Origin of the sequence: Enemella evansiae (assembly GCF_002250705.1) — a bacterium.
Classification (GTDB): Bacteria; Actinomycetota; Actinomycetes; order Propionibacteriales; family Propionibacteriaceae; genus Enemella; species Enemella evansiae.
Map to the genome: position 1 here is coordinate 338,811 of NZ_NMVP01000012.1, position 42,288 is coordinate 381,098.

Annotated in this window: 44 protein-coding genes and 2 tRNA genes (1 of these 46 cut by a window edge); 22 read left to right on the forward strand and 24 right to left on the reverse strand. The window is 69.0% G+C overall.

The window, feature by feature from the left end:
* On the forward strand, nucleotides 1-40 hold the 3' end of the coding sequence (locus BI335_RS21905) for an Ada metal-binding domain-containing protein (protein WP_094404437.1). 230 nt of this gene lie to the left of the window's left edge; only the last 40 of its 270 coding nucleotides appear in the window; the start codon falls outside the window, past its left edge; the stop codon is at nucleotides 38-40.
* Here the strand turns inward: BI335_RS21905 and BI335_RS10205 are convergent.
* Nucleotides 30-509, reverse strand: coding sequence for an NUDIX hydrolase (locus BI335_RS10205; protein WP_094402448.1), 480 nt, complete (start codon nucleotides 507-509; stop codon nucleotides 30-32). The two genes, BI335_RS21905 and BI335_RS10205, sit on opposite strands and share 11 nt — an antisense overlap.
* A gap of 65 nt (nucleotides 510-574) precedes the next feature.
* Here BI335_RS10205 and BI335_RS10210 point away from each other — a divergent pair, with 65 nt between their 5' ends.
* A complete protein-coding gene (locus tag BI335_RS10210) occupies nucleotides 575-982 on the forward strand; it encodes a PPOX class F420-dependent oxidoreductase (protein WP_094356699.1) in 408 nt (135 codons plus the stop codon).
* 18 nt (nucleotides 983-1,000) lie between these two features.
* Here the strand turns inward: BI335_RS10210 and BI335_RS10215 are convergent, their stop codons facing one another.
* Nucleotides 1,001-1,315, reverse strand: coding sequence for a hypothetical protein (locus BI335_RS10215; protein WP_094404436.1), 315 nt, complete (start codon nucleotides 1,313-1,315; stop codon nucleotides 1,001-1,003).
* Between the two features lie 26 nt (nucleotides 1,316-1,341).
* Nucleotides 1,342-1,415 (reverse strand) — tRNA-Gly (locus BI335_RS10220).
* Between the two features lie 138 nt (nucleotides 1,416-1,553).
* On the opposite strand from BI335_RS10220, the gene BI335_RS10225 reads away from it, so the two are divergent.
* Complete coding sequence (locus tag BI335_RS10225) at nucleotides 1,554-2,153, forward strand: TetR/AcrR family transcriptional regulator (protein WP_094356701.1); 600 nt, start codon at nucleotides 1,554-1,556, stop codon at nucleotides 2,151-2,153.
* Between the two features lie 89 nt (nucleotides 2,154-2,242).
* Here BI335_RS10225 and BI335_RS10230 read toward each other — a convergent pair.
* Nucleotides 2,243-2,316 (reverse strand) — tRNA-Gly (locus BI335_RS10230).
* A 101-nt stretch (nucleotides 2,317-2,417) separates the two neighbouring features.
* Here BI335_RS10230 and BI335_RS10235 point away from each other — a divergent pair.
* Genes BI335_RS10235 through BI335_RS10245 form a run of 3 tightly spaced genes read left to right on the forward strand, consistent with a single transcriptional unit; the run spans nucleotide 2,418 to nucleotide 5,018 of the window.
* On the forward strand, nucleotides 2,418-3,107 hold the full coding sequence (locus BI335_RS10235) for a DUF1707 SHOCT-like domain-containing protein (protein ID WP_094404435.1): 690 nt from the start codon (nucleotides 2,418-2,420) through the stop codon (nucleotides 3,105-3,107).
* Nucleotides 3,097-3,603 carry a PH domain-containing protein gene (locus tag BI335_RS10240; protein WP_094356703.1) on the forward strand — a complete coding sequence of 169 codons (507 nt, stop codon included), beginning with the start codon at nucleotides 3,097-3,099 and terminating at the stop codon, nucleotides 3,601-3,603. The genes BI335_RS10235 and BI335_RS10240 overlap by 11 nt, the downstream gene beginning before the upstream one ends.
* Nucleotides 3,600-5,018, forward strand: a complete 1,419-nt coding sequence (locus tag BI335_RS10245; RefSeq protein WP_094402439.1) for a PH domain-containing protein — start codon at nucleotides 3,600-3,602, stop codon at nucleotides 5,016-5,018. The genes BI335_RS10240 and BI335_RS10245 overlap by 4 nt, the downstream gene beginning before the upstream one ends.
* A gap of 181 nt (nucleotides 5,019-5,199) precedes the next feature.
* Here BI335_RS10245 and galE read toward each other — a convergent pair whose 3' ends face one another.
* Nucleotides 5,200-6,162, reverse strand: a complete 963-nt coding sequence (gene galE / locus BI335_RS10250; RefSeq protein ID WP_094430726.1) for a UDP-glucose 4-epimerase GalE — start codon at nucleotides 6,160-6,162, stop codon at nucleotides 5,200-5,202.
* Between the two features lie 86 nt (nucleotides 6,163-6,248).
* On the opposite strand from galE, the gene ppgK reads away from it, so the two are divergent.
* Together ppgK and BI335_RS10260 are read left to right on the forward strand one after the other, a co-directional pair.
* Nucleotides 6,249-7,058 (forward strand): polyphosphate--glucose phosphotransferase, encoded by an 810-nt coding sequence (gene ppgK, locus BI335_RS10255; protein WP_094356706.1) that lies wholly within the window; start codon nucleotides 6,249-6,251, stop codon nucleotides 7,056-7,058.
* A 13-nt stretch (nucleotides 7,059-7,071) separates the two neighbouring features.
* Nucleotides 7,072-7,902, forward strand: a complete 831-nt coding sequence (locus tag BI335_RS10260; protein WP_229119536.1) for an aldo/keto reductase — start codon at nucleotides 7,072-7,074, stop codon at nucleotides 7,900-7,902.
* A gap of 97 nt (nucleotides 7,903-7,999) precedes the next feature.
* Here the strand turns inward: BI335_RS10260 and BI335_RS21910 are convergent, their stop codons facing one another.
* Together BI335_RS21910 and BI335_RS10270 are read right to left on the reverse strand one after the other, a co-directional pair.
* Nucleotides 8,000-9,136: a hypothetical protein gene (locus BI335_RS21910; protein ID WP_094430728.1), complete on the reverse strand. Its 1,137-nt coding sequence runs from the start codon at nucleotides 9,134-9,136 to the stop codon at nucleotides 8,000-8,002.
* 59 nt (nucleotides 9,137-9,195) lie between these two features.
* On the reverse strand, nucleotides 9,196-9,849 hold the full coding sequence (locus BI335_RS10270; RefSeq protein ID WP_166646800.1) for a DUF4352 domain-containing protein: 654 nt from the start codon (nucleotides 9,847-9,849) through the stop codon (nucleotides 9,196-9,198).
* Between the two features lie 182 nt (nucleotides 9,850-10,031).
* Here BI335_RS10270 and BI335_RS10275 point away from each other — a divergent pair, with 182 nt between their 5' ends.
* From BI335_RS10275 to BI335_RS10285, 3 genes are all read left to right on the forward strand, one after another.
* Nucleotides 10,032-11,312 carry a sensor histidine kinase gene (locus BI335_RS10275; protein WP_094430730.1) on the forward strand — a complete coding sequence of 427 codons (1,281 nt, stop codon included), beginning with the start codon at nucleotides 10,032-10,034 and terminating at the stop codon, nucleotides 11,310-11,312.
* 9 nt (nucleotides 11,313-11,321) lie between these two features.
* Nucleotides 11,322-11,987, forward strand: a complete 666-nt coding sequence (locus tag BI335_RS10280; RefSeq protein ID WP_094430733.1) for a response regulator — start codon at nucleotides 11,322-11,324, stop codon at nucleotides 11,985-11,987.
* 125 nt (nucleotides 11,988-12,112) lie between these two features.
* Nucleotides 12,113-13,213, forward strand: a complete 1,101-nt coding sequence (locus BI335_RS10285; RefSeq protein WP_094430736.1) for a hypothetical protein — start codon at nucleotides 12,113-12,115, stop codon at nucleotides 13,211-13,213.
* Between the two features lie 87 nt (nucleotides 13,214-13,300).
* Here BI335_RS10285 and pdxT read toward each other — a convergent pair whose 3' ends face one another.
* Nucleotides 13,301-13,897, reverse strand: coding sequence for a pyridoxal 5'-phosphate synthase glutaminase subunit PdxT (gene pdxT, locus BI335_RS10290; RefSeq protein ID WP_094430738.1), 597 nt, complete (start codon nucleotides 13,895-13,897; stop codon nucleotides 13,301-13,303).
* Nucleotides 13,894-14,793, reverse strand: a complete 900-nt coding sequence (pdxS, locus tag BI335_RS10295; protein WP_094430740.1) for a pyridoxal 5'-phosphate synthase lyase subunit PdxS — start codon at nucleotides 14,791-14,793, stop codon at nucleotides 13,894-13,896. The genes pdxT and pdxS overlap by 4 nt, the downstream gene beginning before the upstream one ends.
* A gap of 84 nt (nucleotides 14,794-14,877) precedes the next feature.
* On the opposite strand from pdxS, the gene pdxR reads away from it, so the two are divergent.
* Nucleotides 14,878-16,242, forward strand: coding sequence for a MocR-like pyridoxine biosynthesis transcription factor PdxR (gene pdxR, locus BI335_RS10300; protein WP_094430742.1), 1,365 nt, complete (start codon nucleotides 14,878-14,880; stop codon nucleotides 16,240-16,242).
* A gap of 48 nt (nucleotides 16,243-16,290) precedes the next feature.
* Here pdxR and argS read toward each other — a convergent pair whose 3' ends face one another.
* Complete coding sequence (gene argS, locus BI335_RS10305) at nucleotides 16,291-17,925, reverse strand: arginine--tRNA ligase (protein ID WP_094430807.1); 1,635 nt, start codon at nucleotides 17,923-17,925, stop codon at nucleotides 16,291-16,293.
* A 139-nt stretch (nucleotides 17,926-18,064) separates the two neighbouring features.
* On the opposite strand from argS, the gene BI335_RS10310 reads away from it, so the two are divergent.
* The 4 genes from BI335_RS10310 to BI335_RS10325 all read left to right on the forward strand — a co-directional run bounded on the left by BI335_RS10310 (nucleotide 18,065) and on the right by BI335_RS10325 (nucleotide 23,331).
* Nucleotides 18,065-18,892 (forward strand): aldo/keto reductase, encoded by an 828-nt coding sequence (locus BI335_RS10310; protein WP_094356715.1) that lies wholly within the window; start codon nucleotides 18,065-18,067, stop codon nucleotides 18,890-18,892.
* 117 nt (nucleotides 18,893-19,009) lie between these two features.
* Nucleotides 19,010-20,374 carry a hemolysin family protein gene (locus BI335_RS10315; protein WP_208109267.1) on the forward strand — a complete coding sequence of 455 codons (1,365 nt, stop codon included), beginning with the start codon at nucleotides 19,010-19,012 and terminating at the stop codon, nucleotides 20,372-20,374.
* A complete protein-coding gene (locus BI335_RS10320) occupies nucleotides 20,367-21,410 on the forward strand; it encodes a hemolysin family protein (RefSeq protein ID WP_094430744.1) in 1,044 nt (347 codons plus the stop codon). The genes BI335_RS10315 and BI335_RS10320 overlap by 8 nt, the downstream gene beginning before the upstream one ends.
* A 7-nt stretch (nucleotides 21,411-21,417) precedes the next feature.
* On the forward strand, nucleotides 21,418-23,331 hold the full coding sequence (locus BI335_RS10325) for a glycogen debranching N-terminal domain-containing protein (protein ID WP_229119537.1): 1,914 nt from the start codon (nucleotides 21,418-21,420) through the stop codon (nucleotides 23,329-23,331).
* 229 nt (nucleotides 23,332-23,560) lie between these two features.
* Here BI335_RS10325 and BI335_RS10330 read toward each other — a convergent pair whose 3' ends face one another.
* On the reverse strand, nucleotides 23,561-24,031 hold the full coding sequence (locus BI335_RS10330) for a MarR family winged helix-turn-helix transcriptional regulator (protein WP_229117628.1): 471 nt from the start codon (nucleotides 24,029-24,031) through the stop codon (nucleotides 23,561-23,563).
* A 111-nt stretch (nucleotides 24,032-24,142) separates the two neighbouring features.
* Between BI335_RS10330 and BI335_RS10335 the strand changes: the two genes are divergently transcribed.
* On the forward strand, nucleotides 24,143-24,958 hold the full coding sequence (locus tag BI335_RS10335; RefSeq protein ID WP_094430746.1) for an SDR family NAD(P)-dependent oxidoreductase: 816 nt from the start codon (nucleotides 24,143-24,145) through the stop codon (nucleotides 24,956-24,958).
* Between the two features lie 110 nt (nucleotides 24,959-25,068).
* Here the strand turns inward: BI335_RS10335 and BI335_RS10340 are convergent, their stop codons facing one another.
* Complete coding sequence (locus BI335_RS10340) at nucleotides 25,069-25,731, reverse strand: SanA/YdcF family protein (protein ID WP_094356717.1); 663 nt, start codon at nucleotides 25,729-25,731, stop codon at nucleotides 25,069-25,071.
* Nucleotides 25,732-25,769: 38 nt separating this feature from the next.
* Entirely contained in the window at nucleotides 25,770-27,446 is a 1,677-nt protein-coding gene (gene pgi / locus BI335_RS10345) for a glucose-6-phosphate isomerase (RefSeq protein ID WP_094430748.1), read from the reverse strand.
* 92 nt (nucleotides 27,447-27,538) lie between these two features.
* Between pgi and BI335_RS10350 the strand changes: the two genes are divergently transcribed.
* Both BI335_RS10350 and BI335_RS10355 read left to right on the forward strand, forming a co-directional pair.
* The gene (locus tag BI335_RS10350) at nucleotides 27,539-27,868 is read left to right on the forward strand and encodes a plasmid stabilization protein (RefSeq protein ID WP_094430750.1); all 330 of its coding nucleotides are present in this window, start codon (nucleotides 27,539-27,541) and stop codon (nucleotides 27,866-27,868) included.
* Between the two features lie 32 nt (nucleotides 27,869-27,900).
* Entirely contained in the window at nucleotides 27,901-29,460 is a 1,560-nt protein-coding gene (locus BI335_RS10355; RefSeq protein WP_094426197.1) for a deoxyguanosinetriphosphate triphosphohydrolase family protein, read from the forward strand.
* 56 nt (nucleotides 29,461-29,516) lie between these two features.
* On the opposite strand, the gene BI335_RS21390 is transcribed toward BI335_RS10355, so the two are convergent.
* The 11 genes from BI335_RS21390 to BI335_RS21395 form a co-directional block, all read right to left on the reverse strand.
* On the reverse strand, nucleotides 29,517-29,657 hold the full coding sequence (locus BI335_RS21390; protein WP_166646799.1) for a hypothetical protein: 141 nt from the start codon (nucleotides 29,655-29,657) through the stop codon (nucleotides 29,517-29,519).
* A gap of 419 nt (nucleotides 29,658-30,076) precedes the next feature.
* Nucleotides 30,077-31,231 (reverse strand): SH3 domain-containing protein, encoded by a 1,155-nt coding sequence (locus tag BI335_RS10360; protein ID WP_094430752.1) that lies wholly within the window; start codon nucleotides 31,229-31,231, stop codon nucleotides 30,077-30,079.
* A gap of 114 nt (nucleotides 31,232-31,345) precedes the next feature.
* Entirely contained in the window at nucleotides 31,346-31,948 is a 603-nt protein-coding gene (locus BI335_RS10365) for a TetR/AcrR family transcriptional regulator (protein WP_166646798.1), read from the reverse strand.
* Between the two features lie 116 nt (nucleotides 31,949-32,064).
* On the reverse strand, nucleotides 32,065-32,628 hold the full coding sequence (locus BI335_RS10370) for a TetR/AcrR family transcriptional regulator (protein WP_144009108.1): 564 nt from the start codon (nucleotides 32,626-32,628) through the stop codon (nucleotides 32,065-32,067).
* Nucleotides 32,629-32,687: 59 nt separating this feature from the next.
* Nucleotides 32,688-33,056, reverse strand: a complete 369-nt coding sequence (locus BI335_RS10375) for a DoxX family protein (RefSeq protein ID WP_094356724.1) — start codon at nucleotides 33,054-33,056, stop codon at nucleotides 32,688-32,690.
* Between the two features lie 63 nt (nucleotides 33,057-33,119).
* Entirely contained in the window at nucleotides 33,120-34,106 is a 987-nt protein-coding gene (locus BI335_RS10380) for an NHL repeat-containing protein (protein WP_094404425.1), read from the reverse strand.
* Between the two features lie 57 nt (nucleotides 34,107-34,163).
* Nucleotides 34,164-34,883 carry an alpha/beta fold hydrolase gene (locus BI335_RS10385; protein WP_094404424.1) on the reverse strand — a complete coding sequence of 240 codons (720 nt, stop codon included), beginning with the start codon at nucleotides 34,881-34,883 and terminating at the stop codon, nucleotides 34,164-34,166.
* Entirely contained in the window at nucleotides 34,880-35,896 is a 1,017-nt protein-coding gene (locus tag BI335_RS10390; protein WP_094356727.1) for a VOC family protein, read from the reverse strand. Before BI335_RS10390 ends, BI335_RS10385 begins: the two co-directional genes overlap by 4 nt.
* Nucleotides 35,897-36,247: 351 nt before the next feature.
* Nucleotides 36,248-38,083, reverse strand: a complete 1,836-nt coding sequence (locus BI335_RS10395; protein WP_094404423.1) for an acyl-CoA dehydrogenase — start codon at nucleotides 38,081-38,083, stop codon at nucleotides 36,248-36,250.
* A gap of 88 nt (nucleotides 38,084-38,171) precedes the next feature.
* The gene (locus tag BI335_RS10400; protein WP_172421826.1) at nucleotides 38,172-39,047 is read right to left on the reverse strand and encodes an HAD-IIB family hydrolase; all 876 of its coding nucleotides are present in this window, start codon (nucleotides 39,045-39,047) and stop codon (nucleotides 38,172-38,174) included.
* 7 nt (nucleotides 39,048-39,054) lie between these two features.
* Nucleotides 39,055-40,176 (reverse strand): hypothetical protein, encoded by a 1,122-nt coding sequence (locus BI335_RS21395; protein WP_172421828.1) that lies wholly within the window; start codon nucleotides 40,174-40,176, stop codon nucleotides 39,055-39,057.
* A 151-nt stretch (nucleotides 40,177-40,327) separates the two neighbouring features.
* Between BI335_RS21395 and BI335_RS22275 the strand changes: the two genes are divergently transcribed.
* The 3 genes from BI335_RS22275 to BI335_RS10410 all read left to right on the forward strand — a co-directional run.
* Nucleotides 40,328-40,984: a DUF222 domain-containing protein gene (locus tag BI335_RS22275; RefSeq protein WP_144008658.1), complete on the forward strand. Its 657-nt coding sequence runs from the start codon at nucleotides 40,328-40,330 to the stop codon at nucleotides 40,982-40,984.
* Nucleotides 40,915-41,700 carry an HNH endonuclease signature motif containing protein gene (locus tag BI335_RS22280; RefSeq protein ID WP_267489611.1) on the forward strand — a complete coding sequence of 262 codons (786 nt, stop codon included), beginning with the start codon at nucleotides 40,915-40,917 and terminating at the stop codon, nucleotides 41,698-41,700. The genes BI335_RS22275 and BI335_RS22280 overlap by 70 nt, the downstream gene beginning before the upstream one ends.
* A 288-nt stretch (nucleotides 41,701-41,988) precedes the next feature.
* Nucleotides 41,989-42,288, forward strand: a 300-nt coding sequence (locus tag BI335_RS10410) for an IS110 family transposase (protein WP_144009081.1), incomplete at its 3' end; no start/stop codon positions are given.

Genomic DNA, 42,288 nt, shown 5'->3' on the forward strand with positions numbered 1-42,288 from the left:
CCGGCGCTGGCGCGACGGCACCGGCCCCGTCAGCGGGTGAACCGGGCCGGACCGGGCTCGGCGAGCGCCTGCTGGACCGCGCGCTGGAAGCGTTCGTTCATCGGCGGCAGCGCATCCGGTGGGAACCAGCCGGCCTCGGTGTTCTCACCGTCGGCCGGATGGGGTTCACCGGCCAGGTATCGCAGCGCGAAGCAGTGGTCGACGAACTGACTGCGATCCCCGTTGTCATAGGTGACCGGGCCGACCACCTCGACCGAGACCAGCCACTCGCAGACCGCGGTGATCCCGGCCTCCTCGAGCACCTCCCGTTCGGCCGCGACCGCCGGCGGCTCCCCCGGATCGACGATCCCGGTGACCGGCGTCCACTGCCCGTTGTCGGCGCGGCGCACGCAGAGCACCCGCGGTTGCGGCGTACTCCGATCGATGACGACCGCGGTCACCCCGGGCAGCCAGAGCAGTTCGGTACCGATCTTTTCCCGCAACCGAAGGATGAAATCTGGGGTCGGCATGCGTTCAGCCTAGAGACCGCGGTGACAGACTGCTGTCGCGAACCGACGCATGACCAGGAGGAGCAATGTCCAAAGGTGCACCCACCGGCAAGGTGATGGATCTGCTGCGCGAACCCAATCCCGCGGTGATGGCCACCGTCCGATCCGACGGCCAGCCGGTCAGCGTGGCGACCTGGTATCTGATCGAGGACGACGGCCGGGTGCTGTTCAACCTGGACGCCGAACGGGTCCGGCTGCAGCACCTGAAGAACGACGGCCGGATCGCGCTCACCGCGATGAAGGACGGCGAGTGGTACACCCACGTCAGCATCCAGGGCCATGTCGTCGAGGTCGTCGACGACCCGGACCTGGTCGACATCGACCGGTTGGCGAAGCACTACACCGGCAAGGAGTATCCGACCCGGGATCGCAAGCGGGTCTCGGTACGGGCCGAGATCGACCGCTGGCACGGCTGGGGCGACGCCAAGGAGTGATCCCCCGACCCTAGGGGTTCAGGAGAAGTTCGCGAAGGCCCCGAAGGTCCCGACCACCATCATCAGCCCGGGCGCGATCATCGGCACGGTGGGGGTGAGGTCGGCGACCTCACCGGGGGCGGAGCGGAAGTGCCGGATCAGCATCACCGCCCAGGCGAGCAACCAGCCGGCTCCGGCCAGCAGGCCCCAGCCGAGCATCGACGGGCGATCCATGGCCACACCGGCCCAGATGAAGAAGACCGGCCCGATCCAGAACAGGCACATGCCGACGACGAAGCGGAAACCCCTGCGGTTGTCGTGGTAGGCGCTGCGCCAGAAGTCGGAGAATCTCATCTCTGCCTCTCCTGCACAGCCCGGCGTGGAGCGAATGACGGGAATCGAACCCGCGTTCTCAGCTTGGGAAGCTGATGTTCTACCATTGAACTACATTCGCGCGGCCCACAAGCACGAGGCCACGGGCGCGAGCACACTCTAGCGCATCTCCCCCAACCGACGCATCGCGATCGGTAACGGATCGATCCTTCATCCGATTGTCCAGACACAGACCCGGGCGCTGGTTAGCATCCAACTTATGACGAGATCACGGGGGCCGAGACCACAGGATGACACCAGGCGATTGATCCTGGATTCTGCTCGGAAGCACTTTGCAGACAAGGGGTACGCCGGGGCATCCCTGCGGGCGATCGCCCGCGATGCCGGGGTGGATCCCGCGCTGGTCCATCACTATTTCGACGGGCGCGCGGCCCTGTACGCCGCAGCGCTGGCGGGTTCGCCCTTCTCGGACCCGGACTGGCTGTTGAAACAGGTGATCGACGGGCCGATCGAGGGGCTCGGTGAGCGGGCGGCGCGCTGCTTCCTGGAGGTCTGGGAGGACCCGGAGTCGAAGTCCCGGTTCGTCACGCTGTTCCGCTCGAGCTGCACCGATGACGGGCTCGTCGAGAGCCGGGAGTTCCTGGCCACCCGGGCGTTCACCGCACTCACCGAGCATCTGGGCCTGGACCGGTCGGCGCTCCGCGCCGAACTGGCGGCGGCGGTTCTCTCCGGCACCGCCGGGCACCGCTACATGCTGCGCGACGCGGCCCTGGCGATGGTGAGCATCGACGATCTGGTGGCGACGTTGGCACCGCACATCCAGCAGCTGCTCGTCGAGCCGTTGCCCGAGGCGGCCTGACCGACCATTCGACACGCACCCCCGGTGCGGCTCCGGCCGTACCGGGGGTGCACTCGATGATCGGATGCTGCCCGGTACGCCCGAGCGAGTGGAGCGGGCGGCAAGGATCGAACTCACGTCTGCACCCGGGAAGGGTGCCGTTCTGCCACTGAACTACGCCCGCGCGGCGGACCCAGCGTACGCGGCCCCGGGGTTACCCGGGGTGAACCCGGGCCTCGTGTCGCGGACCGGGTCCGGGTCGGAGATCTGGCCTAGGCTGCTGCCATGACTCCGCGCGAACCCGACGACGTCGGCCCCGCGGTCGGTGGCGACCTGCGGGCGAGCGACGCAGACCGCAACCAGGTGCTCGACCTGCTCTCCGCGGCGTACGCCGAAGGCCGGTTGACCCGCGACGAACACGACGAACGCACCGGCCAGGCCACCCGGGCCAGGACCTTCGACGACCTGATCCCGCTGACCCGTGATCTGGTCCCGATCAACTCCCCGCTGCCGCAGCAGCGGCACCAGCCCACCCCGGCGAGCCCCGCGGTGCGCCGCTCCGCCGGCGCCGACCGACCGGACACCATGATCGGCATCATGGGCGGTTCGAATCGCGAGGGTCCCTGGCAGGTGCGCGCCCAGACCCGCAGCTTCGCGCTGATGGGCGGCAACGATCTCGACTTCACCGAGGCCACCTTCGACGCCCCGGAGGCGGTGATCGAGGGCGCCTGGATCATGGGCGGGCTGACCCTGCTGGTGCCCGAGGGGGTCAACGTGCGGGATGAGACCATCGGCGTCATGGGCGGTACCGATGTCAAGGGTCTGCGGCCGCACCCCGACGGTCCGACCCTCGTGCTCAAGGGTCTGTGCCTGATGGGCGGGATCGACGTCTACGGACCGGACAGCAAGTCCTTCCAGCGCAAGATCGCCCGCAGGCAGCGCAAGCGGCAGCGCCGCGGTGGCCATGGCCACTGAGGCCGACCTGCTGTTCGCCCCGCCGAGCGAACAGTGGCGCCGGCTCTCCCCCCGCTACCGCACGCTGCTGCGGATCGGCGTACTGATCGGTTGGCTGCCGCTGGTCGCGATCGCCACCTGGGCCGGCTGGTTCTTCTCCGGCGGGCTGGCGATCTGCTGGGTCCCGATCCTGGTCGCCGGCCTGCTCTGGACGAGTTGGCGCTGGTGGCGGATGGGTGCGCTCTGGCGATCCTGGGGGTACGCCGAGCTGGCCGACGATCTCTATGTCACCCGCGGGCTCTGGTTCCGCCGGCTGACCGCGGTCCCCTACGGCCGGATGCAGGTCGTCGAGGTGGAATCCGGGCCGATCGAACGCGCGCTCGGGCTGGCCACGGTCAAACTGGTCACCGCCTCCGCCTCCACCGACGCCACCGTCCCCGGATTGCCGCCCGCCGAGGCCGCCCGGCTGCGGGACCGGTTGACCGAGCTCGGTGAGACGAGGACCTCGGGACTGTGACCTCACCGGAGCACCCCGCCGATCCCGTCGTGGTCCCGCCCGGTGAGCAGACCCCGGCGGTCAAGGCGACCGAACGCCCGCATCCGCTGACCCCGCTGATCCGCGGTTGGGTGGTCCTGCTGGCGATCATCGTCGCCGTGGGCCGGGAATTCCTGCCCGGCAACGGAAACGGCGGTGCACTGGAGTGGGCGCAGACCCTGCCGATCCTGCTGATCATCGCGGTCGTGCTCGGCATCGTGCTGCTCAGCGGCCTGATCGCCTTCGCCGGCTGGTGGTTCACCCGCTTCGTCATCGACAGCGACGAGTTGCGGATCGAGACGGGTTGGCTGAACCGTTCCTCCAAGCGGATCCCGTTCAACCGGATCCAGTCGGTCGATGTGATCCAGCCGCTCGGGGCCCGGATCTTCGGCCTCAGCGAGCTGCGGATCGAGGCCGGCGGCAGTGATTCCCGGGTCACCCTGCGCTATCTGAAGCGCGCCAAGGCGTACCAACTGCGCGACTATCTGCTGGCCCGCGCGCACGGCCAGCGGACCACCGTCGAGGCGGCCGGCCAGCAGCCACAGGCCCGGGCGCTGGAGGATCTGGCCAGCTCGGACCAGGTGCTGGTACGCCTGCAGCCGCCGATGCTGGTGCTCGGCCTGGTCACCTCCACCGAGTTCCTGGTCTCGGTGCTCGGCCTGATCGCGGCGATGGTCATCACCTGGTACGCGGGTGCGGGGGCGTTCGCACTGGCCGGGTTGATCCCGCTGGTCGGTGGTGTGGTCTCGCTGATCAGCCGAAGGGTGATCGCGCAGTTCAACTACACCCTGGCCCGGACCAGCAGCGGGGCGCTGCGGATCACCCGGGGGCTGACCAATCTGAGCAGCCAGTCGGTACCGGTGGATCGGATCCAGGGGGTACGCATCCAGCAGTCCTGGCTGTGGCGGCACCTGTTGCGGCTGCACCGGGTGGACATCGATGTGCTCGGTTACGGCAGCGACGGCGCCGACAACAACCGGTCGGCGTCCAGCATGCTGCTCCCGGTCGCCAGCACCACGCAGACCCGGATCGCGATGGCATACCTGCTGCCCGGTGCCGAGGACGAGTGGGTGCAGCTGTATTCGGTACCGCGCCGGGCGGCCTGGTTGCGGCCGATCGGCTGGCGCTTCCTGCGCTACGGCTGGAACGAACACGTGATGGTCGGCGAATCCGGCTGGCTGCAGCACCGCCGCGAGGTGGTTCCGCACGCCAAGACCCAGTCGGTACGCCTCACCCAGGGCCCGCTGCAACGCCTGCTGCGGTTGGCCTCGGTGCACCTGGACACCACCCCGGGCCCGGTCACCCTGGTGCTGCACCATCTGGACGCGGCCGTGGCCCGCGACATCGTCAACGACCAGCTCGCCCGCGCCGCCCACGCCCGCGCGATCGAACGCTGACACTCACCCGCTCATCGAGTAGCGAGCCATGCGCAACGGACCCTGCCCCTCACGCTCATCGAGTAGCGAGCCATGCGCAGCGGAGCGGAGCAATGGATCGCGTGTCGAGATGAGCCAGTACGTCTCGACACGGTCGCTGCGCGACCTGCTCGACGAGCGTAGGAGGCCCTGCCCCCCACGCTCAGGCGTGGGCGGTCCGCGCGGTCCAGGCGGAGCGGACCATCTCGTCGATGTCGTGGCGCATCGCCCAGTCCAGATCGCGGCCGGCGGCCTCCCCGGTGGCGACGATCCGGGCGGGGTCGCCGGGGCGGCGCGGCGCCTCCTCGGGGGTGAAGTCGATCCCGGTGCCCTTCGCCATCGCGGTCATGATCTGGCGTACCGACAACCCGGTGCCCGAACCGAGGTTGTAGACCGGATCCAGGGAGCGATCGGCGGCGAGCGCCTGGGCGGCGGCGACGTGGCTGCGGGCCAGGTCGGCGACGTGCACGTAGTCCCGCACACAGGTCCCGTCCGGGGTGTCGTAGTCGGTGCCGAAGATCTGCGGTGTCCGGCCGGCCAGCAACGCCTCGATGACGATCGGGAAGAGATTGTGCGGGCTGACGTCATAGACCTCATCGGTCCCCGACCCGACCACATTGAAGTAGCGCAGCGAGGTGTGCACCAGTCCGGTGGCCCGGCCCTGGTCGGCGATCAGCCACTCCCCGGCCAGCTTCGACTCGCCATAGGGCGACTCGGGTCGCGTCGGCGAGTCCTCGGTGACCAGCTCGGTCTCGGGGGTGCCGTAGACGGCGGCCGAGGAGGAGAACACCAGCCGCGGTACGCCGGCCTGCTCCATCGCCTCCAGCACCGAGGCGGTGCCGGTGACGTTCTGGGTGTAGGTGTGCACCGGTCGCTGCACCGAGACCCCGGCGTACTTGAAGCCGGCGATGTGCACCACCCCGACCGCCTCGTGCTCGGCCAGGGTCTTGGCGACGAGTTCGGTGTCGGTGATCGAGCCCTCGACCATCGGTACGCCGGCCGGCACGAAATCCCGGCGCCCCGAGCTCAGGTCGTCGAGCACGACCGTGCCGATCCCGGCCTCGGCGAAGGCCCGCACCACATGCGCCCCGATGTAGCCGGCCCCACCGGTCACCAACCAGTTCATCGAAATCCTTTCAACCACCTGCCTGCACCAGCCAACCTAACGCGGACCCCGTGGCACAGATGCAATCGGGCCACTAGGCTCATCGTGTGACTGATCGACCAGTGCTGGGAATCGACATCGGCGGCTCGGGCATCAAGGGAGCGCCCGTTGACCTCACCGCCGGTGACTTCGCGACCGACCGATTGCGGATCGATACGCCGAAGAAATCCACTCCGAAGAACGTCGCGGAGGTGGTGGCCGAGATCGTCGAGCAGTTCGCCGACCAGATCGGCGACGGCCCGATCGGGGTGACGGTGCCGGCGGTGGTGATGCACGGCATCACCCGCTCGGCGGCGAACATCGACAAGTCCTGGATCGACTGCGAGGCCGAGAAGCTGTTCGAGGAACGGCTCGGCCGGGATGTGGTGCTGGTCAACGACGCGGACGCCGCCGGGGTCTGCGAGGTCCGCTTCGGGGCCGCCAAGGATCACCCCGGGCTGGTGCTGATGGCCACCCTCGGCACCGGGATCGGGACCGCGATCATCTACAACGGCGTGCTGGTGCCGAACTCCGAGCTGGGCCATCTGGAGATCGACGGATATGACGCCGAGACCCAGGCCTCCTCCGGTGTGAAGGACAAGCTCGGCCTCTCCTACAAGGAGTGGGTGCCGCGGTTGCAGCGCTATTTCGAGACGGTGGAGAAGCTGCTCTGGCCGGACCTGATCGTGATCGGCGGCGGGGTCAGCAAGGACCACCAGAAGTTCCTGCCCAAGCTCAAGCTGAATGCCCCGATCGTGCCGGCGAAGCACCACAACCGGGCCGGCATCATCGGTGCGGCCTGGCTCGCCGTCGACCGCACCAACAACCCCGATCCGCTGCGGGATTCGCCGGCGGCGAAGCCCGGAACGATCAACTGAGGAAGGGATCGCGGTGACCGAGCTCGCACCGTTGATGCGACTGGCCGGTGGTGCCGAGATGCCGCAGGTGGCGCTCGGCACCTGGCCGATGGACGACACCGAGGTCGAGGCCGCCATCCGCTCCGCGGTCGAGATCGGCTACCGGCACGTCGACACCGCCGAGAACTACGGCAACGAGGTCGGCGTGGGCCGCGCGATCCGCGACTGCGGGTTGCCGCGGGATGACCTGTTCGTCACCACTAAATTCAACCGACGTTGGCATTCCGATCCGGCGGCCGGCCTGGCGGGCAACCTGGAACGCCTCGGTCTGGACCATGTCGACCTGCTGCTGATCCACTGGCCGAACCCCGACCAGGACGCCTATCTGCAGGCCTGGCAGGGAATGCTGCGACTGCGCGAACAGGGCCTGACCCGGGCGATCGGCACCTCCAACTTCAAGCCCGCGCACCTCGACCGGTTGATCACCGAGACCGGTGCCACCCCGGAGGTCAACCAGATCGAGCTGCACCCGTGGCTCGACCGGCCGGCGGAGCGGGCGTACCAGTCCGCCCACGGGATCGTCACCGAGGGTTGGTCCCCGCTGGGCCGCGACACCGGCCTGATGCAGGACCAGACCGTGCAGCAGGTGGCCGCGGCGCACGGGCGTACGCCCGGTCAGGTGCTGCTCCGCTGGGCCGTCCAGCTCGGGTGCGCGGTGGCGCCCAAGTCGGCGAATCCGCAACGCCAGCAGGAAAATCTGGCGATCTTCGACTTCGCGCTGAGCACCGAGGAGCTGGACCTGCTGAGCGGATTGCAGCCGCCGGCCGGGATGGCGCCGGTGGACTCCGACGAATTCGGTCACTGAGCCGAGCCGAACGACAGCGGCCCCCGGGATATCCCGGGGGCCGCTTCTCGTGCACCGTCCCGATCGCTCGGAATCGGCGTACTGGTTCAGCTCCGCGTCATGACTTCCAGGTCACCGTCGGGGTGGACCGGGACTGGGTGAGGTCTGCGCAACCGGTGAACTTGGACTGCGGGGCGCGCACCGTGCGGCTGGAGTAGTCGGCCGTGTAGTACTCGTAGTCCAGCTGGGCCTCGAAGGTGACGCAGGTCGCGGTCAGCGGCTGGCCGGCGGCGACATCGGCACTCGCTGCCACCTCGGAGCGGCTCCGCTCACCGACCAGCTTCCAGTTGGCGAGGTTCGAACCCTTGTCGGCCGGGGCGGTCACGCTGAACGGGCAGTTGGCCGGTGCCGGATCCGAGGAGATGGTGCAGCGGCTGAACGCCGACCCCACGGTGGAGCGGACCAGTTCCTTGCCGCGTTCGTTCAGCTGGATCTGCACGTCCACGGATTTCGTCTCCCCCGGCTTCAGGGTGACGGTGTTGCCGTCCTTGAACTCGTAGTAGCTGCTGGACAACCCCTTGCCGCCACTCACCCCACGGATCTCGTAGGTGCCCGGGTAGACCGGAACCTCCTTGCCGGTCATGCTGCTGTTCTCGTAGCCGATCGCGAGCGGCAGGTCGTCGGCGGACTTCAGGGTGAGCTTGGAGAACCCGTCGACCACCTTGTACTTCCCGTCGACCTTGCGCATCCGCAGATCCACCTGCTCGGTGCGCCCGTCGATCGTGTATTCGACCTTCGCCAGGTCACCGGAGGTGCTGACGCTGTTCACGGTGTAGTCGCCCCGCTGGCCGAGGGAGTACTGCTTGGCGGCGTTCAGCTCGGCGGCGGTCGGGACGTTCACCACGACGTCGGCCAGGTTGGCGGAATAGGAGTCGTTGAGCGCCTCGAAGTAGCGGTCGACGCCCTTCTGCGGGGTGTCCCGGGCGGCCCAGAGGGCGAAGCCGATGATCGCACCGAGCACCGCGACAACGGTGATCAGGGCGATCAGCACGATCGGGGTCGCCTTCTTCTTCGGCCGCGGAGCCGGGCCGCCGGCGTACGGCGGGAAACCCGGCCCCTGCGGTCCCATCGGACCGGGCCGCTGCTGACCGTAGGGTCCCTGCGGACCCGGTCCCTGCGGACCCGGCCCCTGCGGACCGGGTCCCTGTCCAAAACCGCCCTGGGGCCCGGGGGTACCCCACTGGTTGTTGCTCATGGATCTGCCGTTCGATGGAGGGATTCGAAGGCACCATGATCACATACCGGGGGCGCATCTCAGGCGAGCGCGATCGTCCCGCCCCGGCTGAACATCGAACCCTGGACCTTGGCCCTGGTGGGGGTCACATCGGCCGGCACGTCGTAGTAGATGCTGCCGGTGAGGGTGTTCCCGGGATTGATCTGCTTGAGCACGATGACGTCCTTCACGATGAAGGTCTCGCTGCCGGAGGCGTACTCCGCACCCTTGTCGTCGAGCACCTTCACGTTGTTGTCCAACAGCGTCTCCTGCTTGCTGCCCAGGTTCTTCACCGACAGGTCCATCTTGCAGAACTGGCCCTGCGGCTGGATCTTGGTCAACGGGTCCTCGACCGAGACGCCACACTTGAAACCGGTGACGGTGAACTCCAGATCCTCGTCCTTGACCGGGGTGTTCAAACCGGCCGGCGGCGGGGTCGTCTTCCCGGCTCGGGTCGGCTGACCGGCCGGCTGACCCTCGCCGTCGGCGGATTCGGAACCGCCCCCGCCGGCCTGGCTGATCAGGACGATGCCGACCAGCACGAGCAACAGCCAGAACCAGACCCGCTTGTGGATCGGCTTCTTCGCCTTCGGCGGCGGTCCGGCCGGGCCGGGCTGCGGCTGGCCCTGCGGCGGATACATCGCGTAGTTGGGGTGCTGCTGGTGCGGACGCTGCGGGGGCTGCTGCTGGGACATCGTGACTCCTGTGGGTAGGCCGGCGAACCGGGTGGGTGATGCCCCAACGATCCCGGCCCCGCGGCGGTGACCGCGTCGCCCGATCGAGTCGATCGGTGTCCCCCGATCGGTGGACAGCCGGGACGTTCCGTACGCCGAATCGGGGGACGCGCGATGTCGGTCCCCCGCCCTAGGCTCAGGACATGTCCACCCCCTCCCGCAGCGGCACCAGGCATTGGTCACGCCGCGTGCTGTCTGTCCTGGCGTCGATCCTGGCATTCGTGGTGATGGTGGTCGTCAGCGTGATGGCCGTCCTCGAAGTGCCGCCCTATCTCGGCGGACCGCCGATGCCCAACGGTGGCCCATCGATCAGCAACCTCGGCATCCTGGCGTTCTTCGTCGCTTTCCTGCTCGAGATCTCCATCTTCTGGCGCCGGACTCGTCCCTGGGTGCTCTGGGGGATGGGCGCAGGGATCGCGCTGGTGCTGCAGCTCGATCCGCTGTTGATGTTCCTCGGGATGAGCGAGTTGATCGCCCGGCGCCCCGCCCGGCAACGACGGATCGCAGCGATCGGCGCCGGGGTGGTCGGCGTGATCGTGTTGATTCGAAACGCCCTGACCGACGGCACCTGGGTTCCGTTGCCGACCGTCGATCAGCCGACTCGGATCGCTTTCGACGTGGTGGCGATGGTGATCGGGTACGCCGGGACCTTCATGTTGGGCTGGTTGCGCCGCAGCCGCCGGGAGTTGGAGAGCGCCGACGCGCACCTGGAGCAGGCCCAGCAGCATGTCGCCGGGCTCACCGACGAGCTCGCCCGGCAGTCCGAGCGGGAGCGGTTGGCCCGCGAGATCCACGACGCGCTGGCACACCGCCTTTCCCTTGTCTCGTTGCATTCCGGGGCATTGGAGGAGGTCGCCCGGGCCGGCGACGGGCGGGTCACCGAGGCCGCCCATGTGGTCCGCGACAATGCCCACCGGTCCTTGGAGGATCTGCGGGATCTGGTCGGTGCACTGCGCGACCCGCATCGCGCCGGGCCGGTCACCGAACCGGCGCAGATCCCATTGCACGGGATGGCCAATGTGGCCGAGGTGATCGACTCGACCATCGCCGCCGGCGTCCAGGTCAACGCCTTCGTGATGCTCAGCGACCCGGAGCAGGCCGGTGCGCTGCTCAACCGGGCCGTCTTCCGGATCGTCCAGGAGGCCCTGACGAATGTCGTCAAGCATGCCCCTGGGAGTTCGGTCGGACTGGATCTGCGGGCGGCTCCGGGCAGTGGGGTGCTGCTGCGGATCCGCAATCCACTGACCGGTGCCCCGTCGGGGCTGCCGGGTTCGGGGTCGGGGCTGATCGGCATGCAGGAGCGGGTCGCGGCACTGGACGGCCAGATCACCGTCGGGCCCACCGCGGACGGCTGGTTCGAGGTGTCGGTGCAACTGCCCTGGGCCGCGGTGGACGACCCGGCGACACCGGGGCCAGCTTCCTAGAATGGCGGCATGACCACCCCACCCGCGGCTCGACCGATCCGGGTGCTGCTCGTCGACGACGACCCGATGGCACGCGCCGGCGTACGCGGAATTCTCGAACAGGATCCGGACATCACCGTCGTCGCCGAGGCCACCGACGGTGACGAGGTGACGGTCGCCGCCGACCGGCACGCACCCGACGTCGTGCTGATGGATCTGCGGATGCAGCGGGTCGACGGGGTCACCGCGACCGCGATGCTGCGGCGCCGCGTCCGCCCGCCCCAGGTGGTCGCACTCACCTCCTTCGACCTGGACCGATATGTGTACGCGGCCCTGGAGGCCGGGGCGGCCGGTTTCCTGCTGAAGGACGCCCGTCCGGAGCAGATCCGCGACGCGGTGCGGATCGTGCACTCCGGGGAAGCGGTGCTCTCACCGCGCAGCACCCGGCACCTGCTGAACCACTTCGCCGGTGCGGACAGCGAGCGGCAGCGACAGGCGCGGACCGGGATGGCCCAGCTCAGCGACCGGGAGCGGGAGATCGCCCGGCTGGTCTGGGAGGGCCTGTCCAACAAGCAGATCGCGCACCGGCTCCACGTCGGTGAGGCGACGGTCAAGACGCACCTGGCCAGGTTGTCGGCGAAGCTCGATCTGGAGTCCCGGATCCAGATCGCCCTCCTCGTCGAGCGCGCCGGCTGAACCAGCCGTCCCGAGCGAGAGGGAACCTTCCGCCGCTCTCGATGTTCTCCGCAGGCTCGCATTTCCCTAGCGTGATGGGCAACGCAGGACACCCGAACCCCCGTGACGCACCAGGAGAACCCCCGATGAGCCTCAGGACCAAGCTGAAGAGCCGCAAGGCGCTGGCCGCGATCGCGATCGGCGCCGTGCTGGGCGTCCCTGCGATCACCGTGCCCCTGACGGTCACCGCGACCGCCGCCTCCGCGCCGTCGTCGAAGTATCAGGATCTGAGCAAGGAACAGCTCGAGAACGCGAAGATCATCATCGCGACCACCAAGAAGCACGGGTTCAGCGAGCGGGCGATGGAGATCGCGATCGCCACGGCGATGCAGGAGTCCACGCTGCGGAACCTGAACTACGGCGACCGGGACTCGCAGGGGTTGTTCCAGCAGCGGCCGGTCAGTGGCTGGGGCACGGTGAAGGAGATCCGCAATCCGGTGCTGGCGACCGAGGCCTTCCTCGGGGTCGCCAAGCACACCAACAACCCCGGGCTGAAGGACATCAAGGGCTGGGAGAAGATGCCGCTGACCAAGGCGGCCCAGGCGGTGCAGCGGTCGGGCTACCCGGACGCGTACGCCAAGTGGGAGCCGCTGGCGAAGGAGATCGTGGCGCGCAACAAGCCCAAGCCGAGCCCCAAGCCGACGAAGACCACGAGCAAGCCGACCAAGACTCCGACGGCCAAGCCGACCAAGACCCCGACCGGCAAGCCGACGGCCACGAAGTCGCCGACCGGCAAGCCCACGGCGACCAAGAGCCCGATCGGCAAGCCCACCGCGAAGCCGACCGAGACCGGCAAGCCCACCGCGAAACCGACCGAGACCGGCAAGCCCACCGCGAAACCGACCGAGACCGGCAGGCCGACGGCCAAGCCGACCCCGACGGGCAAGCCGACCGACAAGCCGACGCGGACCGCGACCCCGCGGGAGACCCCGACCGTGGCGCCGCCCACCCTGCAACCGCCGGTCACCACCCCGCCGGTCACCCAGCCCCCGGCGGAACCGCCGGTGGCCGAGCCGCCGGTCGATGAGCCCACCACGGCGCCGCTGCCGCCGAGCGACGGTGGCCTGGGTGGCTACCCCGATGCCGAGCCCGTCGGGGACAGCAAGGATCCGGGTGGCAGCGCCACCGCCGGTGACGCCCCGCTCGAACCCGAGAGCACCGGCGGCCTGGCCAGCACCGGTTCGTAGGGCCGCCACGAGACATCCGAAGATGCGACGAAACCCCTGCTGCAGCAGGGGTTTCGTCGCAGTTCGGGGGGTTTCGCGAGCTGGTGCTCAACCGGCGAGGCGATCCATCGACCGGGTCGCCAACTCACAGAGCAGCTCGTGCAACCGGGTATCGGAGGACAGTTCGGGATGGAAGCTGGCCGCCAGGATCCGGTCCCGGCGCACCGCGACCGCCTCATCGCCCCAGCGGGCCAGCACCTCGACACCCGGACCGACCTCCTCGATGCGTGGTGCCCGGATGAAGACACCGCTGCCCGCGCCGCCATCGGACCAGTGCAGGGGCAGTTCGGCCGAGGCCAGCTGGCCGCCGAATCCGTTGCGTCGAACCGATACCGGCAATCCACCGATCCGGTCGAAGCCCTGCAGCGCGGCACCGTCGCGCACCTCGTCGGCGAGCATCACCAGGCCCGCGCAGGTGCCCAGCACCGGCAGGCCGTCGGCGATCCGGTCCCGCAGCGCCGGTACCAGGTCGACCTGGGCGCAGAGCCGGGCCATCGTGGTGGACTCCCCGCCCGGCAGCACCAGGCCGTCGAGATCGGCCAGCTGCTCCGGCCGGCGTACCAACGCCACCTCGGCACCCAGCGAGGCGAGCCGGTCCGCATGCTCGCTGACCGCGCCCTGCAGGGCGAGTACGCCGATCCTCACCAGCCGCGCTCGGCCAGGCGGTGCGGGGCGGGCAGATCGGCTACGTTGATGCCGACCATCGCCTCACCGAGGCCGCGGGAGGCATCCGCGATCACCTGCGGGTCGTCGAAGTGGGCGGTGGCGCGCACGATCGCCTTCGCGCGGCGCTCCGGGTCACCGGACTTGAAGATGCCGGAACCGACGAACACGCCGTCGGCGCCCAGCTGCATCATCATCGCCGCATCGGCCGGGGTGGCGATCCCACCGGCGACGAAACACACCACCGGCAGCGCCCCATCACGGGCGACCTGACGAACGAGCTCCAGCGGTGCCCGCAATTCCTTGGCAGCAACGAAAAGCTCATCCTCGCTGGTGGCGGCGAGCTTGCGGATCTCGGAGTTGATGGTCCGCAGGTGGCGCATCGCCTCGGACACGTCACCGGTGCCGGCCTCACCCTTGGAGCGGATCATCGAGGCACCCTCGGCGATCCGGCGCAGCGCCTCACCGAGATTGGTGGCGCCGCAGACGAACGGCACCTCGAAGCCGGACTTGTCGATGTGGTTGGCGTGGTCGGCCGGGGAGAGCACCTCTGACTCGTCGATGTAGTCCACCCCGAGTGCCTGCAGCACCTGGGCCTCGACGAAATGCCCGATCCGGGCCTTGGCCATCACCGGGATGGACACGGTCTCGATGATCGACTCGACGAGCTCGGGGGCGGACATCCGCGCCACCCCACCCTGGGCCCGGATGTCGGCCGGGACACGCTCCAGGGCCATCACCGCGACGGCGCCGGCCTGCTCGGCGATCCGCGCCTGCTCCGGGGTGACGACATCCATGATCACACCGCCCTTGAGCATCCGGGCCAACCCGGGATTGACGACGGCACGGGTGTCGGTGGGGGTCTCGAGAGTTGTCATGCGTCCAGCCTGCTGCAGCCGACTGGACCAGACCAGATCCAGATATGACCAAGTTGTTTGGTCCAGTACGCTTATGCTGGCGGCATGGTCGCGGAGTTTCCGGTCACCCTGGAGCGGGGTGGTACGCGGTCGTTGCCCGCTCAGCTGACCGCCGCGATCCGCGGTGCGATCGCCCGCGGTGTCCTCGCCCCCGGTGATGTGCTGCCCTCGACCCGGGAGCTGGCGAGCCGCCTCACGGTCTCCCGCGGGACCGTGACCACGGCCTACGATCTGCTGATCGGCGAGGGTTACCTGGTCGCGGTGGACCGCTCCCGGACCATCGTCAGCCATCGACTACCCAGCGGTCAGCGGGCACCCGAGCCGGACCCGCTGCCACCGGCACACACACCCACCGACGACCCGGCGATCCTCGATCTCACCCCCGGACCGCCCGGTGGGACGCCGCTGTCCGACCCGTCCTGGCGGCGCTGCTGGCGACAGGCCAGCCAGCCCACCGGCGGACGACACCGGCCCGATCCCGCCGGTGAACCACAGCTGCGCGCAGCGATCGCCGAACACCTGCGGATCCAGCGCGGGATGGTCGTCGACCCGGGCCGGGTGGTGGTCACCGCGGGCGCCCGAGAGGGCATCGGCATCCTGATGCTGTCGCTGCCGAACGGCGCAATCCGTGTGGGGGTTGAGAATCCGGGCTTCCCGGGACTGCGGAACGCGCTGCGCCGGCAGCAGGCCGACCTGATCGAGGTGGGTGTCGATACCGGTGGCGTACGCCTCGGCGAGCTGCCGGAGGATCTCGACCTGCTGGTGCTCACGCCGAACCATCTCTATCCGCATGGCGACTCGATGCCGGCCGACCGGCGGTTGGAACTGCTGCGGTGGGCGGTCCGCACCGACACCCTGTTGCTCGAGGACGACTACGATGCCGAGTTCCTGCACCACCCCGCGGTGGCCACGCTGCACGGCATGCTGCCCGATGCCCCGGTGGTGCATCTGGGCACCTTCTCCCGGGTGCTCGGTGCGGACATCGGCACCGGGTATCTGATCGTGCCGCCCGAGCTGGTCGAACCGGTGCTGCAGGCCCGCCGCGATCTCGGCCCGCCGGTCGCGGCGATCACCCAGCGTGCGGTCGCCGGCTACCTCGCCGAGGGCGGGTTGCGACGGCATCTGCGCCGCTCCCGACGGCTGATCGAGACCAACGCCGAGCGGGTGATCGCCGCCCTGGAAGGAATCGCGGGCGTCGAGGTGGTCGGCGCGATGGCGGTCATCGCGCTGGACCGAGAGCGTGCCGATGCGGTCCGGGCGGCCTGCCTGGCGAAGCGGGTACGCCTCGGCGACGCCCGCGGTCGGTGGGTCGGTGCGGGGCCGGCCGGGATCACGCTCGGCCTGGGCGTACCGGACCGGGAACTCCACCGGGGCCTGCGGGTGCTGCGCCGCGCGCTGCGGGAGGCGTGACGAATACCTCTCGACACGGGCGCGGGGCGCCCTACTCGAGGTACGCGGTCACATCCGCTCGGGGGCGATGATGCCGAGCAGGTCGAGGCCGCGGGCGAGCACGTCGCGGGTGGCCTGCACCAGCCCGAGCCGCGAGGACCGCACCGGGTCCTCGGACTTCAGCACCGGGCAGTTCTCGTAGAACACAGAATAACCGCTGGCCAGCTCGAACAGGTAGCTGCACAGTTTGTGCGGCTGCAGGTTTTCCGCCAGTTCGGCCACCACCTCGCCGAAGCGGGACAGGTTCAGCGCGAGCTGCTGCTCGGCCGGCTCGTCGAGCACGGTGATCGGGCCGACCTGGTATCCCCGAGCCGCGGCCTCGCGCAGGATCGAGCAGCAGCGGGAGTGGGCGTACTGCAGGTAGGGCCCGGTGTCGCCCTGGGTCCTGGTCATCCGCACGGGGTCGAAGACGTAGTCCTTCTGCAGCCCCGAGGACAGGTCCGCGTACTTGATCGCGGCCAGCGCGATCTCCGGCGCGGCATTCTGCTCGGCGGCATCGAGCAGGTCGACCAGCTTGGCCGCCGACCCGTCGCGGGACTTCAACGGCTTGCCGTCCTCGCCGAGCACCATCCCGTAACCGATGTGCTCGGCTCGCACGGTGTCCGGCAACCAGCCGGCCTTCCGGGCGGCGGCGAAGACCTGCCGGAAGTGCCCGGACTGCCGGGCATCGGTGACATAGATGATCCGGTCGGCGTGCAACTCGCGCACCCGGCGCCGGATCGCGGCCAGGTCGGTGGTGGCGTACCCGTAACCGCCGTCACTCTTGCGGACGATGAGCGGCGCGTCGAAGCCGTCGACGAAGACGCAGAGCGCGCCGTTGTCGATGACCGCGACCCCGTTGGCCTCCAGCTCGTCGCAGACCGCGGCCAGGTCGTCGTTGTAGGTCGACTCGCCGGCCAGATCCTTGTCGGTCAACAAGACGTTCATCCGGGCGTACGCGTCGTTGAAGCCCTGCTTGGAGATCTCCAGCAACTGCCGCCAGATCGCCAGCGACTGCTCATCGCCGCCCTGGAAGATCGCGACCCGCGCCCGGGCCCGGGTCGCGAACTCCGGATCGGTCTTGAAGTGCGCCGCGGCCCGCTTGTAGAGCGCATCGGCGGCGGCCAGATCGAGCTCGGCCGCCTCGATGCCCTCATCCAGGATCTGCTCGATCAGCATCCCGAACTGGGTGCCCCAGTCGCCGATGTGGTTCTGCGGGATGACGGTGTCCCCGGTCGCGGTCAGCACCCGGTTGAAGCAGTCGCCGATGATCGTGGTGCGCAGGTGACCGACGTGCATCTGCTTGGCCACATTCGGCGCGGAATAGTCGATCACCACCCGCTGCGGATCATCGGTCGCCACGATCCCGACCTGCGGATCGGTGAGCACGGCCTCAGCGGCACCGGCGAGCACCTCGTTGCGGAGCCGGAAGTTGATGAAGCCCGGTCCGGCGATCTCCGGCGGCTCGCACAGATCGCCGACCTCGAGCTCGTCGACGATCCGCTGCGCCACCTCGCGAGGGGGCCTGCCCTCGGACTTCGCCAGCCGCAACGCTACGTTGGACTGGAAGTGACCGAACTGCGGCTTGGTCGCGGCGCGCAGCTCGGGGTCGATCCCGGCTACGGCAGCGACACGGGCATTCAGTTCGGAAGGCAGGGAGGACATGACCTCCATTGTTCCATGACGTACCACCCGGTCAGGATTTTTTGTCCGGTCCGGGAATGAAACCGCGGTCGCCCGTGCTGTCCCTCGGGTACGCCACCAGCGGCTGCGGCGGACAACCCCATACGAATCGGAGGAACTGATGACGAACGTGCCCACGATCACCCTCAATGACGGCCACACCATCCCCCAGCTCGGTTTCGGGGTCTGGCAGGTGTCCACCGAGGACATCGTGCCGGCGGTCCGCAAGGCCCTCGAGGTCGGTTACCGGCACATCGACACGGCCGCGATCTATGGCAACGAGGAGGGTGTCGGCCAGGCGATCAAGGAGTCCGGGATCCCCCGTGACCAGCTCTTCGTGACCACCAAGCTGTGGAACGACCGGCACGGTGATGTCCGTGCCGCGATCACCGAGAGCCTGGGCAAGCTCGGCCTGGACTACCTCGATCTCTACCTGACCCACTGGCCGGTGCCGCAGCAGAACAAGTACCTCGATGCCTGGCTGGCGATGGAGGAGGCCCAGCGCGACGGCCTGACCCGCAGCATCGGCGTCTCGAACCACCAGCGCGAGCACCTGGAGCTGATCCTGGACAAGGGCACCGTCACCCCGGCGGTGAACCAGATCGAGGTGCATCCGACCCTCACCCAGGACGCGATGGTCGACTTCGACAAGAGCAAGGGCATCGTCACCGAGGCGTGGTCGCCGCTCGGCCAGGCCAAGGATCTGGAGAACCCGGTGATCACCGAGCTGGCTGAGCAGCTGGGGCGTACGCCGGCCCAGGTGATCCTGCGCTGGCACCTGCAGCGCGGCCTGGTGGTGTTCCCCAAGTCGGTCACCCCGAAGCGGATCGAGGAGAACTTCGACGTCTTCGGCTTCGAGCTGGACGATGCGGCGATGCAGAAGATCGCCGGCCTGGACGACAGCAACCGGATCGGCCCGGACCCCGACACCTTCAACGTCGGCGCCTGATCCTTCCCCACCGAGCCCCCTGCTCCTCGAGCGGGGGGCTCGGCACGTGTGGGAAGCGGGGGTGCGCCACAGGTTCGCGCCCCGAACGGCACAGATCAATCGAACCGGGAGGTTCTCTTGGCCACGGCGTGGCTGCTGTTGGCGCTGGTCATCGTCCTGATCGCGCTCTGTGGATTCTTCGTGATGGCGGAGTTCGCGCTCGTCACCGTCGATCGCCCGGCGGTCCGACGGGCCGCCGAGCAGGGTGACCGCCGAGCGGAATCGGTGCAGCGGGCCCTGGGCACGCTGTCCACCCAGCTGTCGGGCTGCCAGCTCGGTATCACCATCACCAGTCTGGTGATCGGTCTGATCGCCGAACCATCGGTCGCCGAACTGCTTCGGCCGGTGCTGCACGGCCTCGGGCTCGGCGAGGGGGTGGCCACCCCGATCTCGTTCGGCCTGGCCTTCGTGCTGGCGACGCTGGCCCAGATGGTGTTCTCCGAACTGGTACCGAAGAACTGGGCGCTCGCCGAACCGCTGCGACTGGCGCGCTGGATCGCCACCCCGCAGCTCGCCTTCGTCGCCGTCACCCGGCCGCTGCTGCGGTTCTTCAACGGCACCGCGAATGCGGTGGTCCGGCTGTTCGGGGTCACCCCGGCGGAGGAGCTGGCGTCCGGGCATTCCCCGCAGGAGTTGAGCGCGCTGGCGTACCGGTCCGCCCGCGAGGGCACCCTGCATCCGGCCCTTGCCGAACACATGCAGCAGACCGCCGAACTCGGGCAGCGGTTCGCCGCCGATGCGATGACCCCGCGGGCCCGGGCCGATTTCCTGGACGCGACCGTGCCGGTGAACCGCTTGCTCGCCGCCGCCCGGCGTACCGGTCACTCCCGCTTCCCGGTGATCGGGGAGGACGCCGACGACGTGATCGGCGCCGCGCACTTCCGCGATGCGCTGGCCGTGCCGGCGGAGGATCGGGACCGGGTACGCCTCGGCGAGATCGTCCGCACGGTGCCGGCGGTGCCGGCATCGATGCCCCTGGACAACGTGCTCGGCCAACTGCGCGGTGGGTTGCAGCTCGCGATCGTCATCGATGAATACGGCGGCACCGACGGCATCATCACCCTGGAGGACCTGATGGAGGAGCTCGTCGGCGAGATCACCGACGAACAGGACCGCCCGCAGGACCAGATCACCGAACTCGGCCCCGGCCACTGGGTGCTCTCCGGCCTGGTGCGCCCGGACGAGGTGCGCCGCCTGATCGGATTGGAGCTGCCCGAAGGGCTGGCCAGCGAGACCCTCGGCGGGCTGATCACCGAACGGTTGGAGCGGTTCAGCCAGGTCGGTGACACCGTCGAGGCGACCGGCCGCGACCACGCCCATCCCGACGCCGACGGCATCTCCCCCGAGGTGCCGGTGCTGCTCACCGTCCGTCGGTTGGACGGCCGCCGGGTGGCCGAGGCGGAGCTCGAGGTGCTGCCGGATCCGGAGGACGCCGATGAGTGACGGTCTGGCGATCGCCCTGGCGGTGCTTTTCCTGCTGGGCAACGCATTCTTCGTGGGAGCGGAGTTCTCCCTGGTCGCGGCGCGGCGTACCCCGATCGAGGAGGCCGCCGCGCACGGGCGCCCCGGTGCCCGCTGGACGGTGCGGGCGATGGATCGCGTCTCGACGATGATGGCCGGCGCCCAGCTCGGCATCACGGTCTGCTCGCTGGCGCTGGGCGCGCTCGGTGAACCGGCCATCGCCCATCTGCTCACCCCACTGTTCGAGCTGGTGCACCTGCCGGAGGGGTTGATGCATCCGGTGTCGCTGGTGATCTCGATGGCGGTCGTGGTCTATCTGCACATGGTGCTCGGCGAGATGGTGCCGAAGAATCTGGCGATCGCCGGGCCGGAACGGGTGGCGCTGCTGCTCGGACCGCCGATGTATCTGATCTGTCTGGCCCTGCGCCCGGTGCTCTGGTTGCTGAACGCGATCGCCAACGGTGTCCTGAAACTGCTCAAGGTGAAACCCACCGAGGAGGTCTCCTCCACCGTCAGCGTCGAGGACGTGCCGGGATATCTGGAGGAGTCGCACGAACGCGGTCTGCTGGAGGACACTGAGCATCAGCTGATGGCCGGCGCCCTGACGATGAACAGCGGCCGGGTCGCCGAGGTGACGATCCCGGTCGAGCAGATCATCGCGCTCGACGAATCCGACACGGTTGCCGAGGCCGAGGAGACCTGCGTCCGATTCGGCCACTCCCGGTTCCCGGTCCGCGGCGAGACCGGCTGGGTCGGATATGTGCATCTGAAGGATCTGCTCGATCCGACGCTCGATCCCGATCGCACGCTGCCGAGGGCGGCGATCCGGGAGCTGGTTCGGGTGTCGAGCGGTGCGACCCTGCTCGAGGCGTTGCGCCCGATGCAGCGCAGCGGCGCGCACCTGGCCGCGGTCACCGACGCGGAGAACGGTGAACCGGTCGGCTGGGTGATGCTCGAGGATGTGATGGAGACCATGATCGGAACCGTGTCCGAGGACGCCGAGCAGCAGAGGAAATGACGTGACGGTGAGCGAATCCGGCGAACTCGCCCGGCGGACGGCGGCGGCCCGGGCCGCGCAGGCCCTGCACGACCTGGTGACCACGGTGGCCGCGCCGACGGTGGCGCTGTCCGGGGCGTCCGGGGACATGGCACCGGGGCGCGCGGAGGGTGTGCTGCACGCCGACGTCCGGACCCTGTGCCGCAACGAGGTGCTTGTCGACGGTGAGCGGTTGACGCCGCTGGCCTGGTACGCCGACGGTGCGGAGACGGTCTTCGTCTCGACGGTCCAGGGGCCGAAGGATCCGGAGCTGCGGTTGGAGCGGCGGCGGGCGGTCCGCCCCGGTGAGCTGACCGAGACGCTGACCCTGCGCGGGCTGGATGATCTGGATCGGGAGGCGGTGCTGCTGGAGGTGCTGCTGGCCAGCGACGGCAGCAATGTGGGGGCGATCAAGCAGGGTACGCCGCAGCCGCCGATCACCTTCCCAGACGCGGATTCCGGGGAATCGGTCAGCTTCGGCGAGGACGTGGTCTCGACCCTCTCGGCACCGGGTGCCGAGGTGCTGGCCGAGGGTGAGGTGTTGCGACTGCGCTGGCGGGCACCGCTGCCGGTCGGGGGTGAGCTGCGGCTGCAGTGGCGGTTGACGATGCGCGACGGTGGGGGTGTGCTGGTGGCGCCGAGCGACACCGGACTGCCGGTGGCGGCGCTGGCCGAGGCGGCGCTCGGCCCGGTCGCGGACCGTTATCGGCCCCAGCTCGAACCGTGGCTGCGGCAGTCGCTGCACGATCTGAACGGGTTGCGACTGGCGACCGCGGATCGGCCGGTGGAGACCTTCTTCGCCGCCGGTGCGCCCTGGTATCTGACCCTGTTCGGCCGGGATTCGTTGTGGGCTTCGCGTTTCCTGGTCGAACTGGACTGGCGACCGGCCGCCGCGACCCTGCGTACGCTGGCCGCCCGCCAGGGTCGCCGCGAGGATCCGGAGGCCGCGGAACAACCGGGCAAGATCATGCACGAGCTGCGCCGCGGCACCTATGTGATGGCCGAGCTGACGCTGCCGCCGCTGTATTTCGGCACCATCGACGCGACCGCGCTGTGGGTGTGTCTGCTGCACGATGCCTGGCGGGCGGGGATGCCGGAGGCCGAGGTGCGCGAGCTGCTGCCGAACCTGCGCGCGGCGTTGGGTTGGATCACCGGCGGGGCCGATGCCGATGGTGACGGCTTCGCCGAATATCTGGACACCACCGGGCATGGATTGGCCAACCAGGGTTGGAAGGATTCGGCGGATTCGGTCCGGTTCCACGACGGTTCGCGGGCCGAGGGGCCGATCGCACTGGTGGAGGTGCAGGGTTACGCGCATCAGGCGGCGCGGGCGGGCGCGGAACTGCTGGCGGCGTACGGCTCGGAGGAGGATGCCCGCGAGGTGACCCGGTTGCAGACCTGGGCCGCTGAGCTGGCGGATCGGTTCCGGGCCCGCTTCTGGTGCGAGCGCGACGGTGACCGGTTCCCTGCCCTGGCACTGGATGCGGCCAAGCAGCCGGTGGATTCGGTGACCTCGAACATCGGGCATCTGCTCGGTACCGGAATCCTGTCGGCCGAGGAGGAGGCGCTGGTCGCCGATCGGCTGGTACGCGAGGATCTGGACTCGGGGTTGGGGTTGCGCACGATGGCGAGCACCGAGGGCGGTTCTTCCCCGCTCAGCTATCACTGCGGCAGCGTCTGGCCGCATGACACCGCGGTCGCGATCCGGGGCCTGCTGGTGGGCGGATTCGTCGACCAGGCACGGAAACTGGCCGAGGGACTGCTGGTCGCCTCGCAGGCCTTCCGTGGTCGGCTGCCGGAACTGTGGTCGGGCGACCCGGAGCCGATCCCCTACCCCGCCTCCTGCCATCCGCAGGCCTGGGCCGCCGCGTCGGTCTTCGTCGCGGCCCGCGCCCTCACCTGACGCTCATCGAGCAGCTCGCGCAGCGATCCCCCTCCGTTCATCGAGTAGCTCGCGCAGCGATCCCCCTCGTTCATCGAGTAGCTCGCGCAGCGATCCCCCTCCGTTCATCGAGTAGCTCGCGCAGCGAGCGTGTCGAGATGAACCCAACGCAACCTGCTCATCTCGACATGGCCGCCATTGTTCCGCTTCGCTGCGCATGGCGGCCTACTCGATGAGCGTTTGAGCGTGGTCAGCCCGTCCGGTCGTGCCGGGGAGCCACCCCGAACTCGTCCTCGAAACTCGCCAGCAGCCTTGCCAGCAAGGGATTCAGCCGGGTGAGCTGGGCCGGGGCGAGCGCACCGAAGAGCTCGGCCTCGATGGCGGTCCGGGTGGCGGTGGCCCGCCGCCAGCGCCGCCGTCCGGCGGTGGTCAGGCGTACCGGGCGGCTGCGGCCGTCGGCCCCGGCCACCGGTTCGACCAGGCCGGCCTCGGTGAGCCGGGCGATCCGGACACTGACCGTGCCCGAGGTGAGGCCGAGTTGATCCATCAGCAGGCTGGGCCGGCACGGTCCCCCGGCGCGCTCGATCACCGAGAGCGCCTCCCAGTCGGCCAGGCTGAGTCCGTTCTCGTTGGCCGCGCGCTCCAGCACCCGGTTGAACTGCCGAGCGAGCCGGCCGATCCGCTGCCGCGCCGCTTCCACCTCCGCATCCACTGGGTCCATCTGTGCCAGCCACATTTCGAGTTCGTTCTCGACCGAGTCCACACCGAGCCCCTTTATCTTGAACCTCAAGATGATCTAATGTCTTGATTCTCAAGATATCAGGAGGAGAACATGGCTGTCTGGTTCATCACCGGAACGAGCAGCGGCTTCGGCCGCGCGATCGCCGAGCAGGCCCGGGAGCAGGGGCATACCGTCGTCGCGACGGCCCGGGACACCGGGGCGATCGCCGACTTCACCGATGCCCTGCGACTGGATGTCACAGATCAGGCATCGATCGATGCCGCGGTCGGCGAGGCCATCGCCCGGCACGGCCGGATCGACGTGCTGGTGAACAATGCGGGGCACGGGCACCTGGGTGCGGCGGAGGAGGTGACACCCGAGGAACTGACCGCACTGTGGGAGGTGAACGTGCTCGGCGCCTTCCGGGTGACCCGGGCCGTGCTGCCCCAGTTGCGCGCCCAGGGCGGCGGGCACATCGTGCAGTTGTCCTCGGTGGGCGGGGTGGTCGGCAATCCCGGCCATGCGGCCTACGCCACCACGAAGTTCGCCCTGGAAGGAATGTCGGAGGCGCTGGCCGGGGAAGTACGCGACCTGGGGATCCGGGTGACGATCGTCGAACCGGGGCCGTTCCGCACCGACTTCGCCGGCCGCTCGATCGGCCGGGCGGAACCGCTGGCGGCGTACGACGAGACCCCGGCCGGGCAACTGCGGCGCGGTTTCGGCGACCAGGACGGTCAGCAGCCCAACGATCCGGTCGCCGGCGCACGCGTCATCCTGGCCGCTGTCGCGGACCCGGATTCCCCACTGCGGTTGCCGTTGGGCCCGGAGGCGGTGCAGCGGATCCGGACCAAGCTCACCGATCAGCTGGCCGACCTGGACCGGTGGGAGGAGCGGTTGGTGGACACGCGGTACGCCAACGGCGGGTGAGCGAGCGCCAGCGAGTCGAAGCCTCGGAGGGGACGGGGAGTCATCTCGACACGGCTGCCATTGCTCCGCTTCGCTCCGCATGGCGGCCTACTCGATGAGCGTGGGTCCCACTAGCGCAGCGCTTCGGTGACGCTGGTCTCCTTGGAGCCGAGGATCGGGGTGCGGCGGGTGGCGACGTCCCACATCATCTTGAAGTTGGCGAAGAGTTCCCGCACCTGGCCGGAACGCCAGGTGCTGCCATAGGTGCGGACGGAGTAGTCGCCGACACCCTGGGCATCGACGCCGACGAGCCGGCAGGTCGTCACCGCGCGGGGGATGTGATAGCCCTGTGTGACCAGCGTCAGCCGGTCGACACCGAAGATCTGCTTGGCACGTACGCATGAGTCGTAGGTGTCGAAGCCGGCGTAGTCGGCGACCACCTTGCCGGCCGGAACCCCGTTGCGGATCAGGTAATTCCGCATCCCGTCCGGCTCGTTGTAGTGCTCCTCACCGTTGTCCCCGGAGACCAGGATCACCTTGACCTTGCCGGCCTCGAGCAACCGCTGCGCCAGATCGAGACGGCCCTTCAGATAGGGCGAGGGGGTGCCATCGGGATAGATCTCCGCGCCGAGCACCAGCGCCACCGGGGCGAAGGGCACCTTCTGGGCGGAGAAGGTCTGCGGCTGGGCGGTGGACCGGACGAATCCGGCCGTACCCAGCACCGCCAGCGCACCCGCCACGCCCACCACCGCACACGTCACGACCGCGCGCTTGAGGAACCGAGCAGCGGGCATGTCGCCAGAATAGTTGGGCCGGGAAAGACCCGGCCGCCTCAGCGACGATGCGCCAGGTAGTAGCGGATCAGCGCACTGGTGGACTGGTCCTGCTCGGCCAGCGCGGCCTCGTCACCCCCGACCGCGGGAGTCAGTTCCTTGGCGAGCTGCTTGCCCAGCTCGACGCCCCACTGGTCGAAGGAGTCGATCCCCCAGACCACGCCCTGGGTGAAGGTGATGTGCTCATAGAGCGCGATCAGCTGGCCCAGCACCGAGGGGCTCAGCTCCGGGGCCATGATCGAGGTGGACGGCCGGTCGCCGGAGAAGACCCGCGCCGGCACGATCTCCTCCGGCGTACCCTCCGCCCGCACCTCGTCGGCGGTCTTGCCGAAGGCGAGCGCCTTGGTCTGGGCGAAGAAATTCGCCAGGAACAGCTCGTGCACGTCGGCGTCGCCGTCCTTCAGCGGATGGGCCGGGTTGGCGAAGGCGATGAAGTCGGTCGGGATCAGCCGGGTGCCCTGGTGGATCAGCTGATAGAAGGCGTGCTGGCCGTTGGTGCCGGGCTCACCCCAGAACACCTCGCCGGTGGAGGTGGTGACCGGGCTGCCGTCCCAGCGCACCGACTTGCCGTTGGATTCCATGGTCAACTGCTGCAGATAGGCCGGGAAGCGGTGCAGGTACTGGCTGTAGGGCAGCACGGCGTGACTCTGCGCACCGAGGAAGTTGTCGTACCAGACGTTCAGCAGGCCCATCAGCATCGGTACGTTGCCGGCGATCGGGGTGTTCTTGAAGTGCTCGTCGATCGTCCGGAAGCCGGCCAGGAAATCGGCGAACCGTTCGGGTCCGATGAAGATCGCGATCGAGGTGCCGATGGTCGAGTCGACCGAGTAGCGCCCGCCGACCCAGTCCCAGAAGCCGAAGGCGTTCGCCGGATCGATGCCGAAGGCCTCGACCTTGTCCAGAGCGGTGGAGACGGCCACGAAATGCTGGGAGACGGCGCGGCGGGCGTCGTCCTCGCTGTCGCCGACGATGCCCCGCTCGCGGAGTTGATCAAGGATCCAGGTCCGCGCCAGCCGGGCGTTGGTGAGGGTCTCCAGGGTGCTGAAGGTTTTGGAGGCGACGATGAACAGCGTGGTCTCGGGGTCCAGGCCGAAGGTCTTCTCGGCCAGGTCCGTCGGATCGATGTTGGAGATGAAGCGGCACTCCAGGCCCAGCTTGCCGTAGGGCTTGAGCGCCTCGTAGACCATCACCGGACCAAGATCAGATCCGCCGATACCGATGTTGATCACGGTCTGCACCGGTTTGCCGGTGACCCCGGTCCACTCGCCGCTGCGCACCTGGTCGGCGAAGGCGTACATCTTGTCCAGCTCACCGTGCACGTCGGCGACCACGTCCTGGCCGTCGACGGTCAGCTTCGCCTCCCGCGGCAGCCGCAGCACGGTGTGCAGCACGGCCCGGTCCTCGGTGACGTTGATGTGATCACCGCGGAACATCGCCTCGGCGCGTTCGGGTACGCCGACCTCGCGGGCCAGCTGCACCAGTGCCTGCGCGATCGGCGGGGTGATCAGGTTCTTGGACAGGTCGACGACCAGATCGCCGGCGGTCAGCGTCATCGCCTCGGTCCGCTTCGGGTCGCTGGCGAACCAGCCCCGCAGATCGGGCTCGAAGGCGTCGGCCAGGTCGGTGAGCGTGGCCCAGGGTGCGGTGGCGGTGGCATCAACGGGAGCGCTGGTCATGGGGCCAACTCTAGGACGCCGGCCGCCTCCGTTGGGGCGAGGTCCCCGCGGGTACCGTGGGTCGAGGAACGACTCTCATCGAGGAGGACCGGATGACCCCGCAGGAACAGTGGTCGGACAAGCGCGAGCGGCAGTACGAGCACATCAAGGAAGGGCTCACCGAACGGGGCCGCGACGAGGACACCGCCGAGGAGATCGCCGCCCGCACGGTGAACAAGGAACGCGCCCGCGCCGGCGAATCGAAGCAGGCCAGCAAAACCTCGACCGAAGACATCTCCTCGGAACGGCGCGGCGGCCTGCGCTCGCACAGCGGTCCCGGCGGGCGTACCAGAGACCAGTTGTACGCCGAGGCGAAACGCAAGGGCATCAAGGGCCGTTCGAACATGACCAAGGACCAGTTGGAGCGGGAGCTGGACCGCTGACCGATCCGGACCGCGCGCGCTAGATTCGATGCATGCCGGTCGCAGCCAAGGATCCCGTCGAACTGGATGAGGTACGCCTGGCGCGTCGGCACGAGGAGAGCGAGCTCTGGGAGCCGCTCACCGCCGGGGCGGAATCGGAGTTCCGGGTGGACCTGGAGCGGCTGCGGTTCGCACCGGCGTTCGCCCGGTTGGCCGATGTCACCCAGGTGGTCACCGCCGACGCGACCGACGGGGTGGTGCACAACCGGCTCACCCATTCGATCAAGGTCACCGCGCTGGCGCGCGGGATCGCGGTCGGGTTGCGGCAGATCGCCGACCCGGCCGATATCGAGCGCTGGGGCGGGCTGGACCACGTCGTCGCGCAGGCCGGTGCCGTCGCCCACGATCTGGGGCATCCACCCTTCGGCCATCTCGGCGAGCGCACCCTGGACCGGATCGCCCGGGAGCGGTTCGGGCTGGCCGACGGTTTCGAGGGGAACGCGCAGACCTTCCGGATCATCACCGAGCTGGAGGTGCACGGCGCACACGACGACGGGCTGAACCTGACCGCGGCGGCCCGGGCGGCGGTGTTGAAGTATCCGTGGGGCCGGTTCCATGCACCCGATCCGCATCCGAGCCAGTGGCAGGACCGGCCGCGTGGGGCGAACCCGGGTGCGCACGGCTCGGGGGCCGCGAAGTTCAACGCCTACGTCCCCGATCTGGCCGAGATGCTGGAGGTGCTGCAGGGTTTCGAACTGCCGCCGGGCCGGCAGACGCTGGAGTGCGCGGTGATGGATCTCGCCGACGACATCGCCTACTCACTGCACGATCTGGAGGACTTCCACCGCTCCGGAGTGCTGCAGTACTCCCCCATCTCGGGCGAGTTCCGCAGCTGGCTGGGCGAGCAGGAGCGCTGGCTCGGCGTACCCGATGCCGAACTGGAGACCCTGGTCCGCAAGCCGGGTGCAGGTCTGGAACGGCTGCGGCGCGCGGCGCGGGACAAGGATGACTGGGTGTTCGACGACGACATCTTCACCGAGGCGGTGAAGATCGTCGGAACCGAGTTCGTCGACGGGGTGCTGGTGACCCCGTTCGACGGGTCACGCGAGGCGGACCGGGCGATCTCGGGGTTCGTGAGCCGCTGGATCGACCACTTCACCGCGGCGGTCCGGATGAACCCGGACCCGGCGACCGCGCGGACACCGGTGGTGACGGTCAACCCGCTGGAGTGGCACCAGATCCAGGTGCTGAAGTTCATGCACCAGTACTTCGTGCTGCACCGCCCGGATCTGGCGATGGTGCAGCGCGGCCAGTCGATGCTGCTCACCGATCTGGTGGAGACCTTCGACTCGTGGCTGAGCGACCGGTTCGACGCGACCAGGGCGCCGCGGCGGTTGCTCGATCTGGTGGCCCTGTCCGAGCAGGGGCATCAGCGGGTACGCGAGGAGCATCCCGAGTGGTTGGACGGGCGAACCGACCGCGGCGACGTCGCGCGGATGGCGCGCGGGCGGGCGATCACCGACTTCGTGGCCGGTTTGAGTGATGCCCAGGCCGTGGCGTACGCCGGCCGGCTCGGCCCGTCCTCGGGGCTGCTCTGGGCCAGCGGGGTCTAGGACCGCGGCCGCGGAGCAGCTACCTGGGGGTGTGGCCCCAGGGGTGGCTCAATCGCTCAGTAGAGGCGCGAGCGCTGGGCGACGAGGATCAGCTCGTCGCGCATCGCCGGGGTGGCGGCGCTGTTGATCGCGCGCTGCACGGCCCGCTGGGTGCGGTTGGCGGCGCGACGCTGGCGGAAGTTCTTGGCGAAGGACATGCTGTTCATCTTTCCGACGAACCCTGACCCGCAGGTCGGGGAATTTTCTGTGATTAGGGGTTGTCGCCAATGACATCTTCAGTATAGGCGTCTGACTACGGGAAATCCAATTGGATATGCGCTGGGTGATATGACCTGGATCACCCCTGCGGGACAGCGTGTGGGCCATGACACAGCAGCACGATCCGACCACGGCTCCGGCGGCGGTTGGCCTCCGCGCCATCGGGGACGAGCCCGTCCACGGCCGGTAGGTAGGTAGAATAAATGATCATGGAATATTCGTACCTGCATACGTATGTTTGCAGATGAAGGTCCGGATATTCCTTGATCATTTTGGGAACCCGGCGCGTAGGCGAACCCGACGATCCCGGAAAACGACGAAGCCCCCTGCCGGAGCAGGGGGCTTCGCGGGTCTCGGCTCAGGAACCGCCGATGGAGATGTGCACGTGGTCCATGTGGTTGGCGGTGGCCGAACCACGATCGGACATCGAGCGCCAGCCCTCGGAGGAGCGCTGGGTGGTCCAGATCTTCTGCTGGTAGATGACCTGGGAGATGCCGTAGGAGCCGGCGTTGGCCTTGGCCCACTCGGCGATCTGCCAGCCGGAGGAGCTGTTCGAGATCATCACGTCCAGCGCCAGCCCGGCCGGGTGCCGGTAGTCGACGTTGTCCGGTCGGACGCCGCCGTAGCTGTCGGCGGCACCGGGGAACTTCGCGCAGACGGCCTGCTGCACGCGGGCGGTGCTGGCCTGCAGGCCGGCGACCGGCTTGCAGCTGCCCGAACCGGCGGGAGCCGGGGCCGGGGCGGCGGGGCCGTTGCCCGAGGCGGTCTTGCCGGAGCTGGAGGAGCTGGAGGACTTCGACGGGGTCGACGACCGGCTCTGGCTGCTGCTGGCCGGGGCGCTCGGCTTGGCGGAGGCGCTGGGCTTGTTGCTGCTCAGGTATTCGCTGGAGACCCAGCCGGTCTTGCTGTCGAGCAGAATCTGGCTGAAGCCGGAGGCGGTCTTGCCGGTGATGGAGACGGCGTCCCCTTCGGCGACCGAACCGATCTTGTCGCTGTCGGCGCTCGCCTCGACCCGGACATTCACGGTCGCGGTCGCGTACCGGGTGCCGGCGACGGTCGGCTTGCTGGTCGGCGACGGCGCCAGGGTGGACACCTTCATCAGCGGCGCCTCGGCGGGCCGCGGCGCCGGCTGCTGACCCTCGGGGGAAACGCCCTCCGACGGGCTCGCCTCGGGGGTCGGCACGTCGATCGCGGTGCGGGACTGATCCCGGCTGGTGGTATCGGCGGTCCGCGCCTCGGGCGGGGCGGCCGGCGCAGCGGTCGCGGCGGCCGGGGCCGCGGCGATGCTGCTGTCATCGGGACGCGGCCCGGTGACACCGGCGAGCGCCAGCCCGGCGAGCACCGACAGGGTCAGTACGCCGGGGAGCGCGAAACGACGGATCCGGGAGCGGAACGCGCTGGCACCGGCGGGCTCGTCATCCACCAGGGCCCGCTGGGGCAGATGCTCCACAGCGGACTCGTCGATGCGGTCATCGGCGAGCGAGTCGGGCAGCTGCTCGGGAGAGTCGGACAAGATCAGGCCTTCGCGTCGAGATCATTTCGTGACAAGGACGGGGCGAGTCTAAGCAGGTTCGCCCGCAAAAACGAAATTTTTGGGGCTGTTTCTCTCAGAAAACCCGCAGAACTCTCAGACTTCCCCGGATTCGGTGGCCCGGCAGAGGTCGGTGAGCTGGCGGGCGAACTCCCGCAGACCGGCCCGACAGGCCTCATCGTCGCGAGTGCTGAGCCAGACCATCGTGTTGCCCTCGATCACCGTGATCACCAACTGCACCAGCAGCTCGCGGTCGGTGCGCAACGGCCCGTACCGGGCCTCGAGCTGGTCCAGCGCACCGCGTACCACCGCCGCGGAGACCTCGAACCGCGACCCGGCGAGCTCCTGCAGTCCCGGCGTACGCGCGGCGTAGTGCCCGAGCTCGAGCAGCGCCTGCTCCTCACCCGGGTGCTCGCGGACGAACTCGAAAGTGCTCAGCAGCAGCTTCTCGATGTCGCACCCCAGGTCGCCGCTGGGCTCGAACCCCGGCACCAGGTGGGATTCGCGCTGCACCACCGATCGGATCAGCGCGGCCATCAGGGCCTGCTGGGACTCGAACACGTAGTGAAAGCTGGCCAGCGGCATGTCCGCCTCGGCACAGACCGCACGCGTCGTCGCGGCCGCGACCCCGTCACGGGCCATCACCCGGAAGGCGGCTTCGAGCAGCAACTCCTGCCGGCGGGCGGGTGGAATGCGCATCGACCTCTCCCTGGGACGACCCGCCCCGGCCGGGCAGGCTGTCCGGGAGGTTAGACCATCGCCCCGGGCCGCCGGGGTCCGGTCCATTCCCTGACCAGTCGCCGGTACGCCCGGGATCAGTCGGTGGGCGTCTCGTCCCGGCCCCGCCGCAGCTCCTCGAGGACCCCCGCGAAATGCTCCGACTCCTGGACGTGGCCCGGCAGATCGGCCGCCAGCACGTGATAGATCGTGAAGCAGCGCCCCAGGAAGTCGAGCGCGTCGGCGTACGTGCCACCGGCCCCGTTGATCACGATGTCGACCACCTCGCCGAGGACCTGCCGGACATCCACCCCGATCCGGGGTACCGCGGAGGCGGAGGTGAAGGCGCGGAAGATGACCATCATGCTGTCCGGATCCTGGCTGACGACATCGAAGTAACCGGCCAGCATCCGTTCGGCGGAGAACGGCGGCGTGGCCCGGGCCTGGATCATCTGGGTGAGCGTCTCGGCGGCCTGCGCGTGGGCCTCCAGGAAGGCGTTCTCCTTGTTGCCGTAGATCTGACTGATCCGGGGCTGGGAGACCCCGGCGGCCTGGGCGATGTCGGCCAGGGTGGTGCCGTCGTAACCCCCTCGAGCGAAGGCGCGGATCGCGGCCCGCGTGATCTCGGCCCGGCGGCGACTACGACTGATGGCATCTGGCACGGGCGACAGTGTACGGGCGCCCCCACAGATGTTTCACCAGGTGGGGATCCAGCCCTTGTTCAGTCGCGGCCGGCCCGCCAGGCCGCGCGGATCAACGGGAGCTGCAGCGGCAGTCGGGCCAGCGTGATCGCCTGCCGGGTCCGGTTCGTCCCGGCGAGTGCGTCGACGGTCATCTGCACGTTCCCGGGGAACACCGCGACCAGCAGCGCCGCGCTCGCGACCCCCGCGGCCCGCCGACTGGCCGGCAGCAGCAGACCGACCGCGCAGACCAACTCGGCGATGCCCGAGGCACCGATCACCTCCCGGTCCGCGGGCACCCAGCTCGGGATCAGCGGCTTGAACACCTTCGGCTTCACCAGATGCACGACCCCCGAGACCAGGAAGGCGGACACCACGAGTTTGGCATCGGTACGCAGGGGTGCGGTCACGGTTCTCCTTGGGTGCTCGACGGCGGGCGAGGGCCCAAGGCTATCGGTGACCCCGCCAGGATCTCAGCGGGCCGGCAGCCGGGTGATCCAGTAGGACGCGGTGCCCGGCGAGGCCACCCCGAAACGGGCGTTGACCGCCCACAACCAGCCGCCCAGCAGGGCCGCGGTGGAGGGGATGTCGAGGGTCTCGTCGCTGCGCGCGCCCTGCCACTTGGCCCGCCAGCCACCGCTGCCGTCGGGGCTCAGTTTCAGCACCGAGACCTCGTACTGGCCGCTGCCGCGGACGTTGTAGAGCCACTCGCCGGACCGTTCCAGGCCGTCGCCGCCGGTGATCCCGGGCCCGCCGGAGACCGGGATCTCCCGCGCCACCCCGGTCACCGGGTCGACCTGCCAGAGGCCGCCGTGCTGGCTGTTGTTCAGGATCAGCGACCCGTCGGGCAGCTCGCGGATGCCGTTGGCGTTCACCGCGGTACCGTCGCCGGCCGGCCAGGCACCGCCCAACGGGATGAAGGTGGGTGCCGCACCGGTCGGCGTACCCGCCGTGGTGAGCGGGATCCGGGTCAGCCGGTCGACCCGGGAGTCGGTGACGAAGACGGCATCGCGGGTCACCACCAGGTCGTTCAGGAAGACCCCGCCGGGCACCAGCTGGTCGAACACCACCGCCCCGGTGTTCGAGTCGATCGCCCAGACGTGGGCCTCGCTGCCGACGTTGCCGGCGGCCCAGATCAGCCCGGAACGCGGGTCGTGGCGCAGGCCGCGGACCTGGCGGCCGGCCTGACCGGCCCACACGGTGGTGACCGCCCCGGTCACCGGGTCGACGCGGACGATCCGGCCGTCGGCCAGCGAGCCGACGAACAGCGCGGTCGCCGAGGCGGTGATGCCCTCGGGCCGGAGGCCGTCCGGCAGCGCGATGGTCTCGGGAGCCGGGGTACGCCGCCGCCCTGCGGCGTACGCGGATCCAGCGGTGCCGCCGAGCGCACCGGTGGCGAGCGCGAGACCACCGGCGGCCAGCAGCGCGGCACGGCGGGAGAATCTCGATGAGTTGTCCATGGGTCATTCTCGCCGACGGATCGGCGGGGCGCCATGGCCGCGCTGCGCTGCCGGCGGTCAGCCCTGCTGCTCGGCCACCTCGAGCAGCCGATCGACGAGCTCGTCGGGCCGGGCCAGGAACGGCGAATGCCCGCCCGGCATCCGCCGTGGTTCGATCCCGAGCCGCTGCCGCGCCAGCGCCGACCCGGCATCCGCGGAGACCACCCGGTCATCGGCACAGGCGAGGTAGTCCATCGGCACGCTCGGCCACTCCACCAGCGGGGTGACCTCGGTCAGCGGCGTCATCGCCTGCGGCCGCAGCTCGGCGAGGGCGGCCTCGACCAGGGCCGGATCCGCCACGTCGTGGTAGAAGATCTCCCGCGCCAGCTCGGCCGGCCATTCGGTGCGCCCGTCGGGCAACCGGACCTGCTGCGGGAGGTATTCGGTGAGCCACTGCTCGGTCATCACCTGGTGCCCGGTGGCGCGCTGACCCGCCAGGCTGTCGCCCACCTCGGGCAGCAGCGCGGCGAGGAAGATGATCCCGCGTACCGGGCGGAGCGCCGGCAGCAGCGGCGCGGTCAATCCACCGGCCGAGTGGGCGACGACCACCAGGTCGTCGATCCCACGCCACTGGTCGACGATCTGCTCGGCATAGTCGGCGGCGCCCCGGGTGGGATCGTCGATCGGCATCGTCACCGTGACCGACGGTACGCCGCGGCGTTCCAACGCCTGCCTGGTCGGCTCCCAGCATCCCCCGGTGTGCCAGGAACCGTGCAGGAAGCCGAAGGTCGGGCTCATGCCAGCGCACCCAGTCGGGCACCGGTGCCGTCGATCGGCTCACCGGTGGCGAGGTCGACGACCGGCGTACCGAAGAGCATGAACTCCTCGGGGAACAGCGACGAGCCGACCGAGACGCCGCAGCCGTTCATGAACTCCTCCACCGACCACACCTTGGTGTCGACGTCGGGGTCGAAGTTGAGGAAGCCGACGGTGCCGAAGAACTCGATCCGGTTGCCGCCTGGTTCGAAGACGTAGAGATAGAGGCCCTGGGTCGCGCCGTGCATGCCCGGGCCCATCTCGATGCGGACGCCGTTCTCGCGGCAGATCTCGAGGAAGTCGAAGCTGTACTGCGGGCTGCCGAAATAGAAGGCGAGGTGGTGCAGGCGCCCCTTGGCGCCGGACGCGTCGTTCATCACCGCGATCTCGTGGGAGAGCTGGTTCACGCTCAGCCAGGCGCCGACATCGACGTTGCCGTCGACCATCACTTCGCGGACGTCGAAGCCGAGGGTCTGCTCCAGCGCATCCTTCTGGGCGCGCACGTCGGAGGCGAGCAGGTTGACGTGGTCCATGCGGCGGACCGGTACGCCCTTCAGCGGGCGCTTCGAGGCGCGGGTCAGGATCGGCGAGCGCAGCTCCGGCGGCGCCTGATACTTCTCCACGTTCCAGATCAGCTCCATCGAGTGACCGTCGGGTGTCTGGAAGGCGAAGGTCTCACCGACGCCCTCGTCGCCCCTGGTCGGGCCGAGGCCGAGGCCGGCCTTGTCGACGGCGTCCCGGCGGCGGTCGAAGGCGTCCTGGGAGGTGGTACGCCACCCCATCACGCCGATCCCGGCGCGGTCGGCGGCGGTCAGCTTGAGCGAGTGGTGGTAGGGATCCTCGAAGGCGCGCAGATAGACGGAGTCGCCGACGCGGGCGGTCTCCCGCATGCCGAGCAGTTCGGTGAAGAACCAGAGCGAACCCTCCAGGTCGGGGGTCATCAGCTCGGCTCGCGCGAGGTGCGCGATCTCCAGTCGGGGTCGGGCAGTGGACATGGGTGCTCCTTGTTTCGGGCAGGCGTCAGCGCCTGCCGGACGTGGGCTTCGCGGGGAAGGCCTGAGCGGCGCGGGACCGCGCCGTGGACGCACTTTCCCGGATGCAGGAGCTCGCTGCGATCAGGCGTGCTTGGCATCGAGTGTCCGCGGCGAGCGAGGCGGGACACCACTGCGCGTTCCGCAGAACGGCACATTTCCTTATTGATCAGTAAGGATCATTTCACTGCCCACTGAAACGCGACGCAGCCCCGGTCCACCAGTCGGTGGGCCGGGGCTGCGGTCGGGGAGACGCGGGCCGGTCAGGCGGGTCGCCCAGCCGGGTCGATCAGCCGGGTCGATCAGCCGGGTCGATCAGAATGCCGACTCGGGCAGCTCCATCGCATCCAGGGTGGTGGCCTCGAGCATCTTGCGCTCGGCGGTCAGCTGCGGCAACCGGGTCCGGGCGAACCACTGGGCGGAGGCGATCTTGCCGGCCAGGAAGTCCTTCTCGGCACCGGTGGCACCCTCGAGCTGGGACTGCGCCACCTCACCGGCGCGGATCAGCAGCCAGGCACAGACCAGGTCACCGAGGGCCATCAGCACCCGGCTGGTGTTCAGCCCGACCTTGTAGAGGTCCTTGGGGTTCTGCTGCGCACCCATCAGCACCTGGGTCAGCGTGCCGACCATCAGCGCGGCATCCTCCGCGGCCCGGCCGAGCAGCTTGCGCTCGTCGGTCAGCGGACCCTCGCTGCCGAGGAATTCCTCGATCTGCTTGGATACCACGCCGATCGCCCGACCCTGGTCCTTGACGATCTTGCGGAAGAAGAAGTCCTGACCCTGGATCGCGGTGGTGCCCTCGTAGAGGGTGTCGATCTTGGCGTCGCGGACGTACTGCTCGATCGGGTAGTCCTGCAGGAAACCGGAGCCACCGAAGGTCTGCAGGGTCTCGGTGCCCAGGGTGGTCCAGGCGCGCTCGGAGCCGTAGCCCTTGACGATCGGCAGCAGCAGATCGTTGACACCCTCGGCCTCTTCGTCGGTACGCCCCTCGGCCGCGGCCTGCCAGACCCGGTCCTGCCAGCTGGCGGTGTAGAGCACCAGCAGCCGCAGCGCCTCGGCGGTGGACTTCTGGGTGAGCAGCGAGCGGCGGACGTCGGGGTGGTGGGTGATGGTGACGCGCGGCGCATCCTTGGCCGGGGTCAGCATGTCGGCACCCTGGACGCGCTGCTTGGCGTACTCCAGCGCATTGAGGTAGCCGGTGGACAGCGTCGCCATCGCCTTGGTGCCGACCATCATCCGGGCGTGCTCGATCACCTGGAACATCTGCGCGATGCCGTCGTGCACCTCGCCGAGCAGCCAACCGACGGCAGGAGCGCCGTCACCGAAGGTCATCTCGCAGGTGGCGGAGACCTTCAGACCCATCTTCTTCTCGACATTGGTGGCGTACACGCCGTTGCGCTGATCGGTGAAGACCTCGCCGGACTCCAGGTCGAACATGTACTTGGGCACCAGGAACAGCGAGAGACCCTTGGTGCCGGGGCCGCCGACGCCCTCGACGCCGTGGGGGCGGGCGAGCACCAGGTGCATGATGTTCTCGGTCATGTCCTGCTCACCGGAGGTGATGAAGCGCTTCACGCCCTCGATGTGCCAGGTGCCGTCGGCCTGCGGGAGGGCCCGGGTACGCCCGGCGCCCACGTCGGAGCCAGCATCGGGCTCGGTCAGGATCATCGTCGCGCCCCACTGGCGGTCGACCATGTGCTGGGCGATCTTCTGGTCCCGCTCGGTGCCGTTCTCGTGCACGACCTGGGCGAACTTGGGGCCCGCGGAATACATGTAGAGCGCCGGGTTGGCACCGAGGATCTGCTCCATCGCGGCCCAACGCAGCGAGGGCGGGGTCTCCTGGCCGCCGAGCACCTCGGGCAGCTCGAGCCGCCACCAGTCGGAGTCCATGTACTGCTTGAACGCCTGCTTGGTCGACTCCGGGATCGTCACCGTGCGGGTCTGCGGGTCGTAGATCGGGGGGTTGTGGTCACCCTCGGCGTAGGGCTCGGCGATCCGGGTCGCGCAGAGGTGCTCCATCTCGCTGAGCACCGCCTCGGCGGTCTCGCGGTCCATGTCCTCGGCCGGTCCGGTGCCGAGCACGGCGTCGCGGCCGAGCACGTCGAAGAGATCGAAGGTGATGTCACGCAGGTTGGACTTGTAGTGCGTCATGGGGCTACCTCATTGGAACGACAGCAGTCTGGGCTTCACGATCCATTGAACTACTGGCCAGTAACAAATGCAAGAGACCCCGACTTCGTCAGCAGTTATCGCCGGTGTTGCGAGCGCCGACCGGCCGGTTGGCCCCAAGAGATCGGAGCAGGCGGGTCGCCAGCCAGTCGGCGACCGCCTCGGCGTCGTTGCCGGCGGACAGGATCTCGTCGGCGGCCCGGATCGCGAGCGGGTCGGCGTCGACCATCGCGATCCCGCGGCCGGCCCAGCGCAGCATCTCGACATCATTGGGGGCATCCCCGAAGGCGACCACGGCCTGCCGGTCGATGCCGAGGCGGCTGCACAGCCTGGCCAGACCGCTGCCCTTGTCGACGCCGGCGGCGGCCACCTCGACGAAGGGGGCACCGGAGCGAGTGGCAGTGATTTCCTTGATCGACACTGAGTTGATCAAGGACTCCAGCTCGGCGGCCGGGATGCTGGGGTCACGGGCGACGAACTTGACGCAGGGTTCGGAGAACAGCTCCGGACCATCGATGATCATGATCTCGCGGATCGGTCTTCCATGATCACCATCGGCCAGAAGTTGTCGGTATCCGGCCTCGGCGCAGAAGGTGCGTCCCAGATCGCGGATCACCGCGAACCCCACGTCGGGGGCGAGCTCGCGGAGGCGAGTGGCGAGTTCGGCCTGGATCGGTGGGGCGAGGGTCCGGGCGTACGCGACCTCCCCGGTGCCGAGGTTCTCGGCGAACGCCCCGTTGGCACAGATCGCCCAGCCGTCGAAGTTCGCCGCGCCGGTCACCTGCAGCAGCGGCCCGGGCTGGCGGGCCGTCACCGGGACCACCAGGATCCCGCGCTCGCGCACCCGATCGAGCACCTCGGCGGTCCGCGGACCGATGCTCAGGTCGCTGCGCAGCAGGGTCCCCGTCGAGATCGGTGGCGATGAGTTGGATGGGGTCGGGCACATGGGCACCCTAGTCACGCTGCCAGGCATCCCACATCCTGTTGGTCGGCACATTGAAGAACGCGTCGCTCGTCGACTTCTTCTCGGCGATCGGGTGGTGCAGCCGGTGCCGCAGTTCATCGGTGAGGTCCCGAAGACCGGACGCCAGTTCCTCAGCGCCGAGCGCGTCCAGCGCGGTGAGCTCACCCGTGCCTCTGCGGAAGTATTGCGCGTAACCGCGCTGGCGCGGGCTCTGACGACCTCCCAGAAGCCGGTTGGTGACATAGCTGACGATCAGCGCGAGGTCGTCGTCCACGTAGGTTCGACCGAAGAACGCGGTGCGTGGGTTGGAGACATCCTCGTTGCACAGGTTCTGCAGCAGCCTCAGCGGGTCGGCCAGATGATCCCGGGATACACGATCTTCAGAACGATCGAAGCCCACCTGGAGTCCGGTCAGACTCGCGACAAGCTCCTCCCGGGTAGTCGCGATCTGTTGCATCCGGCTCCGGTGGCTCGTCACGACGAACAGCCCGAGGGCAACCACGACGCCGGCAGTGCCGATCGACCACGCCTCGGTATCCCAGAGTGTCAGCACGACACCCTCCAGGACCATGAACTGGGCCAGCAGCCAGAGCCTCGCATTCCGCCGCTGCCACATGACGCCGTCGCGGACCCTGGTGGAAACGATCGCCAGACCCGAATGTCCGGTCTGGGTGATGCCCGCGAGAAGCACCTGCAGGAACAGGACCGCTAGATGCCACTTGAGTCTCTCGATGCCCGCGGGCGCCTGCGCCTGGATCAGACACTGGAACGCCGCGAGTCCGATCAGGAGCAGGACGATCAGGCACCAGCCGAAGGGGCGCGCCCAGTCGCAGAACCGGCGCCATTGGTCGACCGTCCGGGAACTGAGGACCAGCGGAAGCGTGAAGACGATGCCCAGCACGCTGGCCATCAGTGCCAGGAAGCCCGCAACGAAGTCGACGACGTGAGCGGTGGACCTGGCAAGCACCCAGGCGCCGCCCATTCCAAGCACGATCCAGAGGGCGATCGTGATCCAGTTGCGTCGCCCGCGGATGGCTTCGTAGCGGTCCGCCATCCTTCGCCGGACCTCAACGGCCCGGTTGAACAGTTCGCTGTGCTCTACGGTTCTCATGATGTCTTCCTCTCCTGGGGATTCCCAGCATCCAGGGAGGCACTGACAGTCCAGGCGTGGCGGTCAGAAAGTTGTCCACAGATTTCGAGATTTCTCGCCAGTGCGGGCAATCCGGGCCGAGACTGTCAGACCCGTTCTATTGAATGGGGACATGACCTGCAGCGCAGCACGTTACGTCGAGACCGTGGAGACGGTCGACGAACTGCTGCGCCAACTCCTCGCCGACGGTGACGAGCGGTTGCTCACCGACGAGCAGAGGCTGCACGTCGCCGAGGTCAACGAACGGATCGCCGCCCGCTTCCAGGCGCACTCCACCCGGACCCTGGCCGGCATCAGCACGAGCAACGCCACGCGGCAGGTGCACGGGGTGCGGACCACGACCTGGTTGCGGGAAAGCCACGCCTACGCAGGCAATCAGGCTGCGGGGGTGCTCCGCGAGGCCATCCGGACGATGGACGCACCGTTGGTGTGGCGGGCACTGGCCGAGGCCGCGATCTCACCTCGGCAGGCGACCGCGATCCTGGAATCGTTGAAGCATCTGCCGCCGGATCTGCCACCAGGCAAGGAAACCGCCGCCCAGCAGACCATGGTCGAACAGGCCCAACGCTGGGATCCGGTCGAGCTGCGCGAACTCGGCAACCGACTCGTCGAGGTGATCGACCCGACCACGCCGACGCCCTGCTGGAACGCCGACTCGAGCAGGAAGAGCAGTCGGCTCGCCGCAACCGTGCACTCCATCTGCACCACGACGGCCACGGTTCGACCCACATCAAGGGTCAGCTCCCAGCTGCCGAGGGCGAGAAGCTGACCGCGCTGTTGGATGCACTGGTCGATCGGCACCGGGCCGACGAACCACCGCTCTGCGGATCGTCCTGCGCGGGGCCGTCGTGTGGATTGTGTGGCGGCCGCCCGTCGCGGGCGATGCGCCGCGCGGACGCACTCATGGAGGTCGCCCAGGCGTACGCCGACGCCCGGCACGCACCCGCCCACGACGCCGATCGCGCCCGGGTGAACGTCACCGTCGACCTGGATACCCTGCGTCGCGGCATCGGCTGCACCGACACCACAGCCGGCCCGATGTCCGCGCAACAACTCCGCCTCCTGGCCTGCGATGCCGAGATCATCCCCATCGTCCTCGGCGGGCTCGGAATTCCCTTGGATGTAGGGAAATTGCGCCGCTTCTTCACCGGTGAGCTCCGCGCTGCCCTGATTGCCCGTGACGGTGGCTGCATCTTCCCCGGCTGCGACCAACCCGCCCGTCGCTGCGGCGCTCACCACATCCGCCCCTGGTGGTGTGGCGGACCGACCAGTCTCGACAACGGCGTACTCCTCTGCCCGCACCACCACGCCCTGGTCGAACCATCAAGAACCCGACTGCACAACGAAAATCGCTGGGAGGTCCGCCTGAATCCCGCCGATGGGCTGCCGGAGTTCCTGCCACCACAGGGATTGGACCGCAATCGTACGCCGCGGCGGCATCTGCGACACCGGGTCCGGCAACACCCCATCGGCGACGGCCACTGACCGGGTTCATCTCGACACAGTGAGGATGGTGGTGGGGGTCCGGTGGCCTTGGGGATGATGTCTTTGGGGTCTGGGTTGTTCGTTTGACCGATCTCGACACTGGCGCTGTTGGTTGGGTGCCTTGAACGCGACTTGTCGACGGCCGGCCCGCCGGGCCCCTCTTTCGGTTTGGATGGCCAGACCGGGCGGGTGTGACTTGATAGGACCTTGATCGGTGTCTCATCACTGTGGTGTCCGCCCGGCCTGGGAGGTCATCCCTCGATCCAGTTGTAGAGGGAGACATCACCCATGATGACCACCAACCATGCCACGCCTCAAGACCCGACCCCGGTGGTGGCCGGGGTCGATACCCATCAACGCACCCATCACGCGGTCGTGCTCACCGAGACCGGGGTGTTGTTGGCTGATCGGGAGTTCCCGGTCTCCCGCGCGGGTTATGCCGCGTTGGTGGACTGGGTCGCCGGCCACGGACCGATCACCGCGATCGGGGTCGAGTCGACCGGTTCGTATGGGGCCGGGTTGACGGTGCATCTGCTGGCGGCCGGGATCGAGGTGATCGAGGTCAACCGGCCCGATAAGACCACCCGG

Bases quoted from the DNA above. Each gene is read 5' to 3' on its own strand.
- BI335_RS10225 (WP_094356701.1), top strand. From the start codon at position 1,554: ATGACGAGATCACGGGGGCCGAGACCACAGGATGACACCAGGCGATTG.
- pdxR (WP_094430742.1), top strand. From the start codon at position 14,878: ATGGTCGCGGAGTTTCCGGTCACCCTGGAGCGGGGTGGTACGCGGTCG.
- BI335_RS10235 (WP_094404435.1), top strand. From the start codon at position 2,418: ATGACTCCGCGCGAACCCGACGACGTCGGCCCCGCGGTCGGTGGCGAC.
- BI335_RS10215 (WP_094404436.1), bottom strand. From the start codon at position 1,315: ATGAGATTCTCCGACTTCTGGCGCAGCGCCTACCACGACAACCGCAGG.
- BI335_RS10240 (WP_094356703.1), top strand. From the start codon at position 3,097: ATGGCCACTGAGGCCGACCTGCTGTTCGCCCCGCCGAGCGAACAGTGG.
- BI335_RS10365 (WP_166646798.1), bottom strand. From the start codon at position 31,948: ATGCGCATTCCACCCGCCCGCCGGCAGGAGTTGCTGCTCGAAGCCGCC.
- BI335_RS10285 (WP_094430736.1), top strand. From the start codon at position 12,113: ATGAGCCTCAGGACCAAGCTGAAGAGCCGCAAGGCGCTGGCCGCGATC.
- BI335_RS10380 (WP_094404425.1), bottom strand. From the start codon at position 34,106: ATGGACAACTCATCGAGATTCTCCCGCCGTGCCGCGCTGCTGGCCGCC.
- BI335_RS21395 (WP_172421828.1), bottom strand. From the start codon at position 40,176: ATGAGAACCGTAGAGCACAGCGAACTGTTCAACCGGGCCGTTGAGGTC.
- BI335_RS10270 (WP_166646800.1), bottom strand. From the start codon at position 9,849: ATGTCCCAGCAGCAGCCCCCGCAGCGTCCGCACCAGCAGCACCCCAAC.
- BI335_RS10210 (WP_094356699.1), top strand. From the start codon at position 575: ATGTCCAAAGGTGCACCCACCGGCAAGGTGATGGATCTGCTGCGCGAA.
- BI335_RS10385 (WP_094404424.1), bottom strand. From the start codon at position 34,883: ATGAGCCCGACCTTCGGCTTCCTGCACGGTTCCTGGCACACCGGGGGA.
- BI335_RS21390 (WP_166646799.1), bottom strand. From the start codon at position 29,657: ATGTCCTTCGCCAAGAACTTCCGCCAGCGTCGCGCCGCCAACCGCACC.
- BI335_RS21910 (WP_094430728.1), bottom strand. From the start codon at position 9,136: ATGAGCAACAACCAGTGGGGTACCCCCGGGCCCCAGGGCGGTTTTGGA.
- BI335_RS10205 (WP_094402448.1), bottom strand. From the start codon at position 509: ATGCCGACCCCAGATTTCATCCTTCGGTTGCGGGAAAAGATCGGTACC.
- BI335_RS10355 (WP_094426197.1), top strand. From the start codon at position 27,901: ATGCCGGTCGCAGCCAAGGATCCCGTCGAACTGGATGAGGTACGCCTG.
- BI335_RS10395 (WP_094404423.1), bottom strand. From the start codon at position 38,083: ATGACGCACTACAAGTCCAACCTGCGTGACATCACCTTCGATCTCTTC.
- BI335_RS10400 (WP_172421826.1), bottom strand. From the start codon at position 39,047: ATGTGCCCGACCCCATCCAACTCATCGCCACCGATCTCGACGGGGACC.
- BI335_RS10340 (WP_094356717.1), bottom strand. From the start codon at position 25,731: ATGCCCGCTGCTCGGTTCCTCAAGCGCGCGGTCGTGACGTGTGCGGTG.
- BI335_RS10390 (WP_094356727.1), bottom strand. From the start codon at position 35,896: ATGTCCACTGCCCGACCCCGACTGGAGATCGCGCACCTCGCGCGAGCC.
- pdxS (WP_094430740.1), bottom strand. From the start codon at position 14,793: ATGACAACTCTCGAGACCCCCACCGACACCCGTGCCGTCGTCAATCCC.
- BI335_RS10335 (WP_094430746.1), top strand. From the start codon at position 24,143: ATGGCTGTCTGGTTCATCACCGGAACGAGCAGCGGCTTCGGCCGCGCG.
- argS (WP_094430807.1), bottom strand. From the start codon at position 17,925: ATGTCCTCCCTGCCTTCCGAACTGAATGCCCGTGTCGCTGCCGTAGCC.
- BI335_RS22275 (WP_144008658.1), top strand. From the start codon at position 40,328: ATGACCTGCAGCGCAGCACGTTACGTCGAGACCGTGGAGACGGTCGAC.
- BI335_RS10275 (WP_094430730.1), top strand. From the start codon at position 10,032: ATGTCCACCCCCTCCCGCAGCGGCACCAGGCATTGGTCACGCCGCGTG.
- BI335_RS10350 (WP_094430750.1), top strand. From the start codon at position 27,539: ATGACCCCGCAGGAACAGTGGTCGGACAAGCGCGAGCGGCAGTACGAG.
- galE (WP_094430726.1), bottom strand. From the start codon at position 6,162: ATGAACTGGTTGGTGACCGGTGGGGCCGGCTACATCGGGGCGCATGTG.
- pgi (WP_094430748.1), bottom strand. From the start codon at position 27,446: ATGACCAGCGCTCCCGTTGATGCCACCGCCACCGCACCCTGGGCCACG.
- BI335_RS10310 (WP_094356715.1), top strand. From the start codon at position 18,065: ATGACGAACGTGCCCACGATCACCCTCAATGACGGCCACACCATCCCC.
- BI335_RS10320 (WP_094430744.1), top strand. From the start codon at position 20,367: ATGAGTGACGGTCTGGCGATCGCCCTGGCGGTGCTTTTCCTGCTGGGC.
- BI335_RS10280 (WP_094430733.1), top strand. From the start codon at position 11,322: ATGACCACCCCACCCGCGGCTCGACCGATCCGGGTGCTGCTCGTCGAC.
- BI335_RS10330 (WP_229117628.1), bottom strand. From the start codon at position 24,031: ATGGACCCAGTGGATGCGGAGGTGGAAGCGGCGCGGCAGCGGATCGGC.